Origin of the sequence: Cobetia sp. MMG027, from assembly GCF_027947415.1 — a bacterium.
GTDB classification, from domain to species: domain Bacteria; phylum Pseudomonadota; class Gammaproteobacteria; order Pseudomonadales; family Halomonadaceae; genus Cobetia; species Cobetia marina.
In genome coordinates this window covers 57,672-115,342 of the sequence record NZ_JAQJIO010000007.1, presented here as the reverse complement: position 1 = coordinate 115,342, position 57,671 = coordinate 57,672, and the positions used below count along the sequence as shown (strand labels likewise).

Annotated in this window: 45 protein-coding genes (2 of these 45 cut by a window edge); 30 read left to right on the top strand and 15 right to left on the bottom strand. The window is 60.8% G+C overall.

The window, feature by feature from the left end; genetic code table 11:
* The 6 genes from PJK54_RS11185 to tdh form a co-directional block, all read left to right on the top strand.
* Positions 1-1,480, top strand: partial view of a BCCT family transporter gene (locus PJK54_RS11185; RefSeq protein WP_271302855.1) — the 3' portion only. Its footprint begins 227 nt before the window's first position; only the last 1,480 of its 1,707 coding nucleotides appear in the window; the start codon falls outside the window, past its left edge; the stop codon is at positions 1,478-1,480.
* 370 nt (positions 1,481-1,850) lie between these two features.
* Entirely contained in the window at positions 1,851-3,536 is a 1,686-nt protein-coding gene (locus PJK54_RS11180; protein WP_271302854.1) for a BCCT family transporter, read from the top strand.
* 280 nt (positions 3,537-3,816) lie between these two features.
* The gene (locus PJK54_RS11175; protein WP_271302853.1) at positions 3,817-5,295 is read left to right on the top strand and encodes a BCCT family transporter; all 1,479 of its coding nucleotides are present in this window, start codon (positions 3,817-3,819) and stop codon (positions 5,293-5,295) included.
* Positions 5,296-5,923: 628 nt separating this feature from the next.
* Entirely contained in the window at positions 5,924-11,398 is a 5,475-nt protein-coding gene (gene hhe / locus PJK54_RS11170; RefSeq protein ID WP_271302852.1) for a DUF4011 domain-containing anti-phage protein Hhe, read from the top strand.
* Between the two features lie 479 nt (positions 11,399-11,877).
* Entirely contained in the window at positions 11,878-13,116 is a 1,239-nt protein-coding gene (locus tag PJK54_RS11165) for a glycine C-acetyltransferase (RefSeq protein ID WP_271302851.1), read from the top strand.
* Positions 13,113-14,138 (top strand): L-threonine 3-dehydrogenase, encoded by a 1,026-nt coding sequence (gene tdh / locus PJK54_RS11160; protein WP_271302850.1) that lies wholly within the window; start codon positions 13,113-13,115, stop codon positions 14,136-14,138. The genes PJK54_RS11165 and tdh overlap by 4 nt, the downstream gene beginning before the upstream one ends.
* A gap of 59 nt (positions 14,139-14,197) precedes the next feature.
* Here tdh and PJK54_RS11155 read toward each other — a convergent pair whose 3' ends face one another.
* Complete coding sequence (locus PJK54_RS11155) at positions 14,198-15,139, bottom strand: LysR family transcriptional regulator (RefSeq protein WP_271302849.1); 942 nt, start codon at positions 15,137-15,139, stop codon at positions 14,198-14,200.
* Between the two features lie 130 nt (positions 15,140-15,269).
* On the opposite strand from PJK54_RS11155, the gene PJK54_RS11150 reads away from it, so the two are divergent.
* From PJK54_RS11150 to PJK54_RS11135, 4 genes are all read left to right on the top strand, one after another.
* Positions 15,270-15,731, top strand: a complete 462-nt coding sequence (locus PJK54_RS11150) for a DoxX family protein (RefSeq protein WP_271302848.1) — start codon at positions 15,270-15,272, stop codon at positions 15,729-15,731.
* A 49-nt stretch (positions 15,732-15,780) separates the two neighbouring features.
* Positions 15,781-16,506 (top strand): pirin family protein, encoded by a 726-nt coding sequence (locus PJK54_RS11145; protein ID WP_271302847.1) that lies wholly within the window; start codon positions 15,781-15,783, stop codon positions 16,504-16,506.
* A 219-nt stretch (positions 16,507-16,725) separates the two neighbouring features.
* Positions 16,726-17,130, top strand: a complete 405-nt coding sequence (locus PJK54_RS11140) for a YkvA family protein (RefSeq protein WP_077377519.1) — start codon at positions 16,726-16,728, stop codon at positions 17,128-17,130.
* A gap of 197 nt (positions 17,131-17,327) precedes the next feature.
* Positions 17,328-18,017 carry a hypothetical protein gene (locus PJK54_RS11135; protein ID WP_176494151.1) on the top strand — a complete coding sequence of 230 codons (690 nt, stop codon included), beginning with the start codon at positions 17,328-17,330 and terminating at the stop codon, positions 18,015-18,017.
* 144 nt (positions 18,018-18,161) lie between these two features.
* On the opposite strand, the gene PJK54_RS11130 is transcribed toward PJK54_RS11135, so the two are convergent.
* Positions 18,162-19,142 carry a DMT family transporter gene (locus tag PJK54_RS11130; RefSeq protein WP_176494152.1) on the bottom strand — a complete coding sequence of 327 codons (981 nt, stop codon included), beginning with the start codon at positions 19,140-19,142 and terminating at the stop codon, positions 18,162-18,164.
* A gap of 391 nt (positions 19,143-19,533) precedes the next feature.
* Between PJK54_RS11130 and PJK54_RS11125 the strand changes: the two genes are divergently transcribed.
* A complete protein-coding gene (locus tag PJK54_RS11125) occupies positions 19,534-21,228 on the top strand; it encodes an L-lactate permease (protein WP_136939228.1) in 1,695 nt (564 codons plus the stop codon).
* A gap of 198 nt (positions 21,229-21,426) precedes the next feature.
* Positions 21,427-22,368 carry a 2OG-Fe(II) oxygenase gene (locus PJK54_RS11120; RefSeq protein ID WP_271302846.1) on the top strand — a complete coding sequence of 314 codons (942 nt, stop codon included), beginning with the start codon at positions 21,427-21,429 and terminating at the stop codon, positions 22,366-22,368.
* Positions 22,369-22,447: 79 nt separating this feature from the next.
* Here PJK54_RS11120 and PJK54_RS11115 read toward each other — a convergent pair whose 3' ends face one another.
* On the bottom strand, positions 22,448-23,086 hold the full coding sequence (locus PJK54_RS11115) for a cold shock and DUF1294 domain-containing protein (RefSeq protein WP_271302845.1): 639 nt from the start codon (positions 23,084-23,086) through the stop codon (positions 22,448-22,450).
* A 290-nt stretch (positions 23,087-23,376) separates the two neighbouring features.
* Between PJK54_RS11115 and PJK54_RS11110 the strand changes: the two genes are divergently transcribed.
* From PJK54_RS11110 to PJK54_RS11100, 3 genes are all read left to right on the top strand, one after another.
* Complete coding sequence (locus PJK54_RS11110; RefSeq protein WP_271302844.1) at positions 23,377-24,015, top strand: cysteine hydrolase family protein; 639 nt, start codon at positions 23,377-23,379, stop codon at positions 24,013-24,015.
* A 70-nt stretch (positions 24,016-24,085) separates the two neighbouring features.
* On the top strand, positions 24,086-24,442 hold the full coding sequence (locus PJK54_RS11105) for a RidA family protein (RefSeq protein WP_271302843.1): 357 nt from the start codon (positions 24,086-24,088) through the stop codon (positions 24,440-24,442).
* Positions 24,443-24,812: 370 nt separating this feature from the next.
* Positions 24,813-26,228 (top strand): YjiH family protein, encoded by a 1,416-nt coding sequence (locus PJK54_RS11100; protein ID WP_271302842.1) that lies wholly within the window; start codon positions 24,813-24,815, stop codon positions 26,226-26,228.
* Positions 26,229-26,337: 109 nt separating this feature from the next.
* Here PJK54_RS11100 and PJK54_RS11095 read toward each other — a convergent pair whose 3' ends face one another.
* Complete coding sequence (locus tag PJK54_RS11095; RefSeq protein ID WP_271302841.1) at positions 26,338-27,258, bottom strand: LysR family transcriptional regulator; 921 nt, start codon at positions 27,256-27,258, stop codon at positions 26,338-26,340.
* A 344-nt stretch (positions 27,259-27,602) separates the two neighbouring features.
* Between PJK54_RS11095 and PJK54_RS11090 the strand changes: the two genes are divergently transcribed.
* Positions 27,603-28,451 (top strand): EamA family transporter, encoded by an 849-nt coding sequence (locus tag PJK54_RS11090; RefSeq protein WP_271302974.1) that lies wholly within the window; start codon positions 27,603-27,605, stop codon positions 28,449-28,451.
* 95 nt (positions 28,452-28,546) lie between these two features.
* Here the strand turns inward: PJK54_RS11090 and PJK54_RS11085 are convergent, their stop codons facing one another.
* The 4 genes from PJK54_RS11085 to PJK54_RS11070 all read right to left on the bottom strand — a co-directional run bounded on the left by PJK54_RS11085 (position 28,547) and on the right by PJK54_RS11070 (position 32,705).
* Positions 28,547-29,086, bottom strand: a complete 540-nt coding sequence (locus tag PJK54_RS11085; protein WP_271302840.1) for a DUF2628 domain-containing protein — start codon at positions 29,084-29,086, stop codon at positions 28,547-28,549.
* 178 nt (positions 29,087-29,264) lie between these two features.
* On the bottom strand, positions 29,265-31,430 hold the full coding sequence (locus tag PJK54_RS11080; protein ID WP_271302839.1) for a 2Fe-2S iron-sulfur cluster-binding protein: 2,166 nt from the start codon (positions 31,428-31,430) through the stop codon (positions 29,265-29,267).
* 86 nt (positions 31,431-31,516) lie between these two features.
* Positions 31,517-32,158 carry a glutathione S-transferase family protein gene (locus PJK54_RS11075; RefSeq protein WP_271302838.1) on the bottom strand — a complete coding sequence of 214 codons (642 nt, stop codon included), beginning with the start codon at positions 32,156-32,158 and terminating at the stop codon, positions 31,517-31,519.
* A gap of 70 nt (positions 32,159-32,228) precedes the next feature.
* Entirely contained in the window at positions 32,229-32,705 is a 477-nt protein-coding gene (locus PJK54_RS11070) for a nuclear transport factor 2 family protein (protein ID WP_271302837.1), read from the bottom strand.
* A gap of 148 nt (positions 32,706-32,853) precedes the next feature.
* Here PJK54_RS11070 and PJK54_RS11065 point away from each other — a divergent pair, with 148 nt between their 5' ends.
* A complete protein-coding gene (locus tag PJK54_RS11065) occupies positions 32,854-33,777 on the top strand; it encodes a LysR substrate-binding domain-containing protein (RefSeq protein WP_271302836.1) in 924 nt (307 codons plus the stop codon).
* Here the strand turns inward: PJK54_RS11065 and PJK54_RS11060 are convergent.
* On the bottom strand, positions 33,757-34,707 hold the full coding sequence (locus PJK54_RS11060; protein ID WP_271302835.1) for a LysR family transcriptional regulator: 951 nt from the start codon (positions 34,705-34,707) through the stop codon (positions 33,757-33,759). The two genes, PJK54_RS11065 and PJK54_RS11060, sit on opposite strands and share 21 nt — an antisense overlap.
* 128 nt (positions 34,708-34,835) lie before the next feature.
* Here PJK54_RS11060 and PJK54_RS11055 point away from each other — a divergent pair, with 128 nt between their 5' ends.
* Positions 34,836-35,756 carry an NAD(P)-dependent oxidoreductase gene (locus PJK54_RS11055; protein WP_271302834.1) on the top strand — a complete coding sequence of 307 codons (921 nt, stop codon included), beginning with the start codon at positions 34,836-34,838 and terminating at the stop codon, positions 35,754-35,756.
* Between the two features lie 3 nt (positions 35,757-35,759).
* Positions 35,760-37,325, top strand: a complete 1,566-nt coding sequence (locus PJK54_RS11050; RefSeq protein ID WP_271302833.1) for an aldehyde dehydrogenase family protein — start codon at positions 35,760-35,762, stop codon at positions 37,323-37,325.
* Positions 37,326-37,488: 163 nt separating this feature from the next.
* Here PJK54_RS11050 and PJK54_RS11045 read toward each other — a convergent pair whose 3' ends face one another.
* Positions 37,489-38,460, bottom strand: coding sequence for a LysR family transcriptional regulator (locus PJK54_RS11045; protein WP_176503805.1), 972 nt, complete (start codon positions 38,458-38,460; stop codon positions 37,489-37,491).
* Positions 38,461-38,706: 246 nt separating this feature from the next.
* Between PJK54_RS11045 and PJK54_RS11040 the strand changes: the two genes are divergently transcribed.
* A complete protein-coding gene (locus PJK54_RS11040; RefSeq protein ID WP_271302832.1) occupies positions 38,707-40,107 on the top strand; it encodes a sodium:solute symporter family protein in 1,401 nt (466 codons plus the stop codon).
* A 244-nt stretch (positions 40,108-40,351) separates the two neighbouring features.
* Positions 40,352-41,638, top strand: a complete 1,287-nt coding sequence (locus tag PJK54_RS11035) for an FAD-dependent oxidoreductase (RefSeq protein WP_271302831.1) — start codon at positions 40,352-40,354, stop codon at positions 41,636-41,638.
* Positions 41,639-41,813: 175 nt separating this feature from the next.
* Here PJK54_RS11035 and PJK54_RS11030 read toward each other — a convergent pair whose 3' ends face one another.
* Positions 41,814-42,002: a CopG family transcriptional regulator gene (locus tag PJK54_RS11030; protein WP_084208379.1), complete on the bottom strand. Its 189-nt coding sequence runs from the start codon at positions 42,000-42,002 to the stop codon at positions 41,814-41,816.
* Between the two features lie 295 nt (positions 42,003-42,297).
* On the opposite strand from PJK54_RS11030, the gene dauA reads away from it, so the two are divergent.
* On the top strand, positions 42,298-44,100 hold the full coding sequence (gene dauA / locus PJK54_RS11025; protein ID WP_271302830.1) for a C4-dicarboxylic acid transporter DauA: 1,803 nt from the start codon (positions 42,298-42,300) through the stop codon (positions 44,098-44,100).
* A gap of 121 nt (positions 44,101-44,221) precedes the next feature.
* On the opposite strand, the gene PJK54_RS11020 is transcribed toward dauA, so the two are convergent.
* The 4 genes from PJK54_RS11020 to PJK54_RS11005 all read right to left on the bottom strand — a co-directional run bounded on the left by PJK54_RS11020 (position 44,222) and on the right by PJK54_RS11005 (position 48,117).
* Positions 44,222-44,923 (bottom strand): FadR/GntR family transcriptional regulator, encoded by a 702-nt coding sequence (locus PJK54_RS11020; protein WP_077377578.1) that lies wholly within the window; start codon positions 44,921-44,923, stop codon positions 44,222-44,224.
* Between the two features lie 161 nt (positions 44,924-45,084).
* A complete protein-coding gene (locus PJK54_RS11015; protein ID WP_271302829.1) occupies positions 45,085-46,605 on the bottom strand; it encodes a tripartite tricarboxylate transporter permease in 1,521 nt (506 codons plus the stop codon).
* Entirely contained in the window at positions 46,605-47,075 is a 471-nt protein-coding gene (locus PJK54_RS11010; RefSeq protein ID WP_084208377.1) for a tripartite tricarboxylate transporter TctB family protein, read from the bottom strand. Before PJK54_RS11010 ends, PJK54_RS11015 begins: the two co-directional genes overlap by 1 nt.
* Before the next feature lie 76 nt (positions 47,076-47,151).
* Positions 47,152-48,117, bottom strand: a complete 966-nt coding sequence (locus PJK54_RS11005) for a Bug family tripartite tricarboxylate transporter substrate binding protein (RefSeq protein WP_176503801.1) — start codon at positions 48,115-48,117, stop codon at positions 47,152-47,154.
* Between the two features lie 647 nt (positions 48,118-48,764).
* Here PJK54_RS11005 and PJK54_RS11000 point away from each other — a divergent pair.
* The 8 genes from PJK54_RS11000 to PJK54_RS10965 all read left to right on the top strand — a co-directional run.
* Positions 48,765-49,541, top strand: coding sequence for an SDR family NAD(P)-dependent oxidoreductase (locus tag PJK54_RS11000; RefSeq protein ID WP_271302828.1), 777 nt, complete (start codon positions 48,765-48,767; stop codon positions 49,539-49,541).
* Positions 49,542-49,763: 222 nt separating this feature from the next.
* Positions 49,764-51,359, top strand: a complete 1,596-nt coding sequence (locus tag PJK54_RS10995) for an aldehyde dehydrogenase (NADP(+)) (RefSeq protein WP_271302827.1) — start codon at positions 49,764-49,766, stop codon at positions 51,357-51,359.
* Between the two features lie 144 nt (positions 51,360-51,503).
* On the top strand, positions 51,504-52,526 hold the full coding sequence (locus tag PJK54_RS10990) for a sugar kinase (RefSeq protein ID WP_176503916.1): 1,023 nt from the start codon (positions 51,504-51,506) through the stop codon (positions 52,524-52,526).
* A gap of 133 nt (positions 52,527-52,659) precedes the next feature.
* Positions 52,660-53,673: a 2-hydroxyacid dehydrogenase gene (locus PJK54_RS10985; protein WP_271302826.1), complete on the top strand. Its 1,014-nt coding sequence runs from the start codon at positions 52,660-52,662 to the stop codon at positions 53,671-53,673.
* Positions 53,674-53,868: 195 nt separating this feature from the next.
* The gene (locus PJK54_RS10980; protein ID WP_271302825.1) at positions 53,869-54,996 is read left to right on the top strand and encodes a LacI family DNA-binding transcriptional regulator; all 1,128 of its coding nucleotides are present in this window, start codon (positions 53,869-53,871) and stop codon (positions 54,994-54,996) included.
* Between the two features lie 175 nt (positions 54,997-55,171).
* Entirely contained in the window at positions 55,172-56,236 is a 1,065-nt protein-coding gene (locus PJK54_RS10975) for a TRAP transporter substrate-binding protein (protein ID WP_271302824.1), read from the top strand.
* A gap of 155 nt (positions 56,237-56,391) precedes the next feature.
* On the top strand, positions 56,392-57,009 hold the full coding sequence (locus PJK54_RS10970; protein ID WP_271302823.1) for a TRAP transporter small permease: 618 nt from the start codon (positions 56,392-56,394) through the stop codon (positions 57,007-57,009).
* A protein-coding gene (locus PJK54_RS10965) for a TRAP transporter large permease (protein ID WP_084208372.1) crosses the window boundary here: on the top strand, positions 57,006-57,671 show its 5' portion. Its footprint extends 642 nt past the window's final position; 666 of the gene's 1,308 nt are visible here — the first part of the coding sequence; the start codon lies at positions 57,006-57,008; the stop codon falls past the right edge of the window. Before PJK54_RS10970 ends, PJK54_RS10965 begins: the two co-directional genes overlap by 4 nt.

The following is a 57,671-nucleotide window of genomic DNA, read 5'->3' as shown; positions in this document are numbered from 1 at the left end:
GATCGAGTCCACCTTCGGCACCTATTATCTCGTCACCATCGTCGGACTGATCGGGCTGTGCATCGCCCTGGTGTTCTCTCCCTGGGGCAACCTGCGCCTCGGCGCACCGGACAGTCGTCCCGAATTCTCACGCTTCACCTGGGTCTCGATGCTGCTCTCGGCAGGCGTCGGCATCGGCATCCTGTTCTTCGGGGTCGCCGAGCCGCTGTTCTACTTCGATGACTCCGGCGGCTTCGGCTACCCGAACAACCCCCACGCGGACCTCGCCGGCCACACCGCCATGACCCATGCGCGCGCCGTGGATGCGCTCAAGCTGGCCTTCTTCCACTGGGGCCTGCATGGCTGGGCGGTCTATGTGATCGTCGGCATGACCCTGGCCTACTTCGCCTATCGCCGCGGCCTGCCGCTGGCCCTGCGCTCCGCGCTGTATCCGCTGATCGGCAATCGCATCTATGGCCCCATTGGCCACGCCGTCGACATCATGGGGGTACTGGGCTGCGTGTTCGGTATCGCCACCTCGCTGGGCCTGGGCGTCAGCCAGATCGCCGTCGGCCTCAATCGTCTGACCGGACTGGATTCCGGCATCTATACCCAGGTGGTGCTGATTGCCGTGATCTGCGCCATCTCCATCGCGTCTGCCGTCTCGGGGGTCAGCCGGGGTATCCGCATCATCTCCGAACTCAACGTCGGCGTCTCCGTCATCGTGGTGGGCAGCTTCCTGATCGGGGGGCCGACACTGTGGTTGATCAGCATGTTCGGCGAGACGCTGGTCTCCTATGTGCGTGACGTCATTCCCATGGGCCTGTGGGTGGCGGGCACGCCGCTGGAACGCGACTGGCAGGATGCCTGGACCATCTTCTACTGGGCCTGGTGGCTGGCATGGGCGCCGTTCATCGGCCTGTTCATCGCCCGTATCTCCAAGGGCCGCACCGTGCGTGAATTCGTGCTGGGCGTGCTGATCGCACCGCCGCTGATCATCTTCATCTGGCAGGCGCTGTTCGGTGGCACCGCGTTGCACCAGGAACTGACCGCAGCCATGGGCCCGGGAACCGGCGAACTGATGGGCATGATCCGCGACTGGAACCTGCCGGAGGCGCTGTTCGCCACGGCGGATACACTGGTGGCCAATGACACCCTGAGCGTCATCCTGTCCTCACTGCTGATCTTCCTGCTGATCAGCTGGTTCGTGACCAGCTCCGACTCCAGCACCCTGGTCATCACCACCATCCTGTCGATGGGCGATGAGGAGCCGCTGGCGCGCCACCGGATCTTCTGGGGCGTCTGCATCGGCTCGGTCGCTGCCGTCCTGTTGATGGCCGGCGGCCTGAAAGCCCTTCAGACCGTGCTGATGGCGGCGGCATTGCCGGTCAGCCTGGTCATTCTGCTCATGACACTGGGTCTTCTGATCGCCCTGATCGAGGAATCGCGCATGGCGCTCAAGGCACGTCGCCGCGCCTCCCCCGACACGGGCCTGAATTGATCCGCCGGTCAGTCTGACCAATGCCGGTCACGGCTCCTGCCATGACCTGATGCCGGCACCCGCATGACACCAATCCCCGCTTGAGGCCACAAGGCCCGGCGGGGATTGGCGTTTCTGGCTCCCGGACATCCCTCTTCCAGCCTCTCTCGGAGGGCCCCTGAGCGCTGAGGCACTGCAGGCTTCCAGCGAGAAAATATCCGAAAAGCCGGCCTGACGCTTGCCGCATGACGCGTTCAGCTAACTGGACTTCGTTTGGGGAGAAAATGATCGGGGACGACGCTCTAGCCTTAGAACGTGTCGATGTCTGATGTCCAGAACGTTCCACACAGGTAGTGCGAGACAACAATCACAACAATAAAGGAGTGTTCCCATGACACCCGCCCAACAGGACTCGCAAGAGTCCGCTCACCGCGGCATCCCCCCTGATTTGACGCAGCGACTTGAGACCCGCGGCCCGCTCAAGGGCATGCACAAGGGCATGACACTCACCGCTGCCGGCCTGCTGCTGGCCTTCGTGGTCGGTGCCGGCCTGAGTCCGCAGGCCTCTTCTGCCCTGTTCGGCGCCGCCCGCGCCTGGATCGAGAACACCTTCGGCACCTACTACCTCATCCTGGTCGTGGGCATGATCGCCCTGTCACTGGTCATGGTGGTGTCTCCCTGGGGCAGCCTGCGACTCGGCCCCAGGGACAGCAGACCCGAGTTCTCGCGTTTCACCTGGATCTCGATGCTGCTCTCGGCAGGCGTCGGGATCGGCATCCTGTTCTTCGGGGTCGCCGAGCCACTGTTCTACTTCGACGACTCCGGTGGCTTCGGGTACCCCAACAACCCGCACGCGGATCTGGCCGGCGCTACCAACATGGACCATGCCCGCGCCGTCGAGGCCCTCAAGGTGGCCTTCTTCCATTGGGGCCTGCATGGCTGGGCGGTGTATGGCGTCGTCGGCATGACACTCGCCTACTTCGCCTACCGCCATCACCTGCCCCTGGCGCTGCGCTCGGCGCTCTATCCGCTGATCGGCGAGCGTATCTACGGTCCCATCGGTCACGCCGTGGATATCATGGGCGTACTGGGCTGTGTCTTCGGAATCGCGACCTCGCTGGGTCTCGGCGTCAGCCAGATCGCCGTCGGGCTCAATCGCCTCACCGGACTGGATGCCGGGCTCGGCACTCAGCTGGCGTTGATCGCCGTCATCAGCGTGATCTCCATCGCATCTGCCGTCTCCGGCGTGAAGCGCGGCATCCGCTTCATCTCCGAGCTCAACATCGGCGTCTCGGTGCTCGTGGTCGGCAGCTTCCTGATCGGCGGCCCCACCCTGTGGTTGATCTCGCTGTTCGGCGAGACGTTGCTGGCCTATCTGCGCGACGTGGTGCCGATGGGACTCTGGGTCGCCCAGACCCCGGGCGAGAGCAGCTGGCAGGAAGGCTGGACCATCTTCTACTGGGCCTGGTGGCTGGCCTGGGCCCCGTTCATCGGCCTGTTCATCGCGCGCATCTCCAAGGGACGCACCCTGCGCGAGTTCATCCTCGGCGTGCTGATCGCCCCACCGCTGATCATCTTCCTCTGGCAGGCGCTGTTCGGCGGTACCGGTCTGCATCAGGAGCTGACGGCCGCCATGGGCCCGGGGACCGGCGAGCTGATGACGCTGGTGCGCAACTGGAACCTGCCGGAAGCCCTGTTCGCCACCGCCGATGCCCTGGCCGGCAACGGCGAGCTGGGAGTCATCCTTTCCTCGCTGTTGATCTTCCTGCTGATCAGCTGGTTCGTGACCAGCTCCGACTCCAGCACCCTGGTGGTCACCACCATCCTGTCGCTGGGCGATGAGGAGCCGCTGGCGCGTCACCGCATCTTCTGGGGCATCTGCATCGGACTGGTGGCCGGTACCTTGCTGATGGCAGGCGGCCTCAAGGCACTGCAGACCATCCTGATGGCCGCCGCCTTGCCGATGAGCTTCGTGATCGTGGCAATGACGATGGGCCTTTTGGTGGCGCTCTATCAGGAATCCGGCAACGCACTGAAAAGGTTCAAGAAACCCGCCCAGCATCACACAGGCCCCTGAGGCCGCTCTAAGCCCCTCACTCGACCCGGGCCCGTCGTGCCAACAGGCAACGGCGGGCCTTGAGGCATGTCTTTCACGTCAGGCGTCCCACGAGACTCATAATGTCGTGTCATGGCAAATACTGGTCGCTAATAACCAAAAATTAACCAGAGGGCAAGATAGGCTTATGAGGTCCTTGCCACCCACAGGAGTCAGCCATCGTTATCTGCCCTTTCTTGACGACTTCTTGCTGCCGTCAGCTTGCCAGTTCGACAATAACAACTTCAGGAATCGCGCTCTCATGACGACCGACACTTCCTCCTCCCGCCAGCCCCAGGCCACCACGGATTCCGTCTGCGGCCTGGGGGACACAGACTCCGCCAAGGGCAAGTACCTCACCTCGATCGCCACCGTGGCGGTCATCATGCTGCTGATCGGCGCCGCCGCCCTCTTCCCGACGGGATTCCTCGCGGCCCTCGACACCGTCAAGACCTCGGTGATCGGCAATCTCGGCTTCATCTTCACTTGGCCGGCCTTCACCATCTCGCTGGTGATGGTCGCGGTGTGCTTCACGCCGCTGGGCAAGCTGCGCTTCGGTGAAGGCGAACCGGAATTCCACACCCTGAGCTGGATGGGCATGCTGTTTGCCACCGGCATGGGCATCGGCCTGCTCACTTGGGGCGTGCTGGAGCCCAAGTACCATACCGATGCCGGACAGAGCACCGACATGGCACTGCTCAATGCCTTCAATCATTGGGGCCTGCTTGCCTGGGCGGGCTATCTGGCCATCGGCGCGCTGTTCGCGCATGCCATGTACAACATGAAGATGACCAAGCCCGCCGAAGAACTGCTGGGCAATGGCCTGTGGAGCAAGCTCAACCTGGTCAGCCTCGTCGTTTCCACCGTCATCGGCCTGTCGCTGTCCTTCACCTACGCGACCACCCCGATCCAGCAGGGACTGATCAAGCTGGTCGGCATCGAGTTCAGCCCGACCCTGATCATCAGCGTGCTGGCCGTATGCGCCATCATCTCCTCCGCCTCTGGCCTCAAGCGCGGCATCAAGTGGCTGAGCAACTACAACACCCTGTTCGCCATCATTCTGATGATCGGCGTGCTGGTGCTGACCGTCCCCGGCGACATCCTTTCCACCTTCGTGCGTCTGGTGCCGGAATACCTGCTCAAGTACCCGGCGATGGCCACCGACATCGGCCTGGGTGATCCGGAGCGCAAGGCGTGGCTGGCCGACTGGCTGTATGCCTTCGAGGCTGCCTGGTACGGCTGGTTCATCTTCACCGGCGTCTTCGTGGCGCGCATCTCCAAGGGCCGTACCCTGCGTGGCATGGTGCTGGGGGTGATGCTGGTGCCGACCCTGTTCTCGTGCCTGTGGTTCGTGGTGTTCGGTCTCGGCAGCCTCAGCCTGAGCGTCGAGGACGTGTTCAAGCTGATCGATACCATCGACACCACCGGTATTCTCTCGGTGATACTGACGCTTAACATCCTGCTGTTCTTCATCACCAGTGCCGACTCGGCAGGACTGGTCTGCGAGATGCTGACCGTCAAGCGCTCACGCGCCTTCTGGATCATCGCCATGGCCGCCCTGGCCATCGTGGTCAGCTGGCTGGGCGGGGACGTCTACAAGACCCTGCTGAGCCTGATCTCGGTCGCCGCGATACCGGTCGCCTTCGGCATCTTCGCCCTGGTGATCGCCTTCGTAATCCGCGTACGCCGTGATCGCGCCTCCCAGGCCATCCCGGCGCCGGTGCCACTCACCCAGCGCTGAACCGCCATGGCGTGAGGTACGCCGCAGCGCGCACTGACGCAATGCAGAACAACGCAAACTTTCCAATAAAACGGCCCTGCCCTCGAATGAGGTGCAGGGCCGTTGTGTATAACGCAGTAGCGAAGAATGGTAGTGCGCTACCCGCCCCCGCTTCCTTCTTCACTCTCCCCCTCACGCTGCAAGCTCCGTAAGGGCTTCCACCAAGCCAGCTATCCCAGCTGCGAACTAAATGAAATCGCCGCCAGGCAGCTGAGCAAAGTCACTCAGCAAGCGAGTCCAGTGCTTGCGCTCCCAAGGAATAATTTACGCCCCCCAGGGAACCGCTACTACTGCGCTCACGGTACTAGCTCAGAAGTTTCATCCAATCATACTCAAATTATAATATATGCTAGTATTGCTCCATTTTGTCATGCGCAGACAGGCCTGCTGCCTGATCCAGTGACATCGTTAGTCAACTATCAACCATCGCTAACCATTACCAACACTTTCCCGAATCATATGGTTATCCCCACTTCAAGCTAGCTCGCAGAAGCCAGCGGTCGACAAGACGCATATCCAGCCACCAAGAAGATGGCTGCCAATCGTGGTAAGCGGGCCCGGTCAACTACTTATGGTAGAGCAGATGACAATGACTCAATTCGAGAAATTTTCACAAGACGTCGATCCTTTTGTCCTCGAGTCGCTCGAGAATATGCGCAGAAAGCTGCTAGACATTACCAGCAGGAATCGACTGCTTAACTTTCCAATTGATCAAAAAGGTAGCTCACTTCGTGTCGTGAATGAGCTGCCAGATCAATTGTATCAAAACCTGATTGATGAAAAGGGTATGCAGTTTGCTGCTGTACCCGACCCACAATATAAACAGCTGCTCGAGCACGGATACGTGACGACTGAGGAAGACGGCAGCGAGAAGCGATTGAAGCCGGATCCGACTGCACGCGAGTGGGCAAAGGTATTGGGCATTGATAATAGCTACGACCTGCCCCACCCCGATGAGCATCACACCAAGCCTGAACATTGTGATAATGACATCCAGATCCTGTTGTTTCCTCAGGAAATGGAATCCAGGCTACGTGGAATCCGAAACAAGTCCCAGACTGCAATTGAAGAAACCGGTACAAGTATTCTGTATCTTGCGCTGGGTTTCCTGGAATGGTTTGAATCACCGAATTCCGACAAGAGTCGACTCGCCCCGCTGTTTACCATTCCAGTGATGCTGGAAAGAGGAAAGCTGAATGCCAACGCTGGGGTGTATCGGTACCAGATAAAATATACCGGCGAAGATATCATTCCCAACTTGTCATTGCAGGTAAAGCTAGCTAATGACTTTGGCATTGATTTACCAGATCTTGAAGAAAACATGCCACCCGAGAAATATATTTCGTGGGTAGAAGACATTATCTCAAAGACTCAACCTCGGTGGTCAGTCAAGCGTTATGCCTCCCTGGCTTTGCTCAACTTTGGCAAGATGCTGATGTACCTGGATCTTGATCCGGCACGCTGGCCTCTGGACGGTCGCAATATCACTCAACATCCAGTGGTAACCCGGTTCTTTACCAGCGTAGAGACAAGTGCCAACGAGGGTGGAGTTGGCACTGGGCTGGAGCATGAAATAGATGAGCTTGGTGACATTCATCAGCGTTTCCCGCTTATTGATGATGCTGACAGCTCACAACATAGTGCTTTGATCGATGCTGTGGACGGTCATAACCTAGTGATCGAAGGCCCACCGGGCACCGGTAAATCGCAGACCATTACCAATCTGATTGCTGCCGCTATGCTAAGCGGCAAGAAAGTATTATTTGTTGCCGAAAAACTGGCGGCACTGGAAGTCGTCAAACGCCGACTCGACAAAGCCGGCTTGGGCGATTTTTGTCTGGAGCTTCACAGCCACAAGTCGCAGAAGCGGAAAATCCTTGAAGAGATAAATTCTCGCATCGTGGGTCAGTCAAAGCTACAGAGCCCCCAAAAAATTGATGCCGAAGTAGCGCGCTATGAAGAACTAAAAAATCAACTCAATGATTATGCCAAAGAAATAAACGGGGTCTGGGGTGCCACAAACAAGAGTATCCATGATATTTTCAGCGGGGCTTCACGCTACCGCCGCCAGCTGACCATTGATCCTACACGCTTGCATGTGACTGGCCTTTCTGGGGAAAGCCTCGATGAGGTCAAACTACTCAGGCTACGCGATCAGATAAAAGCATTCACGGGGATTTATGTTGAAGTTCGCCAACAGGTCGGTGAAAATTCAGCTATATATGATCATCCTTGGAGTGGTGTCACCAATACCGATATTCAAATCTTTGATAGCGAGAGAATAGTCCTGTTACTGAGCAGCTGGCAGAAAACTCTGGGACATCTTATCGGCACCACTGAACACTTGGTATCACGCTGGCAGCTTGACTCAAATACACTACAAACGTTGCCAGAACTTGACTGTCTTAATCAAGATTTTTCAATATTGCCGGAACTGAAAGGCCAAGAGTGCTTCCCGGCCTTAAGAAGACTGAATCAAGAAACCATAGATGATGTTGAGCGCAATATAAATGACTTCATCACCCTCCAAGTACTGTATAAAGAGTTAGATCCAGAACTGGTTCGGGATAAACTGACTTTGCTTATGAACGGGGGGATACCACCGGCATTCACTGATCCTGTAACTGCTTTCGGAGCATCAACGAAGTTATTGCTATCGGATATAGTGAAGTCCGTAATCCACCTGACCAAAGTCTCAAACGAGCTAGATGAATATCTCGTCAAGCAACAAGAGTTGAAGACTGCGCTGCCGGAGCCACTTGCTGCTCTCCTGACCAACAGCAAGGAAGGACTGTCAGCTTTCATCGAACTGATAGAGCTTACCGATCAACTTCCGGGCGAGCTTGTCAAACTTCGGTCAAGTCGTTTCGACGATGATGAAATGGATGCGATTCTTGCAAATTTGAAGCAGCAACTGCAGGAGCTCCTCCCACTACGAGCTACATTGCGCAACACTTATCGTCTAGACGCACTGCTCCCGCAGGAAGAGTTGCAAAACATGCAACATCATCTTGCCAATGCAGGCATGTTCAAATGGTTCAATAGTGACTGGCGTATTGCTCGAAAAAACCTAAAGAGCATGGCGAAGAGTCCTGACACCAAAATAGCGGAATTGGTCGAAAAGCTGGATACCTTGATCAAATATTCTGAGCAGGTCGGGCATCTGGAAAGAAGCAATTTCAGCAAGCCTCTAGGAGAGCTCTACGCCAGCCTGGACACAGATATTGAATCACTGCTGATGCTCAGAAGTTGGTATCGCCAAGTTCGAGAGGTTTATGGCATTGGCTTTGGCCCAAGAGTCATAGCAGGGACTGCTTTGCTCGACCTTGACGCTCAATTGATCAAGGGCATCCAGCAACTTCATAAACAAGATACCGTCACTTCCATTCGTGACACCATGACCGGGCTCGAACAGACATTGGGACTCTACCCAAAACTGCAACAATCATTCAGTGACAGGGAACAACTGACAGGTGCCTCGGGGCAAGTCCAACAGGTCATAATGTCTCTTTCGACAGTGCTGGAAACGACTCTGGCCTGGGTGTTGAAACAGGATATTTCTTTACTAGAGCTGCAGCAGAGAGTGTCGCAGCTAGAGCAATTATCCTCGCTGCAACAACACCTCAGCCATGACCCGCTGGTCTCCTCTCTATTTGGAGACGTAGCCCCATTGTACTGGGGGGCGGGCAAAGACAATCAGGCTGCTCTCACCACGATTCAAAGCACATTGTCCTTTGCCAGAAAACTACAACACCTCTCGGTAAGCTCGCTGGTTCATTCCATAAAAGAGATGACATCAACTGAAGAATTCCAGCAATTACAGAGCGATGCGCTTGACTATAAACAACAATGGCAACAGCAGGAATCGGCCTATCATAATTTTGCAGAGGCCACTCAACTTGATAACAAGCTCTGGCTTGAATCATCCGACTCTACCCTCATTGGCATTACGAAACGTAACGATAGAGCTATCTCAAATCCTCGCTGGCTGAATGGCTGGGTCAACTTCGTTCGCTCAGAGCATGAGATGTTCGCCAATGGCCTGGAGAAAATCTGGAAGGAAGTCATGGCAGGCAATCTCCTCATCGATCAGGTCGATGCAGGGCTGTCGCTGGCAATCCATGATCAGTTAGCCAGAGAGATCATTGCGGCCAAACCGCACCTGGCAAGAATCTCCGGTCTCAGTAAAAATCAGGACCAGAAAACATTCCGTCATTACGACAAGAAGCTTCAAAAGCTTCAGCGCAAGCGTATTGCCAGCATCATCGCCCAGAGAAAGATTCCCGAAGGAGTATCTGGTGGACGAAAGTCGGAGTATACCGAGCTTGCATTGATCAAGCATGAGCTGGGCAAGAAGGCGCGACATATTCCTATCCGGCAATTGATCAACCGTGCTGGTAGAGCCCTGCAGGAGCTCAAACCTTGCTTCATGATGGGACCCATGTCTGCAGCGCACTATCTGCAGCCGGGTGAAATACAGTTTGATCTGGTGGTGATGGATGAAGCCTCTCAGGTGAAACCTGAAGACGCCCTGGGGGTCATTACTCGAGGCAGTCAGTTGGTGGTCGTGGGAGACCCCAAACAGTTACCGCCCACCAGTTTCTTCGACCGCTCCGATGTCTCAGGTGAAGAAGATGTGGCGGCAATGGTACAGACTGACAGTATTCTGGATGCTGCTCTCCCCTTGTTCCCCATGCGGCGCTTGCGCTGGCATTACCGCTCGCAGCATGAGCACCTGATTGCTTACTCCAACCGCCACTTTTACGACAGTGACCTGGTGGTATTCCCTTCCCCACATGCGCAGTCGGAAGAGTTCGGCGTCAAGTTTACGCTTGTAAAGCAGGGGCGGTTCGTCAACCAGCACAACATCGAAGAAGCCCGAGTCGTGGCAGAAGCCGTGGCCCGACATGCGGTGCACAATGCACATGAATCACTGGGCATCGTCGCCATGAACTCCAAGCAGCGCGAGCAGATTGAGCGAGCGGTGGATGAGCTCTGCAAGACAAGCTCAGAGATCAGCAACGCCATAGATGCTCTTCGCAATCAGGAGGATGGGCTATTCATCAAAAACCTGGAAAACGTTCAGGGGGATGAGCGGGATGTCATCTTCATATCCTTCACCTATGGCCCGGGTGAAGTCGGGGGGCGAGTCTATCAACGCTTTGGCCCAATCAACTCCGATGTTGGCTGGCGTCGACTGAATGTCTTATTCACTCGCTCGAAAAAGCGCATGCATGTGTTCAGCTCCATGAAGTCTGAAGACATTCTAGTGAGTGAAACCACCAAAAGCGGTGTACGTGCCTTGAGTGGTTTTCTGCACTTCGCTGAAAAGGGGAATATGGAAGGCATCAGCTATTCCACCGGCAAGGCCCCTGACAGTGATTTCGAAATTGCAGTCATGGAATCACTGCAAGCAGCCGGCTTCCAGTGTGAGCCTCAAGTGGGCGTAGCAGGATTCTTTGTGGATATCGCGGTCAGAGACCCAGGCAACCCGGGGCGCTATCTCATGGGCATCGAATGCGACGGTGCGACCTACCACTCGGCAAAGTCAGCCAGAGACCGAGACCGCCTGCGCCAGGAAGTCCTGGAACGCCTGGGGTGGCGCATTCGACGCATCTGGTCCACTGACTGGTTCAGTAACCCGGATGGCGAGCTAGGACCGATCATTCGTGAGCTTGACCAACTGAAAACCGCGATTGAACAGCGGCCATTTACTACTGAAGCGGTTGCTGTCGAAGTGAATGAGCAGCTCGAATCAGTTGCTCAGAGTCCAGGGTCGCAAGCGGTTTATTCAGGAGATCAGCCCTTGAGCCTGCGCCTTAAACGCTTCGCCGAACAGGTGATTGAAGAGGCTTTCCCAGATACACCGGCTGAGCGCCGGCTATTGAGGCCAGCAATGATAGAAGCGCTGGCCGAGCACCAGCCCTGCTCACGTTCAGAGTTTGTCGAGATGATCCCCAAGTATCTGCGTGATGCTACCGAGCCCAAGGAAGCACATCGTTTTCTCGATAATATTCTGGAGATACTGGAAGGTAGCGAAGCAAGCACGAAGCTACCGCAATAACCCTACGCTACAGGCCTGTCATTGGCAGGCCTGCAATGGTATTGCTGGCGCTTCACCCTTCTCTGACAATCCGGATGATTGATTTTCACACGCGTTTTAGCCAATCGAATGATCCAATAAATCAACGTTAAAACGCCAAGCCTCGCAGGGAGCCCATGGAACACGACTCCAACTTCTATTCTGGCGCTTGACGTGAGGACAGCATCACTTCCAACGCCCGCCATGCGTGATAGCAAGCCAAGACATCGGTGTTCATGTCTCTAAACCCCACGGCCCTGCCCTCTAACGAGGTGCAGGGCCGTGTCACGTCTGCTGCAGACCTTTTCCCTCTCCAGACGCACACCCGTCCCTTGTCGGCATACGCTCTGGCAGACCACTATGCTGTCAGTAACAGGTGACCGTCTCTGCGAACAAGACGGCTCAAGCAGACCGAGCCCAGCGGTGACACCCGACAGTGTGACGGACCACAGGAGCGACGCATGCCAGCCAGTTTCCACGACCACCTCAGCCGTCAGATCAATGAGCTGCATGAAGAAGGTCTCTACAAGCAGGAGCGCGAGATCACCTCGCCCCAGCGTGCCAGCCTGCGGGTCGCGGGCGGTGATGAACACGAGGGGCAAGAGTCGGAGGTGATCAACTTCTGCGCCAACAACTATCTGGGCCTGGCCGATAACCCCGAGCTGATCACCGCCGCGCAACAGGCGCTGGAGCGTGATGGCTTCGGCATGGCCTCGGTACGCTTCATCTGCGGCACCCACCATAAGCATCGCGTGCTGGAAAAGCACCTCGCGGCCTTTCTCGGCATGGACGATGCCATCCTCTATTCCTCGTGCTTCGATGCCAATGGCGGCCTGTTCGAGACACTCTTCGGCCCTGAAGACGCCATCATTTCCGATGCGCTCAACCACGCCTCCATCATCGATGGCGTGCGGCTGTGCAAGGCCAGCCGCTATCGCTATGCCAACAATGACATGAGCGAACTCGAGGCCCGCCTCAAGGAGGCGGACGCGGCTGGCGCACGCTTCAAGCTGATCGCCACCGACGGTGTCTTCTCGATGGATGGCGTGATCGCCAATCTCAAGGGCATCTGCGAGCTCGCCCGCCGCTACGACGCGCTGGTGATGGTGGATGACTCCCACGCCACCGGCTTCGTCGGCGACAACGGGCGTGGCAGCCACGAATATCATGACGTGATGGACCAGATCGACATCATCACCACCACCTTCGGCAAGGCGCTGGGTGGTGCCTCGGGAGGCGTGACGGCCGCGCGCGGACCCATCGTCGAGTGGCTGCGCCAGCGCTCACGCCCCTATCTGTTCTCCAACTCGCTGGCGCCGCCCATCGTGGCGGCGACCCTCAAGGCGCTGGACAGAATCGAGGACAGCGCCGAGCCGCGCCGTAAGCTGTGGGAGAACGTCGAACGCTTTCGGACCGGCATGCAGGCCGCCGGCTTCACCCTCGCGGGCGCCGGCCACGCCATCATTCCGGTGATGATCGGCGATGCACGCCTGGCAGGTGACTTCGCCAATCGCCTGCTGGAGGCCGGCATCTACGTGATCGGCTTTTCCTATCCGGTGGTGCCCAGGGGACAGGCGCGCATTCGCACCCAGCTCTCGGCGGCGCATACCCCGGAGCAGATCGACACGGCCGTCTCGGCCTTCACGCGCATCGGCCGCGAGATGGGCGTGATCGGGTCTGCGACGGGAGGTGATGCATGAAGGCGCTGGCCAAGCTCAAGCCCGAACCCGGGATCTGGATGACCGAGACGGCCGTGCCGGAAATCGGCCACAACGATGTGCTGATCAAGATCCGCAAGACCGCGATCTGCGGCACGGACATGCACATCTATCAGTGGGATGAGTGGTCACAGGCGACCGTGCCGGTGCCGATGGTCACCGGTCATGAGTATGCGGGGGAAATCGTCGCACTGGGCAGCGAGGTGCGGGGTTACGAGATCGGCGATCGGGTCTCCGGCGAAGGGCACATCACCTGTGGCCATTGCCGCAACTGCCGCGCGGGGCGTCGCCATCTGTGCCGCAATACCGAGGGCGTGGGCGTCAACCGTCCGGGTGCCTTCGCCGAATATCTCGCCCTGCCCGCCTACAACCTCTTCAAACTGCCGGATGAGATCAGCGATGACCTGGCGGCCATCTTCGACCCCTTCGGCAATGCCGTGCATACGGCGCTGGCCTTCGATGTGGTCGGCGAGGACGTGTTGATCACCGGTGCCGGGCCCATCGGCATCATGGCGGCGGCGGTCATCCGCCATATCGGGGCTCGCCACGTGGTGATCACCGACGTGAATGACTATCGACTGGCACTGGCCGAGCGGATGGGCGCGACCCGCACCGTCAATATCAGCCGCGAATCCCTGAAGGAGGTGATGGCGGAGCTCGACATGCATGAGGGCTTCGATGTAGTGCTGGAGATGTCCGGCGTGCCGTCAGCCGTCGGTCAGATGCTCGATGTCATCAACCACGGCGGCAAGATCGCCATGCTGGGCATTCCCCCCGGCGAGATGGCCATCGACTGGACCGAGGTCATCTTCAAGGGGCTGACCATCAAGGGCATCTATGGCCGTGAGATGTTCGAGACCTGGTACAAGATGGCCAGTTTGATCCAGTCTGGGCTGGATCTCTCGCCCATCATCACGCATCGATTGCGCGTCGATGACTTCGAGCAGGGCTTCGAGATCATGGGTTCCGGTCAGTCGGGTAAGGTGGTGCTCGACTGGTCCTGAGGGCTTTTGCTCGATTGCTCCCCCACGCCAGTCAGCTCCCGATCGTCTGCCCCCGATCGTCAGAGCGCGTACCGGTCAGTCGTCGCCTCGCGGGGTAACAGCCCGAAGGCCTCGCCCATGCCGGGAGCCGAGAGACGCTGAAGAATCCATTTGAGCGCCTTGCCCTGACGGCCACTGCGCCAGGCAAGGGAGAGATCGATCGGCGCACGATCCGTCTCCAGTGGCAGAACCGTGAGACTGCCGTCTTCCAGTGATTGACGAATCCGGTGCAACGGCAGATAGCCGACACCAAGCCCCCTGCGCTGGACGTCTATCTTCTGCGCCGTGGTCTTGACGATGATCTGACTGCGACCATCCAGCAACCCCGAAGAGCGCCCGGGCAAGCTGCGCGAACTGTCGGCCACGATGACAGTGGGATAGTCACGCAGGGCGTCGGCGGACAGCGGCTGCGGCAGATGCGTCAGCGGATGACCGGCCGCCACGGCGAAGACCGGCTCGATCGCCCCGAACACTCGGCTCGACAACCCCGACACCGGTGCCTCGCCGGGCGCTCCGATCACCAGATCACAACGGTTGTCATGCAACGCTTCCCAGGCGCCCCCCATCACCTCCTCACCGAGTACCACCCGGGTACGCGGCTGGATGGCCTGAAACTCCTCCAACAGCGGATAGAGCGCGTCCGGTTCAAGGATGGAATCGACGCAGATACTCAGCTCGACCTCCCAGCCCGCCCCCGCCTGACGCGCCAGCGCCGTCATCTCATCGGTGGCCAGCAGAATGCGTCGCCCATGCTCCAGCACCAGGCGTCCGGCATCGGTCAGTTCGGCCTTGCGGCGCGAACGGTCGAACAGCGGCACGCCCAGCTCTTCCTCCAGCTTCTGCACCGAGTAGGAAATCGCCGAGGGCACGCGATGCAGTGTCTCGGCGGCCGCGGCGAAACTGCCACGTCGGTCAATGGCATCCAGTACGCGCAGCGCGTCCAGCGTGATGGGTGAGACCATGGTTCAAAAATTCTGATCAATCAGACCAGAATCCTCCGTTATTTTTCTGTGACACCGCATTTTATAGTAGCGCCATCGATCAGACACACTGATTTGAAAATCCACCCCTACCTGATCCCTGGAGCCACTCATGTTCAAATCCGCCCTCTCTCGCCTGATGTCCACTGACACGAGCCTCGCAAGCCTGGTGCTGCGCGTGCCCACCGGCATCATCTTCATGGCCCACGGGTCACAGAAACTGTTCGGCGCCTTCGGCGGCTACGGTCTGGAAGGCACGGGGCAGTGGATGGCCTCCATGGGCATCGAGCCCGGCTACCTGATGGCACTGTTGTCCGGCAGCGGTGAATTCTTCGGCGGACTGGCCATTCTCATCGGCCTGCTGACGCGCCCGGCAGCTGCCGTGCTGGTCTTCACGATGCTGATCGCTATCCTGACCGTGCATATCGGCAATGGCCTGTTCATGAGCAACAACGGCTTCGAGTACGCGCTGGCCCTGTTGACCATTGCGGCCAGCCTCATGATCACCGGCGGCGGCAAGCTGTCCATTGATCGGGTACTGCAACCGGGCAGCAACGCCGTGCGCGAAGACTGAAGCCTGCTTCACTCACCGGCAGACACCACGACACTCTGAGGAGGTTGCCATGTTCACGTTACGTCCAGCAGCAGAACGCGGTCATGCTCGATTTGGCTGGCTGGAGAGCCGCCACAGCTTTTCCTTCGCCAGCTACTATGACCCGAATCACATGGGCGTCTCCGTACTGCGCGTGCTCAATGATGACACCGTGGCACCCGGCGCAGGCTTCGAGACGCATCCGCACCGTGACATGGAAATCATCAGCTATGTACTGGAAGGCAGCATCGAGCATCGTGACACCATGGGCTCACATCGCACCCTGGGAGTGGGCGAAGTCCAGCTGATGAGTGCCGGCAGCGGCATCGAGCACAGCGAGTACAATCCCTCGACTCGCCAGCCACTGCATTTCCTGCAGATCTGGATCACCCCGGATGCCAGGGGCCTGACGCCGCGCTATCAGCAGCAACCCTTCACGGCACGCGAGGGACTCGATCTGTTAATCGCTCCGCCACAAGAGGCCGTGGACGGCATCCTGTCCATCAATCAGGATGCCCGGATGTATCGCATCGGCCTGCAAGGCGCGGAACACACGGATACCTCGCTGGCACTGCCCTTCGCGCCCCAGCGTCGCTACTACCTGCACGTCATCGACGGGACGGCAACACTGAAGGGTAAGGATCAGCAGAGCCTGCCCCTGTCCGCGGGGGATGCCGTCACGCTGGATCATGAACCCGAGGCCACTCTCGCTGAGGCGCGAGGTCTGCATGCGCTGCTGTTCGACCTGCCCGCTTGAGCTGGCCTCCGATGGCCTCTGGCCATGAGTGGCCTCTAGACCCACGACGCCTCCCCGCCCACATCACTGTCGGCGGGGAGGCGTCGTTATGGCACGTCCGCATGGGAGGACACCTGGCAGGGAACGTGGCTGGGCGACATCTGTCATAGGGAGGCATGATACGATCAAGCGCGAGGCTGGTCGTCATCGACATCCTCGTGAGCTGACGGAGGAAACCCCATGAGCAAGGACACGACCATCACGTCCACTCCACCCGAGACACCAAGATTGCCGGCACCGGATGCACAGCCCCTCACGGCCCACGCCTCTGAGTACAGCGAGGAAGGTTTCTGGCACAAGGTCTCGTCGGTCGCCCGCAAGGCCGGCCAGACAGCACTCAATCCCGCCCTGCGCATGTACTTCGCGGCGCAGGATTCCGATACCCCTGTCTGGGCCAGAACCACCATCTATGGCGCGCTGGGCTACTTCATTTCCCCCATCGATGCCCTGCCGGACTTCACCCCCCTGCTGGGTTACACCGACGACATCACCTTGATGGCGGGCGCGGTGGCCATCGTGGCGGCCCATATCAAGCCGGAACATCGCGCACGCGCGGACAAGGTGCTCAAGCGCTGGTTCGATTGACGGCAGACGACGCGCCTGGCAGCGCCTCCCCCCTCGTGGCGGCACACGGCACACTGGCCACGGCCTCCCCGTCATGAACAGGGTGTCAACAGTGTTGAATGCCGTGTAGAGCGCTCGTTTAGCGGGTGACACCGTGCGTGTTACCGTGAAGTCATCTCTTCATGCCCACGAGCCCCCCGAAAGCGCAGGATGCCTCCATGACAATGTTGAAATTCGCCACGGCAGGTCTCGCGCTGCTGCTGATGACCGGTTGCGCCTCGCGTGCCGAGATCGATATGCCCAACATTCAGCCGGTGCAGTCTCTGGCCTATGAACACAAGACGTTCTACCCCGACATCTATTACAGCCAGCCTCAGGCCAATCTGTTCTCGGGTGCCGCGACCCAGGCCATGCGCCCACTGGGCAGCGTGAAACTGCCGCGCGCCTCTTCACCGCCCATGAAGAATTTCGACCTGCTGCTGCGCGAACAGTTACCCAGCACCTCGGTGATCACGCATGATGCCCGCGAGAAGGACTATCGCCTCAAGGTCGAGATTCAGGCCCACGAGAACCGTGGCCCCGTCTATCTCGACTATCTGATGGCAAAGAATCTGCCGATGAATCTGCTCACCTTCGGCATCGCCAATGAAGACTTCGATGTGATTGCCGATTTCGAGGTGGTGTACTGCCTCTATGACAAGGATGAGCAACTCCTCTATCGCAAGGATTACACGGTCAAGGACTCCGTACCTCATCAGACCGGCAACTTTGATCTCGGGGATCGCATGCTGATGCCTGCCCGCGACATGATGAAGAAATACCTTCAGCTGACGATGAATGACTTCTTCATCCAGGCCAGCCAACCCTCACTGAGGCACGTCGCGGTCGTTTCTCCACCCGCCATCTGACGCCTGTCGTCCGCCCCTAGTACAAGAACGCCTCGACCACATGGTGGTCGAGGCGTTCTTGCATGGCCATGCCATTCGTTGCTTCTCTCAGGTCATTTCATCCTGGCAATCGGCTTCGTCGGGCCAGGCCAGTCGTCTGCAGCCTCATCCCTTGCTGGCCTGAGTACCGCCACCTTCCTCACGGGTGGAGGCTGTCATGTTGCGCGGCTTTCCGCCCCGCAGGCCCAACGGCAGGCGAAGCAATACCTCAGGGCCATTCTGCGCCAGGCTCAGGGTCGTGATCGCCACGAGAATCAGTGCCATCCCTGCCAGTTGCATCATGTCCATGCCTTCTCCCAACACGAACACCCCGAACAAGGTGGCCGTGATCGGTTCTATCATGGCGATGATGGAAGCCACCGACGGCAAGGTATTCTTCAGGCCGATCACATAGCAATAGAAGGAGAACCCTCCCCCCACCAGGCCGAATACCAGAATCAGCCACAGTTCATCGGCGAAGGGGACCGCCACTGCCTGTGAAAGATTCGTCAACGGCAACATCACCAGACTGCTCACGCCCAACGCGATGGCCAATACCCCAGGGGTGCTGCCATGACGCGTGGCTGACTTGAAGGCAAAGATGAAGATGGCGTATGACACACCCGCCAGAAGTCCGAACAGGACACCCAAGGGAGTCACCTTGCCACTCCCGGATTGCAGCACCCCCGTCAGCAGTACGATGCCGATCATCACACCGACGATGGAAATCAGCTTCACCGGTGTCGGGCGTTCCACCCGGGCCAGGAATGACGTGATATAGACGAAAATCGGCGCGCTATACATGAGAGTCGCGGCAACGGCGACACCACTCATGCTGACACTCGTGAAATAGAACATGAAGTTGCCGGCGACCCCTACCCCCGCCAGCAGCGACCACCCCAGCAACGCGAGCGGTTTCCTGGCCGGCACCTTGTGGTAGCCCAGCAATACCATCCAGGCCAGCATGCAGATGAACCCGACAAGGGCACGCCAGAAGGAAATGACTTCAGCCTCCCAGCCCCAGGACATCAGCAAGCTGCCAATCCCACCTGTCAGCCCCCATTGAAAAGCGGCCAACACGACCAACACACTACCCAGTTTTGCCATTCATGCTCCCTTGTCTCAGGAAAAATCAGATCTTCGATAATTAATCAGCCGCAATCGCAGCGTAACAAGAGTCCTCAAGACACATAAACCCATCCCTCATTGGTCGTAACCAGAGTCTCTGAAACTCCATGACTGCCTAGCCAGGGCTTTCATAACCTCATGAAAGACTTCGAATATTCGCGTCTTTAAAACGGTGTTTGACACTGGTATTACCAGTCAACATGACGTCGCCAAGAATGTTTTCCTCGCTTACCTTGATCTGGTGAGCCCTACGGTGATTTCCCGCAGTGTGGATGAAAACTCAACGCCAAACCCTGGATCAACCTTCACATTGCAGTGACAAAAACCAACAAAAAGACAATCACCCTTTCATGCGAAGGAGAGTATTGACATGAATGCATCATGGATGGCGCTTCTGGCGTTCACGCCATTGATACTGGCTGGTATCTTGCTGATAGGGTTCAGAATCCCTGCCCGCATTGCCATGCCCATCGTCTTCGTGGTCACGGCCCTGATCGCCCTGCTTGCCTGGGACATGACCTTCACACGCGTCATGGCCTCATCGTTGCAGGGCTTGATACTGACGGTGGCGATCCTGTGGATCATCTTCGGTGCCCTGCTGCTGCTCAATACGCTCAAGCACTCCGGCGGCATTGCCGCGATCCGCAATGGCTTCTCCGGCATCAGCCCGGACCGGCGAGTACAGGCCATCATCGTCGCCTGGCTGTTCGGTTGCTTCATCGAGGGTGCCTCAGGCTTCGGCACACCCGCTGCCGTCGCTGCCCCCTTGATGGTGGCGCTGGGCTTCCCGGCACTGGCCGCCGTCGTGGTCGGCATGATGGTGCAATCCACTCCGGTCTCCTTCGGTGCCGTCGGCACCCCCATCGTCGTCGGTGTCTCGGGAGGACTCGACAAGGCTGGCGTCAGTGACGCTCTGGCCGCGAACGGGTCAAGCTGGGACAGCTACTTCCAGTTGATTACCTCGGAAGTCGCCATTACCCACGGCATCATCGGTATCTGCATGCCACTCATCATGGTGGCGGTGATGGTGCGCTACTTCGGGGCCAATCGCTCCTGGCGCGAGGGGCTTGAAGTCGCTCCCTTCGCGCTGTTCGCGGGTGTCTGCTTCGTGGTGCCCTATGTACTGGCCGGCCTGCTGCTCGGGCCGGAATTCCCCTCGATGATCGGCGCCATGGTAGGCCTCGCCATCGTGGTACCCGCCGCGCGCAAGGGCTTTCTGCTGCCCAGCAGGACCTGGGACTTCCCGAACGCTGACCACTGGCCCGAGGAATGGGTGGGCAAGCTGGACATGACGCTGGAGCCCGTCGAGGGCCGCACGCCGCTCTCGGTCGGCATGGGCTGGCTGCCCTACGTACTGCTGGCAGTGCTGCTGGTGATGTCCCGCGTCATCGAGCCGCTCAAGGAAGCGCTGACCTCCTTGAGCTTCGGCTGGAGCGGTATCCTGGGCGAGAGTGACATCTCCGGCAGTCTGCAACCACTGTATCTGCCCGGCGGTATCCTGGTGATCGTGGTGCTGCTGACCGTCGTGCTGCACCGCATGCGCATGCAGGATGTCAGTGCCGCCGTCACGGAATCCAGCCGCACGATTCTGGGCGCAGGCTTCGTGCTGCTGTTCACGATCCCCATGGTGCGCATCCTGATCAACTCCGGCGTGAACGAGGCAGATCTGGTCTCGATGCCGGTGGCCATGGCGCAGTTCATCGCTGACAGCGTGGGCGACATCTATCCGCTTTTCGCCCCCAGCGTCGGGGCCCTCGGGGCCTTCATCGCCGGCTCCAACACCGTCTCCAATTTGATGCTGGCGGATTTCCAGTTCAATGTGGCAGGCGCGCTGGGCATCTCCAGCGCCATGATGGTCGCCCTCCAGGCCGTCGGCGCGGCTGCCGGCAACATGATCGCCATCCACAACGTGGTCGCCGCCTCGGCGACCGTCGGGCTACTGGGGCGTGAAGGCATCACCCTGCGCAAGACGATCCTGCCGACGCTCTACTACGTGATCTTCGCCGGCATCATCGGCATGATCGCCTTCCATGGCCTGGGCGTGGTGGATGGCTTGATGCGCTGACAGAGCGCCACGTATCACTGTGACATACGACAGCGGGCCCGCATTGTGCGCGGGCCTGCTGTCGTACGGAGATCATCAATAGAATATTGAATGTGTTTACTCCAGGGGCCTGTTTATCAACAAGACACGGCGTAATAAATTGCCCCATATCACCGAAACGGCAGCCTTCATGCCGCAAGTTTCTGGAGCAGACACCCCATGACCCACTCTGTATTGCACCCCACCCGATTACAGCAGACCCGCTTGCAGCAAGCCCGCGAGCTCGAACTGCCTTCCCGCGAAGCCATGCTGCGGCGCGCCCCCTCCGTCCAGCAATTCTGGGACAGCCACCGTCAACTGCTGAGTGACGCCTGGCGTGAATGGGAAGCCGTTGAGCAAGACGACCTCGCCATCCTCGACAGTGGATTGATCGACAAGGCGCTGCGCACTGCCGTCAAGCAGGCGTGGGAGAATCCCGAGCGCGAGACGGACGTCAAGGCGCTGATGACAGAAGTCGCCACTGACGTCTATCAGTTCCAGCTCTTCGATGTCGAGCGCATTGCTGATTTGCGCAACCTGCTCGAAAAGGCATGGGATGCCGGTATTCCGCTGCGCCCGCCCTACGGCATCGTGCTCAATCGGCGCGGCGCCATGCTCGACCGTCGCTCACAGGGCTATCTGGCGGCACCGAGTTTCCAGGCGTTCTATCAGCAGCTGCTGGATACCTACATGCGTCCGATCTCGCGGCTGCTGTTCCCGGAAATCATCGGCTACGACAGCCAGTCCTTCGGCTTCTCGATCCACTATCAGCCCACCACGGACGCCTCGATTCGGCCGCATACTGATGCCTCGTCCGTGACCCTCAACATCAACATGAACCTGCCCGACGAGACCTTCGTGGGCTCTGAACTGGATGTTCTGGACGCCGCGAGCGGAGACGCAGTGCGCTTCTCGTTCACGCCCGGCTCGGCTATGCTGCATCGCGGTAATGTGCCGCATGCCGCGCAGCCGATCACCAGCGGCCAGCGCTCCAACCTGGTGCTGTGGCTGTATGGTGAGCGAGGCCAGATACCGCCACAGGGCGCGCAACGCCGGGCGATACCTGCCAGAGACCGCTGGGTCGCCTCAAGCGTCAAACAGGATGATTACGCACCGTTCTGATGGCACACACCAGTGAGCAACAACGACAAAGGGGCCTCGAAAGGCCCCTTTGTCGTTGATAGGTACTGACGATACCCGCTCATGACCAGCGGATCATGGCCTCTCCGGGAATGACAGGAAAGCCGAGCAGATCACGAATGGCCGCGGCATCCGGCGAGAGCGTCAGCCAGCTCACGGCGGCGATATTGAGCAGTACCACACACCAGAACACGACCCGGTAGCTTGTCTTGCGCGTCTTGTGGCGCAGGCTCTGCTGGGCGATCAGCGCGCCCGGCCATCCACACAGCAGCTCCATGAAGTGCAATTTCCCCTCGGACACGCGCCACTCCCCTGATGTCGCGGCCTGCTTGTCGATTCGATAGGCCAGATACGTCACCAGACTCATGCCCAGATACGCCACTGGCAACATCCAGGGCAGACGCCCCTGCTGCCAGCCTGCCCCGAGCACGACCATCACGGCCAGCAGCATCAACCATGCAAGCCCCACTCCAGCAGAAGTAGTGGAAGCCCCTGCCCCAAACGTGCGAAAGCGTGTGGCACGTGGGCGATCGTTCTCATCCATGCCCAGCTGATAGTGCACCTGTGCACTGGCCCTTGGCCGCCCCCGCCCCTTGTATGCACTGATGTGCGCAAAGACAGCCTTGCCCCCGGCTTGTGGCGTGATGAAGCCGAAGCCCTTGTCATCATTCCAGCGCGTCAATCGTCCCTGATGATTCATTGCATCGTCTCTTGTCAGCCTCGCCATCACGATGATGGCTGTTCCCGTATGCGACCGTTCGCAAGGCATGCGTCACAGCGCTTCGCAATCAGTCAATATAAATAAAGCAAGAATATCAGATGCTTGAAAACAATCGGCAGCTAGTTAACGGCAACGCAATGTACACATCACCACAGCGAAATTCCCGAGCGCTCAGGCCTGTAGCAGGATGATTCTCGTGAATCAGCGCTGCCATCACGCGATACAGCATCACCAGACAATAACGCCACCCACCGCTGCTGGAGTCCATCATGTCCCTGCCTGACGCCAAGAACCGCAAGATCATCGAAGGCCGGCCTGCCCTCATCGTCATCGACATCCTCGCCGGCGCCTTCATCAATCAGGACAAGCGTGCCATCGCGCACATGCCGGATTATGTCGAACGCATGGCCCTGTCACGCAAGTTGATCGACAAGGCCCGCGAGCGTGACATCCCCGTCATCTTCATTCAGGAAGTCCATCGTCCGGACGGCATCGATTTTGGTCGCGAGCTGGATGGTGATGAGGATCGTCACTGCATCGAAGGCCACCCGTATACCGAGATAGCCGCTGAACAGCTTGGCTATCGAGACCACGACTATCTGATCAAGAAGCGCCGCTACTCGGCATTCTATGGCACTGATCTCGAGATTCTGCTGCGCGGCCTGGATGTCGACACTCTGCTGCTGTGCGGTGGCCTGACGGATGTCTGCGTGCATTACACCTTCGTTGACGGCCATCAAGGAGATTACTTCTGCCGCGTCGCCGAAGACTGTGTTGCCGGTTCATCACAGCGCGCCCATGAAGGTGCCCTGGAAGCCATGGAATACCTGCAGCGTGGCGCTCGGCGCTCACTGGACAGCATGCTCAGCGCGATGGATAGCCACATCAAGCCTGAAAGTCGCGTCTGATCACAGACGCCTGTTCCGCCCTGAAGGCAACTGAAAGTCGTCTCCCACCACTGATTGAAAGGAATCCACCATGACACTGCAATTCATTGATTCAGGTCGCCGCATGAGCCAGGTCGTCATTCACGGCAACGCCGTGCATCTGGCAGGCCAAGTCGCTGACGATGCTTCCACCGGCATGAGTGACCAGACTCGCCAGATTCTTGAGCAGATTGATGCCCTGTTGGCACGCGCAGGAACAGACAAGCATCATCTCGTCTCGACGCAGGTCTGGGTGCAAGACATGGCCGAGTTTGCCGAAATGAATGAAGTCTGGGATGCCTGGGTCTCGCCGCAACATCCCCCGGTGCGCGCCGCGGTACAGGCAGTACTCGCCAAGCCTGAGTGGAAGGTCGAGATGATGGTGATCGCAGCCCTGCCAGAGAGCTGAAACATCGGCACTCGCTGCCTCGCCATCAACACATGACCAGACCTGAAGGCGGACCGGACATGAAGCATGGCGAGGCCGTGCTAGCCATCTCAAGAGTCATTTCAAGAGCTCTGACCGAGACGATGTGCTCGATGAAGGCCGGCATGGCACATTGCAGGCCTGCTTGCCCGCACGAAGTAACTCGCGAAGAAGTGGCAACCGATTGACGCCCCGCGATGCGACATTCGCGGTCAGCAATGAATGACCCTGCCCCTTGGCGTTCTGAAGCTACCTATGCCAGACACTGCAAATGCCTGAAGCACGTGGAAACGATGTCCGCGCATATCCACTGCCAGCAGCACATGATAATTACAATATCGAGGCAAGTGACATGAAACATACCCGCCGTCAGGCAAGTACAGGTCGGGGCGATATCGACCTGTTGGATAGTACCCACTCCACCGGACAACCTGTCAGTACCCAGCGACTGCTGCGCTTTCTGATTCCGTCGCTGATCGGCGTATTGCTGTTCATGACGCCGATGCTGTTGGGGGGCCAATGGACGGTGCCGATCGCCTACCTGATCAGTCAGATCACCGCGCTGGTCGCTCCTTACATGATGACGATAGCCATCATCATCGTCGTCATCCCCTCGCTCATCAGCACGGTCATCCTGCTGTCACCCGCCTTGAAGCGTCATCCGCATCCCTTCTTTCAGCTCTTCAATGCTCGCCCGGGCTGGCTGCTGCTTCGGCTGGCAGGCACTGCAGCGCTGCTGATGGTGTATCTCGAGGCAGGCCCCGTCTGGGTATGGGACAAGGACACCGGTGGTGTGCTGTTGTATGAAGTGGCGCCGATATTGCTGACGCTGTTCTTTCTGAGCTCCATCCTGCTGCCATTGCTGACGGATTACGGCCTGATGGAATTCATCAGCGTCATGATCAATCGTCCCTTCCAGCGCATGTTCAAGCTGCCGGGGCGTGCCGCCATCGACTGTCTCGCCTCTTGGCTATCCGCTTCCTCGGTGGGCATCATCCTGACCTCGCAGCAATATCACGATGGCCACTATACCAAGCGTCAGGCCTCGACCATCGCGACCAACTACTCGATCGTCTCCATCGCCTTTGCCTATGTGGTACTGAGCTTCGTCAATCTGGAACGCGTCTTCCTCGGCTGGTATCTGTCGGTCACCCTAGCCGGTATCGCCTGTACACTGATCATCCCGCGTCTGCCACCACTGAGCAGGGTCGCGAATCTGACGCGCGATGATGAGCCGCCGCAACAGGAGCAGGACGATCGCGCCGCCGATGAGCCACTGCTGGGCTGGGCCTTGCGTCGCGGCATCGAGCGGGCCGACAGAGCGCAGAAGCCGCTGGCAAAGCTCAAGTCATCGCTGTATGCCGCGGCTGATCTCTCGATCACGGTCTACCCGACCATGATGATTCTTGGCGTGCTGGGCCTTGCGCTGATCAAGTACACCCCGGTGGTCGACGTACTGGCCACTCCACTGGTGCCCTATCTGGAACTGATGGGACTGCCGGAGGCTAGGGTCGCGGCAACCGCCATGCTGACCGGCTTCATTGACCTTCTGATGCCGGTGATTCTGGGGTCAAGCATCGAAAGCGAACTGACGCGCTTCGTGATTGCCGGAGCTGCCGTGAATGGCATCATCTTCCTGACGGAGGTGGCCATCGTGATTCTCAAGGCGCGCATTGGCCTCAACCTGTTGCAGCTGTTCATGATCTGGCTGCTACGCCTGCTGATCGCGATCCCGATTCTCAGCCTGATGGGGCGGATCATTCTGTAAGGCCAGCAAGCAGCATGCGCTGATACACGTAGCCCAGGCCACGATATCAGTGCATGCCGCCAGCTGTTCACAAGGACTGTCCACAAGCGCTGTTTGAGGGAGGCTGATTTCAGAGGGGCTGGGCTGATCCGTGGTGCATGCGCAGCACCTCGAGAAAACGCACCAGCGCGGCAGGCGGCCGCTGGGCACGATGGATGGCAGTGACCGTCGAGGTTACAAGACTGACATCCGGCTTCAACAAGCGCAGCCGCTGCTGCTCCACCCAGCGCTGCGCGTAGGAGACGGGCAAGTTGCCGACATAGCGTCCAGAGAGGATCAACAGCGCAACGCCTTCTGCATTCTGATGGGTATCACTCTTGACCTGTCCCAGGCCGATGTCTCGCTGGAAGGCCTCTATCGTGTCCAGATAACCGGCATCCAGGCACAGTGCTTTATGCAGATCATCTTCGGTGAGCTCTTCATCTTTGATGGAATACAAGGGATGCCCTCGTCCGCAGAACAAGCCATGAGTGGTCTTATAAAGCGGCAGATAATCAAGATTCTGGCGGCTGCCATTGAAGAGACCGATCGCCAGATGCAAGCGACCATCCAATACCTGGGCTTCCAGATCGGCGGGATCACCGACACTGATATTGACGCTGGCCCCGGGCGCCTCGGCCAGAAATGCCTCAAGAGCATCAGCGACCCGAAAGTCCGGATTGGAGACCGCATTGTCGATGATGCCCAGATTGAGTTCACCACTGAGTTGCTGACCGACACCGCCCGCCTCATCGACAAAGGCATCCACCGCCGCCAGCAGTCGCTGGGTACTGCGCAGCAATTGGCTGCCTTCCGGTGTCAGGCTGAACCCGGCATGGCCTCTGTGACATAGCCGATACCCCAGACGTCCTTCCAGCCGCGCCATCTTGGTGCTGATGCTGGCCTGACTCATACCCAGGCGCAGCTGTGCCTGAGTGAAGCCGCCACACTCACAGATGGCATGAAAGACGCGCAACAGCTTGAGATCGATATCGTGAAGATTGCCCAGCATCTGAAAGCCACCTGCTTCTGGAGTTTGCTCGATGTGGCATGCAAAAAAATCTGCCAACTGACATGTCACCGAATATTACCGTATTCATGGCGCTGACAAGCATGGCGAACGCTACGCCATGCTTGTCAGCGCCAGACAGAAATTGCCCTGCACCAAGTGACAGATAAAAGAGCCAAGTGACAGATAAAAGAGCAAAGTGACAAGCGCCATCAAGGCGAAACGACTTGCCAATGAAAATACCAGCGCCATGACTTCCCTACGCCGCATCACCAGGGAGAAGTCCGCTACCGGAGCCCGTCATGCCCCCCTTTGTCCAAGACATCGTCCATCGAACATGGCCGGTGATGATCCTTATCGTTGCCATCGCGTCCTTCCAGATCGGCGCATCCCTCGGCAAGAGCCTGTTCCCCAGCATAGGGCCAAGCGGTATCACGACACTGCGCTTGCTGGTCGCCGCGATATTGCTGCTTGCGGTACTCAGGCCATGGCGCAAGCCCATCACGGTGGACGATTGGCCGATCATCCTCGGCTACGGCGCGGCCCTGGGCATGATGAACCTGCTCTACTACACCTCTCTGCAGACGATTCCACAAGGTATTGCGGTCGCTCTGGAATTCACCGGCCCCTTGAGCGTCGCCTTACTGTGCTCGCGCCGCAGAGGAGACCTTGCCTGGGTGTGTCTCGCCATCCTTGGCATCGTCATGCTGCTGACACTCGGGCCACAGGATTCAGGCCCGATCGACCCGTGGGGCGTGGCATGTGCGCTGGGCGCGGGAGCTTGCTGGGCAGGCTATATCCTGTTCGGTCAGCGGGCAGGCAATCGCCATGGTACCTCAGCCGTCGCGCTGGGCATGGCGGTGGCGGCACTGGTCGTGACGCCGATAGGCATATGGGAGGCAGGCAGCGCGTTGCTGTCCTGGGACATCCTGCCGTTGGCGCTAGGTGTCGCTGTCCTCTCGGCGGCGATCCCCTATGCGCTGGAAATGTACACGCTGCCAAGACTCTCCGCCCCTGCCTTCGGCACTCTCATGAGCCTGGAGCCTGCTGCCGCTGCACTGTCGGCATTGCTGCTTCTAGGCCAAGAGCTGGTACTGCTGCAGTGGATGGCGATTGGCCTGGTGGTATTGGCATCACTGGGAGTGACGCTATCCGGGCCTGCCGCCTCCCATCAGTTGTCGACCGAGCTGCATTGATCTGACTGACCTTGCCGCTGAAGGTATGCCACTGAGAGGATATCGGACAGAGCCGCGGTTCATCCCTGCTGACCTGGCCCAGCGAGAGAAATGCGTCAGCCAATGAAGGTGCCAGACGTATTGCCACCGCTGGACTTGCTGCCGCCCTGTCCACCAGCGCCACCGCTCTGATCATCATTGTTGTCATCATCCGCAGGGTCCTCGTCCCTGGAACGATCATCCCTGGCATTCTGACCCTGTACATCATCGTGTGCAGACCCTGCCGCCGAATCATCGGCCGGGGACCGATGGGCGTTGGCATGCACGGCCAGCGCATCATTGGGGTTACGCGCCTCGACCTGGGCCTCTCGGGTGAAGCCCTGGGTTTCCAGCAGGCTCGCGTACCACTGATTGCCCTTCAGGCTGATGGTCAGATTCAAGCCCAGAAACAGGATGTTGGAGATCAGCTGGCCATCCATGGTCGGCGGAATGAAGACCGAGCTGAGCACGATGAAGCCGAACAGGCTGGCCGCCAGCAACCACATGCGTTTGTAGAGCGCCCAGAACAGGCCGAAGAAGAAGGCAGGCCATGACCAGCCGATCTTGACGGCACGCTTGCCGTGTTCGGGATGCGTCAGAATACGAAATGAGGCCATGGTGAAGATCCTTGTCTGAGAGGCCGAGCGATCAGTGTGGCACGATACTCGCACTATACCGCTGACCACTTGTCAGAACCATGAACCCGAATGGCGCTATCCCACTGATTCTGTTTGTACTTGTCCCATACCCACAGTACCAGGTGCTCTCTGGCCCCTGCCGGATGGAGATTCAGGTTCACCAGGTCTGGATGACCAGCGGCGCATCACCGGCCGGGTATGCACAGCACATCAATACCTGGCCTTGAGCAACAGCAGCTTGCGGTGTCTCAGGATATTGCACCTCCCCCGACACGAGTCGCAGCGCACAGGTGCCGCAACGGCCAGATCGACAGCTGGACAAGACTTCCACGCCGGACTGTTCGGCCAGCTCCAGCAGAGTCCCATGCTGTGGTGTCCATTCGCTGTTCGTGGCTGGCTTCGACGCCTTTCCCTGCCCGCGTGGCGCGCGCGGAGTGAAGGTGACTTGCGCACGCTCGGGCAAGACCTTGCGCAGTACCTCATCCACATGTCCTGCAGAACCCTGTATTGAAGAGCCCTGTATCGCAGAGCCTCGGGACGATTCCGCCTCGTCCTCAAGCGACCCACGCCCGAAGAACTCGTGATGCAACTGCGTACGCGGCAGCCCCAACGTCATGAGCGCGGCATATTGCGCGCGCATGAAACCCTCCGAACCACACAGATAGACATGACAGTCAGTCATGTCCGGTAGCCAGTCGCTCAGCGCCACCATATCCAGTCGGCCCTGTGTCTGATGATGAGAGGTCGCCAGATCGACACTACGCGGCCGAGAGTAGGCAATATGTACATGCAGCCATGGATATGTCTGTGCCCAAGCCGTCAGATCGTCAACAAAGGCGTGCTCAGAGCCATCGCGCGCAGCATGCACGAAATACACCTCACCAGGCGATGTATTACCGGCAATGGCGCGCTGAACATGTTCCTGAAGCATGGCGATCATCGGCGTGATGCCGACGCCGGATGACAGCAGAACCACAGGCGCGGGCGAATCCTGCAACACGAAATCACCGGCCGGCGGCAGGGCTTCCAGCACATCGCCCACCGCAAATTCATCATGCAACAGACGTGAAGCAATACCGACCGGGTCGCGCCTGACCGAGATGCGATACGCCTTCTGATCGGCATGCCACGCCTGCGACAGGCTGTAGCTGCGCATCACGGCGATCTCTCCAGATGACAGGTGATGTTCAGGGGTGGAGGCCAATCGTAGTGTCAGAAACTGGCCCGCCTGATAGGCGACGATTCCCTCCGATGCGCTATCACTGCCCCTCCCAGGCAACGGTCCCAGAAAGAAGGACGTGATCCCATCGCTTTCGCGCACCTTGTCGATGACACGCAGGCGGCGAAATGCTGGTGGCACATCATCCTGTACTGGCCAGTCGCCGGTCTGCTCCAGTGAGGGAGAACGCTCGATCAGACGCTCCTGTGCCGGCATTGCGTGTTCGACATGCCAGACCTGCTCCGGCACCACATCCACGATCCGCTCGGCACCTTCCACCAGCGCGGCCCGCTGTGGGTTCCAGTCAACTCTGGCGCGCCCCTTGAGTACGAGCACCGCGCCACTGGTGAAATCGGGTATCAACAGGCTGACACGAGAATCCAGCTCGATATTGCCCAGGGTATTGAAGAAGCGATTGCCGGCGAAATCGGGAAACGACAGGCTGCCATCGGCATTCAGGTTAACGAATCCCGGCCTGCCGCCACGATGGGAAACATCAACGCCATTTGACGCCGCACCCTCCAGCTCCCCCGCTCGAGTGGCGATGAAGAAGGTATCTGCCTGTGCCAGCAGGGCGCAACTCACCTCATCGCTCAGGGCCACTTGCCGACTTTCGAGAGGCCTGGCCTGCTCGGCAGCCCAGTCGATCTCTCGCAACTGGATATATTGCGGGCAGTTGCCGAAGCTCTGATCGACACCAAGCCGCAGCACCTCAGTGCCTTGCGCCACCGCATCAACTTCAATCTCTCTCTCATCAGCTTCTCTCTCTCTCCCAACTCCTTTGCCTGCGCCCAGCAGCGTGCCGTTGAGACGATTGCGTCGACGGCTTGCCACATCCAGCCCCAACACCCCCAGCCTGGTGCCGGGGTTGAAATCCAGTGCCAGCAGCTCGGTCAAAGCCGGTCGCTTGTGAATTCTCATCTCGCCAGGGCTGGCATCACACAGCTGGCCGGGGGCGGCAAAGCTCACCACTGCCCATGGCCAGCCCTGCGTGTCCGGTACGCCCATGAACAGCACCGGCAAACTCTCGAAGAAAGCGACATGCTGCTCTGGCATCTGGTCGCGCACATAAGGGGCCACCTGGTCGACATAACGCTCGGGCACTCCTGCACGCGCCTGAACGCGTCGCTCACCCGCATGAAATACCTGGCGATGCTCACTCATGATGACACCCTCACGGTCGTGGTGATTCAGGCCAGAATCGGGCTAGCCGCCATGCCCACGAAGCCAGGCAGTGCCTCGACACGCGCAAGCCAGCCACGGATATTGGGATAACCGCCGAGGCCGACACCTCCCTCAGGGGCATGGGCGATATAGCTGTAACCCGCGATATCGGCCAAGGTAAGGCGCTCACCCACCAGGTAGTGACGCTGATCCAGATGTGACTCCATGACGGCGAACAGGGCATGGGCACGAGCGATGGTCTGCTCATGATCGAAGGGAGCACCAAATACGGTGACCAGACGTGCGGCACAGGGGCCCGAGGCGATTTCGCCAGCCGCCACTGACAGCCAGCGCTGCACCTCGGCCGCCGCCAGTGAATCGCTGGGCATGAAGCGCTGCTCGCCGTCATAGCGGTGGGTCAAGTAGACGAGGATGGCGTTGGAGTCACTCAGGAAGACGCCATTGTCTTCGATGGCAGGTACCTGTCCGAATGGGCTGATCTTGAGAAATTCGGACGCCTTGTGCGCGCCATTGGCCATGTCGAGATCTATCGTCTCGTAGGGAATGCCCAGCAATGCCAACATCAGCTCGACACGGTGACAGTGACCGGATTTGGGATTACGAAACAGACGAATAGGTGCGGCAGTGGAAGAGAAGCGTGAGTTCATGATTCACCTGCAATGTGAGGAGAGTGCAAAGAGAGTAAGGATGGTGTGAAAGACGCCGGGTCATGAAGACTCAAAAACCGAAATCGCTCAGCTCCGGGTGGTCATCGGGACGACGCCCGAGCGGCCAATGGAACTGTCGCTCGCTTTCAGCAATAGGATGTTCATTGATGCTTGCGTGGCGGTGGGTCATCAGGCCTTGTGCATCGAACTGCCAGTTTTCATTGCCGTAGGCGCGGAACCACTGGCCGCTGTCGTTGCGGTACTCGTAGGCATAACGCACGGCAATGCGGTCGTCTGCCGTCGCCCACAGTTCCTTGATCAGGCGGTACTCGAGCTCGCTTGCCCACTTGCGGGTCAGGAAGGCCACGACCTCATCACGCCCGGTCACGAATTCGGCCCGATTGCGCCAACGGGTATCCGGGGAATACGCCAGCGCAACCTGCTGGGGATTGCGACTGTTCCAGCCGTCTTCAGCGAGACGCACCTTCTGAGCAGCACTTTTCGGGGTGAACGGTGGCAAGGGATGACGTGGAAGATTGGCAGACATGGCAACGACTCCAGCGATTGAGGGGATCAGACACAGATTGGATAGGCGCCTCTCCAAGGTACTCTGCCCGCCATGCCACTAGAATCCTCACCAAACACAATTCATTATTCCAAACAATGACAATAATCGCCGTGAACAGGAGCCAGCAATGGACCGATTGCAGACACTGGAGGTCTTCGTGGCCGTGGCGGATACCGAAAGCTTCGCGGCAGGCAGCCGCGCGCTGGGCATGAGCGCTCCCTCGGTGACACGCGGCATCAATGCTCTGGAAGCCCGCCTGGGTGCGCGCCTTTTCACGCGCACCACACGGCGCGTGCGCCTGACCGAGATCGGCGAGCGATATCTGGCGGATGCACGGCGCATCCTGGCGGAGCTTCAGGCAGCGGAGGATGGCGTCAGCGGCGCCGCGACTCGCCCTACCGGCGTATTGCGCGTCACCTGCCCCACCGAGTTCGGTCGCATTCACGTGATGCCGCTGCTGATGGAGTATCTGGAGCACTATCCCGAGATGCGCGCCGAAGTAGTGATGGTGGACCGCGTAGTCAACATGATCGAGGAAGGCTTCGATATCGCCGTGCGCATCGGCTCACTGCCCTCTTCGGGGCTCTCGGCACTCCGTGTAGGCAGTGTGCGACGAGTCGTATGCGGCTCACCGGCCTATTTCGCCCGCGAAGGCATTCCCACCTCATTGGAGGCGCTGACCACACAACGCGTCATTGCTTCAAGCACACTGAACAACGGCAAGGAGTGGCGTTTCGGCCGTGAGGGAGAACACTCTGTACGCGTAAGCCCACGGCTAACGATGAGCAGCATTGCTGCCTGCATCGAGGCGGCGCACAGTGGCTGGGGCATCACCCGCGTGCTCTCGTATCAGGTCGGCGAGGATCTTGCCGAGGGCCGCCTGCAGGCCGTACTGGAGGAGCTCGAACCACTGCCGCTACCGATCCACCTGTTGCACAGCGAGGGTCGTGGCGCAGTGGCCAAGGTACGCACCTTCCTGGATCTTGCCGCCGATCGTCTGCGCGCCGACCCGGTGCTGAATCCTACACCGTCAGCGCGATTGACCGACTGAGCCAACCTCCGGCGCATTGAAGGCCGTGATGTCCTCGCGCAGCAGGCCAAGCAGTCGATCGGCACCGACGCTCAGTTGCCGGCCCAGTCGACTGATCAGTTGCACATGCGGCGTGATGAAAGGCGCTTCCTGAAGCGACAGTCGACATAGCCTGCCCGCTGCCACTTCTTCACTGACCACGAATTCCGGCAGCAGGGTCACGCCGCCCTGCAGCGCGAACTGCTTGAGCATCGCCAGCGCGTTGCAGGTGAGCGTCGGGCTCAGCATCACCCCGGCCTGATGCTCCGCCTGCGCGACGATCTGGCGAATGCCGAACGACACCTCCGGCAGCGCCAGGGCATATCCGTCGAGCGCCGCCAGCGACAATGGCTCGGGCACAGCCGCCGTCGCCTGACGCGCCAGAGGATGCGCCGGATTGACCACCGCGCACACCGACTGAGGGCGCGAGACGTGCGCGCGAATCCTTGGATCACTTGCCGGATGGAACACCAGCCCCAGATGCGCCTCGTCCTCGACGACCTGACGGATCACCTCATTGCTGCCACATAGATTCACCTTGAGCTCGATGCCCGGATAACGCGCGGAAAAGCAACTCAATGGCCCTGCCAGACCCTCGATGAATCCCTCGCCGATGGCCAGCACCAGAGAACCACTCTGCAGCCCCTTCAATGACTGCAACGACTCCAGCAGCACCTCCTGCTGCGCCAGACGCTGACGGTAGTACTCCAGCACCCGCTCGCCGGCTTCCGTCGGCTTGACCCCACGTCGATGACGCTCAAGCAGCGGCATGCCCAGCTCATGCTCCAGCTGGGTGATCTGTCGGCTGACCGCAGACGGTGCCACATTCAGGAAATCCGCCGCTGCCCGCACGCTGCCCAGTCTGGCGGCCTCGTGGAAATGACTGATACGTCGTTCCTGCACCAGACTCATCACGCCCCCAGTATTGCCTTGAAGGCAACATTAAAGTGAATTTCGGATTATTGCTGGAACACAGAAGCGCTGTCCATACTCGAGTCACCGGATGACCATCCCCCTTTCACCACGACAGGAATCACACAATGACAACAACCGTCGGTGTCATCGGACTGGGCAACATGGGTGGCGGCATGGCCGCAACGCTTGCTCGCCATGACTTCCCCGTCTTCGGATTCGATCTCTCACAGGCTGCGCGTGACAAGGCTGCCGCGGCAGGTGTCACACCGGTCAGTTCACTGGCAGAGCTGCTGGACAGGATCGATATCGTGATCCTCTCGCTGCCCAAGGCAGAGCATGTAGAGCAGCTATGCCTGGGCAAGGAAGGCACACAGGAAGAGAATCAAGACACCATCCGTCTCCTGACGCTGGGAAAGCCCGGCCTGATCGTGATCGACACCACCACCTCGACTCCCGAGACCAGCCACAAGGTGGCGGCTGCGCTGGCGACTCGTGGTATCGACTTCATCGACGCCCCGGTATCCGGCGGCCCCAAGGGCGCGGCGAGTGGCAGCATGTCGATGGTGATCGGTGCCGAGGAGGAAGTGCTGGCACGCGCCATGCCGGTGCTGGAAGCCATGAGCGGCAGCCGCGTGCACGTCGGCGGTTGCGGGGCGGGCAACGTCGCCAAGATTGCCAACAACATGCTGGCGGCCTGCCATCTGATCAGCACGGCGGAAGCCGTCTCCATGGCCGCCAGGGCGGGTGTCTCCCCAGAGAAATTGCTGGAAGGCGTGAATGCGGGCTCGGGACGCAGTGGTGCAAGCCAGGTGATGTTCCCCAGCTGGGTGATCAACAAGGCCTACGATTCCGGCTTCACCATGGGCCTGATGCGCAAGGATGTCGGGCTGGCCAGTGATCTGGCAGCAGCGCTTGGACTGGAGCTCCCCCTTGCCAACGCCGTGGCGCAGCTCTGGGACGAGAGCCGCGCGAGCCTGGATGACAGCGAAGACTTCTGCGCCATCGTGCAACGCACCGACCCGACCCTCTTTGGCCACGGAGAATAAGCCATGCTAACCCAGGACATGACCCCGACCTCCCCGATTGCTCAGCGCATCGCCGAGTTGATGCAGGCGTTTCAGAGCAGCAGCCAATCTCCTGACGACAGTTTTGTCGTCAGCAGCCTGATCGGTGGTGAGTTCGTCACTGGCACGGGTGACGCCATCGAGGTACGCAACGCCCATGATGACAGCCTGATGCTGTCCTTCCCGGATGCCGATCGCGCTCAGGTCGCGCTGGCCAATGCCGCCACACGCCAGGCGCAACCGCAGTGGGCTGCCATGACCGCCCAGGCGCGTGGGCGCGTCATCTATCAGATAGGCAGCCTGATTCGTGAGCAGGCCGAGACACTGGCTGAACTCGAAGCGCTGAGCGCCAACAAGCCGATTCGCGATGCCCGCGTCGAGGTGGCCAAGGTCGCCGAGATGTTCGAGTACTACGCGGGCTGGGCAGACAAGCTGCACGGCGAGGTGATTCCGGTCCCAACCTCACACCTCAACTACGTGACCTACGAGCCGTTGGGCACCGTGCTACAGATCACGCCGTGGAATGCGCCCATCTTCACTGCGGGCTGGCAGATCGCCCCGGCCATCACCGCCGGCAATGCAGTGATTCTCAAGCCTTCGGAGCTGACGGCGCTGTCCTCGCTGGCACTCGGTGTGTTGATCGAGCGCGCCGGCGTGCCGCGCGGGCTGGTCAATATCATCGCGGGCTACGGTCATACCATTGGCCAAGCCTTCATCGCCGAGGGCGATATCCGCAAGGTGGTGTTCGTCGGCTCGCCCGCCACCGGCCGCCATATCGCCACCGCCGCGGCACAGCGCTGCATTCCCTGCGTGCTGGAGCTGGGCGGCAAGTCGGCCAATATCGTCTTCGAGGATGCCGATCTCGAGGTGGCACTGCGCGGCACTCAGGCGGCCATCTTCTCCGGTGCGGGTCAGAGCTGCGTGTCGGGTTCGCGCCTGCTGGTACAGGCCTCTATCTACGAGAAGTTCACCAGCGCGCTGGCCGAGGCCGCCACGCAATTCACCCTTGGTGATCCGCAGGACCCGGCGACCCAGATCGGCCCGATCAACAACGCGAAGCAATACCAGCATGTGACGTCGATGCTTGCCGGGGCCATCGAAGACGGCGCGCGCCTGGCGGATGGCTCAGCAGACCCCATCCCGGACACCGGCGGCTATCATGTCGCGCCGACGGTGCTGCTGGGCGACAACGCCATGACCTGCGCGCAGGAGGAGATCTTCGGCCCGGTCGTGGTCGCCATACCGTTCGAGGAGGAAGCCGACGCCATCCGCATCGCCAATGACAGTCGCTTCGGGCTGGCCGGTGCCGTCTGGACGCGTGATGTCGGGCGCGCCCACCGCGTGGCGCGTCAGGTGCGCGCGGGTACCTTCTGGGTCAATGGCTACAAGACCATTCACGTCAGCTCCCCCTTCGGGGGCTACGGCGAGAGTGGCTATGGCCGCTCCTCCGGGCTGGATGCGCTGCGCGAATACAGCGAAGTGAAGAGCGTGTGGGTCGAGACCGCCGCCGAACCGGCCGCCAGCTTCGGCTATGGGGCGAGTCTGGAATGAGGGCTCTGCGACCCTGACCCTTCGGTCACGCCTGAAACGGCAACCAAGGCCCCACCGCCCATCAGCGGTGGGGCCTTGGTGCTTATTTGGCGAGGGTATTGTTGTCGGCAGTATCGCCGAGGGAGATGACCAGGTCCGTGACGGTGACCCATCATGAGTGGCTTCACACCATGGGGGCGGCATCCTCGCCATCCTCCGGCATCGTCACGGCATAACGCTCCTTCGAGCGCTGCTGCCAGGCAGCAAGCTCCGCCGTCAGATAGGGCATGAAGCGCTGCCCCTGACGCGAGACGGGATGAAAACGCGAGGTGACCAGCGCGACATCCAGGTTGATGGTCGGCGCGAATGGCACCACGCGCAGCTGGCAATCGCGCCGCGCCAGCATCGCCTCCGCCGTCACCGGATCGATCAAGGCAATGCCTATCCCTTCATTGACAAGCATCGCGACCGAGGGAAACAGATGCGTCTCGATGCTTGCCTGCAGCGTCATGCCTGCCTGCTGAAAGGCACGCGCTAGCTTCAAGGTACTCTGATGGTGCTGATCCAGCGTGATGATGGTTTCCCCGGCCAGATCCTGTGGGAACAAGACCTCGCGTTGCGCCAGCGGATGCATGACAGGCACGGCCAGTGCCATGCAGAGCTGATACTCCTCCAGCACCAGCTCCTCGACCGCGGCGTCTGCCTCGATGACCCCGAGGTCAAACTGGCCCTCGGCGACCCACTCGGCGATCTTGCGTGAACTGAACGTCTGCAGTGACAGACGGCTCCTGGGGAAGTCGGCAAGATAGCGTGACATCACTCGAGGCATCACCGTCGGCGAAAGCCCCGGCATCGAGGCCACGGTGAGCTTGCCGGCGTGACCATCACGCAGACCATCCGTCAGTTCATCCAGATGCCCCACCGATGCCAGCACCTTGTCGACACCCTCCGCCAGATGGACGGCTTCCGGTGTCAACTGGGTGCCATAGTGGTTACGCCGAAAAAGCAGAAACCCGACGTCACTCTCCAGATTGGCGATCGCCGTGCTCACCGCCGGTTGCGTCAAGCCAAGCCGACGCGCTGCCTGGGAGAGACTGCCCGTGCGCACCACTTCCTGGAAGATCTGCAACTGACGCAGGTTATGTCTGAGTTTCATGACAACTGGGCTCTTGTGGCGGGGCTCTCGTGACGGGACTCTCGTGGCAAGGCCCTCGTGCCTGGCGTTCGAGAATGGACGCTTGGGACTGGATGCTCAAGACTAGCCTCTCGTGAATAGGCTCTAAATTGTTCTTATGACTTAATAGACAGCCTTTAGTTGTGCTTATACCCCCAGCGGGAGGAAGCTGACCAGACCCTCATAACCAACAACAAAGGGCCACAGACAATGCACACGATCGACCTCATGGGGCTACTGCTGTATTTCGCCATCTTGCTGTATATCGGCTATCGCAGTGCCAGGAAGACATCCAGCAGTGCCGACTTCGCTGTCGCCGGCAACAAGATCATCTGGCCGGTGCTGTTCGCCACGCTCGCCGCTTCCTTCCTCGGCGGGGGTGCCTCGATGGGTCGCGCCGGCAAGGCCTTCGACGAAGGCTACGCCTTCATGTTCGCGGCCTCCGCCTTCCCCATCGCCACCATCATCGCGGGCCTCTACATCGCGCCACGCCTCAAGCGTTATGCAGGGGCACAGACGGTCGGCGACATCATGGCGCATCACTATGGTCGCAGCGCTCGCCTATTGACCGGCATCTTCTCGCTGATCTTCTGCATCGGCATCCTCGGCGCCCAGGCGCTGGCCATCGGCACCGTCTTCAATGCCATCCTGGGCATCGAGATCAGCACCGGCATCCTGATTGGCATGGCAGTGGTACTGGTGTACTCCACGGCCGGCGGCATGTGGGCCGTGATCCAGACTGACGTGGTGCAGTTCGTGATGCTAGCGGTCTTCCTGCCCATCACCATGATCGTCGGGCTCGACAAGATCGGTGGCCCCGAGGCCCTGATCGCCGCGCTCCCCAGCGAACACTTCAGCCTCATGGGCGATTACACGCCGCTGATGTTCATCAGCATCTTCATCGCCTTCTTGCTCGGCGAGACCCTCGTCCCGCCCTACACCCAGCGCGCCCTGTCCGCACCGGATTCCCGCCATGCCAGGATCGGCTACTCGCTGGCCGGTGGCTTCGGTCTGCTGTTCTATGCCGTCAGCTCCACCATCGGCTTGATCGCGCTGGTGCTCTATCCGCAGATCTCGCCGGATCAGGCCATGCCGGAACTGATCCGCGACGCTCTGCCGCTGGGGCTGACCGGGCTGGTGCTGGCCTCACTACTGGCGGTGGTGATGTCAACGGCGGATTCCTATCTGAACTCGGCAGCGGTCATCTTCGTCACCGACATCTACAAGCCCTTCATCAACCCCGCCATGTCCGGCAAGCAACAGCTGTGGATCGAGCGCGGCGTCAATCTGGCCATCGGGCTGGGCGCCATCGTGTTCGCGCTTTACGCCACCTCGATCATCGATGCGCTGCTGCTGAGCTACGCCCTGTGGGCGCCGACCATCCTGCTGCCGTTCATCTTCGCCGTGCTGTTCAGGATTCGCTGCAAGCGTGCTGGTGTGGCCGCGATGATCGCCGGCGCCCTGGCCACCAGCATGTGGAAATGGAGTGGCCTGGAACTGGAAGCCCTCACCGGGCTCACCCCGCTGATTGCTGGCGTCATCGTCAACATCACGGTCTTCACTCTGGTCTATCAACTGCTGAATGCTGCTCCAGATCACGATACCGCGACCCAGCCCACTCACTCCTGAGGACCTGACCATGTTCGGATTCACTCTCTACACCATCTGTCTGCTGAGCATCCTCACCGCCGTGGGCATCGCCATCGCCTCCTGGAAGTTCTACCGCGACAACTGAGCCATCGGCAGGGTCTGCGCCGCTCGACCAAGGCTTTCCAAGCTCTGTCATGGTCCTGTCACGGCCCTGCCACCGACTTCATCACGCCGATCATGTCGGGCTGCCCGCCCGGCATGACCGGCAAAGAGAGTACGCGCGATGACCCCGCAATCCCCCGCCGCACGAGCGGCGAGCCACGACAGCATTGCCGTCATCGGCGCCGGCATCATCGGTCTGGCGACCTGCCGCGCCTTGCAGGCACGTGGCTATCACGTTCATTTGTATGACCCGAATCCCGTCGGCGAAGGTACCTCCTTCGGCAACGCCGGTCTGATCGCCAACTACGCCACCTCGCCGATGGCCAGCGGCGACACACTGCGCCAGCTGCCGGGCCACCTGCTGAGCAGGCAGCCCTCCCTTGCCATCGCCCTGCGCCACACCCCCGCCCTCGCGGACTTCGGCTGGCGTTTCCTCAAGGCGGCAACGCCCACCAATTTCCAGCGCCACAAGGCAGATCTGATTGCCTTGCTGGCCAATGCCGTCGAACGTCAGCATGCCCTGATCGATGACCTGCAGACCAAAGCCACCACTGCGCTGGCCAGCCAGACAGGCTGCCTGCAGATCCAGCGCGACACCGCCATCACCCCGCCGGCGCTGGAGAAGATGGCCCAGGCCAAGCGCCGTGACGGGGTCGAATGTCAGGCGCTGGGCGCGAGCCAGCTGCGGGACATGGAACCGTCGCTCAACCCGAAGGGGCTGGCAGGCGGCCTGTTCTTCCCTGACACCCGCCACCTCACCAGCCCGCTGTCACTCAGCCACCAACTCTTCGTACAGCTGGAAGAAGGTGGCCTTGAGTGGACGGCGCAGCAGGTCGACGCCCTCACGCCGATGACCAGTGGTGGTTGGCGCATCGACACCGCCACCACCTCCCACGAGGTCCCGCATGTCGTGGTCTGTGCCGGTATCGCGAGCAACACACTACTGGCGGGACTCGGCAAGCGTCTGCCGGTGGTCAGTGAGCGCGGCTATCACATCGAACTCGCCACCCAGCTGCCACTCTCACGCCCGGTAGGCTGGCTGGCGCATCACTTCTACGCCTCGCCAATGGCGGAAGGCATTCGCCTGGCGGGCACCACCGAGTTCTGTGCGCCGTCGCGCCCCGCCTCGCCACAGCGCTGGCAAGCCCTCACACAATGGGGCGAGACACTCTTCGGTCAGCCCCTCGACGTCGCCCGCCACTGGATGGGGGTGCGCCACTCCACCCCCGATGGCCTGCCGGTAGTGGGCGAAATGCCTGGCTGCCCCGGCCTGCTTCTCGCTTACGGGCACGGCCATCTGGGCCTGACACTCTCGGCCGAGACAGGGGATATCGTGGCCCGGATGGTGGCAGGCGAGCCCCTGCCGGGCTACGCGCGCAGCCTGTCACCGGTCAGGTTCTGCCAATGATCTCGCCTATCTGAGAGAGCTGGGTGAATGGCCTGGCCCATGAACGTGAAAGCCCCTGACAGGTTCGCCTGTCAGGGGCTTCTTGTCTCTTGCGTCAGCGCAGAGCTTGTCAGCACAGGCCACTTCAGCGAAGACCAAGTCACGGCTTGCCAGAACGCCCTTCACACCCGTTCTTTCAGGAAGATGGCGGTTGCGGACGCCCGGGCTGGGAGGCGTACTCGACACCATGTGCCTGCAGATACTCGCGGATCAACTGACGAACGACCTGAGAGGGCGTCTGGTCCTGCGTGGCACACAGTTGCTCGAAGGCCTGCTTCTTGTGGGGGTCAATCATCAGAGTCAGACGTGCGGTTTTCTTTTCCATCCTCGGCTCTCCCGAAACCATTAACATCTGATGGTAATACCGAGGGTCCGGTACAGACAAGCCAATCCCGACAGGCCAGCCCCCTGACACTGGGGGGCGGATGACGAACATGCCAATGTCATGTTAATGTTTTTACCATCTCTTTATCATGAGATCGTCATGACAGGGCAGACAGTCCAGGACGACCGCCCTGCTGCTGCCTGATGCATTCGTCGTGTTCGGACATGTCACGCCATGCCCTGACACGCCAGCACCAGAGTCAGCGTAGCGTCTCCCTCCGCGAGGACCCACCACCATGACCCCCAAGCGCTCTCCCATGCGCCTCCCCCGCATCGCCACCGGCCTGCGCTCCGCCTGGCACTCAGGCTACGGCCTCACCGATCTCCGCCAGGATATCCTGGCCGGGCTGACCATCGGCACCGTGGCGGTGCCGCTGTCCATGGCACTGGCCATCGCCGCCGGCGTCGCACCACAGCATGGCTTGTACACGGCCATCGTCGCGGGGGCGATCATTGCCATCACGGGCGGCTCACGCGTCAACGTCTCCGGCCCGACAGCGGCCTTCGTGGTGATCCTGTTCCCCATCGTTCAGCAGTACGGGCTCGGTGGCCTGCTGATCGCCACCATGATGGCGGGCGCCATACTGGTCATGCTGGGGCTGGCGCGCATGGGGCGACTCATCCAGTTCGTGCCCTATCCCGTCGTGCTGGGTTTTACCGCGGGTATCGCCGTCGTGATCGCTGTCTTGCAGGTGCCTGACTTCCTGGGGCTGAGTGTCGGTCAGCGCGGCGAGCACTTCGTGGAGAACGTCGGTCAGATTCTGGCCGCCCTGCCGACACTGAATCCTTTCGAACTGTCCATCGGGGTCTTTTCGCTGGTGGTCATGCTGCTATGGCCGCGACTTCACCTCCCGATTCCCGCGCCGCTGGTGGGCCTGTTCGTCGGGGCACTTGCCGCCTACGCCGTCAATCACGGCCTGGGCGATGACTCACATGAAATGCTGGTGCAGACCATTGCCTCACGCTTCAGCTGGGAAACGCTGAACGACAGTGGCAATGGCATCCCTCCGATTGCCCCGGCATTTCTGGCCCCCTGGCACCTGCCCGGAGCGGACGGATATCCACTGCCACTGGATTTCACCCTGATCCGCGCATTGCTGGGGCCTGCCATCGCCATCGCCATGCTGGGCGCCATCGAATCCCTGCTGTGCTCGGTCGTGTCTGATGGACTGACCAGGACACGCCATGATCCGGATGCCGAACTGATCGGCCAGGGGCTGGGCAACCTGGTGGCGCCGCTGTTCGGAGGCATCACCGCCACCGCCGCCATCGCTCGCACGGCCACCAACATCCGGTGTGGTGCCCGCTCACCGCTGGCCGCCGTGGTGCATTCCGCGGTGGTGCTACTGGCGGTGATCGCGCTGGCGGAACTGCTGGGAAAAGTGCCGATGGCCACACTGGCCGCCTTGCTGTTCATCGTCGCCTGGAACATGAGCGAGGCTCGGCACTTCGTGCATACCTTGCGCTCTGCCCCCGGCGGTGACGTGGCGATCCTGTTGATCTGCTTCGGCCTTACCGTGCTGTTCAACATGGTACTGGCGGTGGCGGTTGGCATCGGCCTGGCGGCGGCGCTGTTCATCCGCCGCATGATGCAGCTCACCCAGACCCGTCAGATCATTGACATGCCAGAGACAGACACGCCAGAGAACGATGCGCCAGAGAGCGATCCTCCACGCCAGACGCATGCCCGGGGAGAAGACACCCGAGCGATTGCGCTCTATGACATCGACGGCCCCCTGTTCTTCGGCGTGGCGGAAAAGGCACTGACCTCGCTGCGCCTGGTCGATGACAAGGTCCAGATCGTGATTCTCGACATGGCCGATGTACCCAGCATGGACGGCACGGCCATCGTCGCTCTGCAGTCACTGATCGATGACATGCGCCACCAGCACGTGGCGCTGGTCCTGTCGGGGCTCCCCAGCCATCTGATCGTCAAGCTGCGCCGGGCCGGCATTCGCAAGCGCACGGGAGAGCTGACCTGGTGCCGCAACCTGCCACGCGCCTTCGCGGTCGCACGGCGCTGGCTGGCAGACGAGTGACGAGCGCAGCCATCACGGGGACAGCATTGCGCTCCAGAGACGACAATGCCTCTGACCGGGAATGATCAGAGGCATTGTCGTGGAGCTGAAATGGCAGGTGGAGCGCCCGCCCCCTGTGAGACTAGGGCGTGTGCACCCCCTCGAACATACGCCGACGCGCCCCCTCGAGATGGGCACGCATGGCGCTTTCCGCGGCGGGTGAATCCTTGCCGGCGATCGCATCGATGATCGCCTGATGCTCATCCTGGACGATCCGCAGACGCTCCTCGGAGGCACGCAGCGACAGACCGCGCGTCAGATTCATGCCTTCCTTGATGCTCTGATTCAGCGAACGCAGCACGGTGGCGTAGTAGTGATTGCTGGCGGCTTCGGTAATCGCGAGGTGGAACTCGAAGTCTTCCTCGGAGGCGCGATCATGATTGAGGTTGGCCTGATTGATGGCCTCGAAACGCTGACGTATGTGCTCCAGCTGCTCTGGCGTGCGCCGCTGCGCGGCGAGGCCCGCCGCACTGGCCTCGACATTGGTGCGAAACTCGAAGCAGCGTTGTATGTCGGCGATGCTGGAGATCCGTGCGAACTCGAGCACGGCACTGTCAGGCCGATTGATGACGAAACTGCCAGACCCTCGCCGCGACACGACGAGATTGTCCTCGCGCAGACGCGCCAGGGCATCCCGCAGTACCGGGCGGGATACCTCATACAGCTCGCAGAGGCGCGCCTCGGTCGGCAGCTTCTTGTTGACGGGATAGTCACCGCTGATGATGGCGGCGAGTATCTTCTCGTAGACCACCAACGACAGTGAATGCTTGGCTGCGTCACTCATCGTGTCATGTCGCCCTTTCTCATCACTCTTGGTCCACCTTCAGGCATGTCAGATGGTGTGCGATTCTACCGGAAACCCTGCCGCATGAGGAAAGGCTACGGGGCAGCCCCCTCAATGGGTGCTCCCCCGCAAGTCCCTCTCGGTCCGACGCGTCATCTCACTCAGGCATCCTGAGGGAGTTCCGATGCCGGTGTCTGCGGTACTCGACGCCCTGCTTTCACCCCGTTGACGATGATCATGGTCCAGACCGCCACTGCGGCAATCGCCAGTACCATGGCGATGGGGCGATCCACGAAGGCCGTCAGATCCCCATTGGACTTGAGAATCGAGCGCATGAAGTTGCTCTCGACGATCGGCCCCAGAATCACCGCCAGAATCATCGGCCCGACCGGGAAGTCGTTCTCGGCCATGAAGAAGCCCACCAGGCCGATACCGAGCATGATCCAGATATCGAACATCGCATTGTTGGCCGCGAACGCCCCGACGATGCAGAACATCAGGATCAGCGGGAACAGGATACCGGTGGGAATCGACAGGATGTGGCGCGCGCCGCGAATCGCCATGAAGCCCAGTGGCAACAGCAGCAGATTGGCCAGCACGAAGACCATGAAGATGGCATTGACCAACGGTGCCTGGTCGACGAAGACGTCAGGACCCGGCGTGATGCCCTTGGTCATCAGGACGCCGATGATGATCGCCGTGACCGTATCCCCCGGGATCCCGAAGACCAGTGCCGGAATATAGGCACCGGACAACGAGGCATTGTTGGCGGAACTGGCCGAGACCAGGCCTTCCGGATGTCCCTTGCCGAACTTCTCCGGAGTCCTGGAGAGCTTGCGGCTCACGGCGTAGCTGATCCAGGACGCGATATCGGCACCGGCGCCCGGCAAGGCCCCGATCACGGTCCCCAGGGCACCGCCGCGAAGGACACCACCCTTGTATTTCCAGAGCGCTGCGCCAACGCCTTCGAAGGGACGCTTGATGACGGGCGGCACCAGCGGCGCGGCATTGCGGGTTTCCGGCATGCGACGGATCAGCTCGGAAATCGCGAACAGTCCGATCAGCACCGGCAGAATGGAGATACCGGCCAATAAGTCATAGTTGCCGAAGGTGAAACGCATCTGACCCGAGACGCTGTCCATGCCCACCATCGCGATGACCAGCCCCGCCAGCATCGAGATTCCGCCCTTGAGCGGGTCACTGCCGGAGACGAGGATCGCGCAGGAAAGCCCCAGCAGAGCCAGCCAGAAATATTCGTCACTGGTGAACTGGATGGCGAACTCGGCAATGCGCGGCGCGAAGAAGGCCAGGATCATCACCCCGATCACCCCACCGATCATCGAGCAGGTCACGTTCAGCCCCAGTGCCAGCCCGACCTTGCCCTGCTTGCCCATCGCATAGGCTTCCTCGGTATAGACCGCCGAGGCTGGTGTGCCGGGAATCCTCAATAACGCCCCGGGAATGTCGCCGGCCACGATGGCCATGGCAGTCGCGGACACGATGGCGGCGATGGCCGGCAGCGGCTCCATGAAGAAGGTGACCGGCACCAGCAGTGCCGTGGCCATGGTGGCGGTGAGTCCCGGAATTGCCCCCATGAAGAGCCCGAAGAGCGACGCGGCGAGAATGATCAGCATCACTTCCCAAGTGAATACCATCGTGGCGGCTTGCAGTAAGTCACTCATCAGTAGATCACCTTTTCCAGCAGGCCCAGCTCAAGCGGAACGTGCAGCAATTGGCCGAAGACTTCCCAGATCACTCCCGTGGCCACCAGCGCGATACCCCCGGCAGGCAACCAGCGACGATGATGGAAGGCATAGAGCAGCAACGTGAGCAGCACGAAGGACACCACCGGGAAACCGATGACTGGCGTCAGGTAGATATAGGCCACGATGGAGGCACAGATGGCCGCCAATGTCATGATGAAGGTGATCAGCGGCACAGGGTGCTGCCAGGCAAACCAGACTTCACGATTGCGCAGCCCACGGACGAGCAGGATGGCTCCGAACAGCATCAGCAGTGCGCCGATGACCGTGGGAAAGGTACCGGCCCCATATTCCTGGCGCGGCAGGTTCTTCAAGTCGAGGGAGGCATATATGACGGCAGCCCCGAAGGCTGCCGTCACCACACCCGTGACCTTGTCGTTGGTACGCATGTGCGGTTACTCATGAAGACTCAGGAAGAAACGGTCGAACACGCTGAATGGCAGACGCTCACGGCGACCCGCGCGTTCAGTTGGCCAGGCCCAGCTTTTCGATGGTGGCTGCGTTCTTCTCATCCTGATCTTTCATGAAGGCACGGAAACCTTCGGCATCTTCCCAGACGGTGCCGTAACCGCGACCGGACATGAAGTCCTGGAACTGCTTGGACTTCCAGACCTTCTCGGTGGCTTCCGACAGGCGTGCGGTCACCTCTTCCGGCAGCCCCTTGGGCCCGACCAGGCCACGCCAGGAGCCCTGGCTCCACTCGGAGCCGGTCAGCTCCTTGGCAGAAGGCACATCCTCAAAGGAATCGACGCGATCATTGGCCAGCACCGCCAGCGCCTTGACGCGTCCGGACTTGCGCATGGACTCGATTTCCGGAAGCGAGGAGAACACGATATCCACACCACCGGCTGCCAGCTCCTGCAGACCCGGCGCGGCACCTTCACTGGGCACCAGTGTCACGTCATTCGGATTGATGCCCTGCTGATCCAGGAAGCCGGCGAAGGACAGATGATAGGCAGCCCCGGGCGCGGAGCCGGAGACGGTGTAATCGCTCGGATTGGCCTTCAGCGCCGACAGCGCATCATCCAGGGTCTTCCACTCGGAATCGGCGTTCACCGTGAAGGAGGCGTAATCCAGATTCAGCAGCGCGATGGGCGTGAAGTCCTCATAGGACAGCTGCGCGGTACCGATATGCTGGTAGGTGGCAATCTCTGCGGTGCCAAGCCCCAGGGTGTAACCGTCGGGGCGCGCCATCTTCATGGACATGTGACCCACCACCCCGGAACCGCCGGTCTTGTTGACCACATTGACAGGCTGACCGAGCTCTTCCTGAAGACCCGCCGCCAGCTGACGGCCGACCGCATCGCTGCCACCACCGGCAGACCATGGCACGATCAGCGTGATGGGCTTGTAGGGGTAGTCAGCTGCCATCACCGCGGAGGCGGACAGGGTCAGCACGGAGGCACAGAGGACTTGTGACAATTTACGCATGGCGAAGACTCTCTCGTTGTCTTGTTATGGAGGCGTTGCGTGGCTATGTCTGTTGCAGCATTGCAGCGTGGGACAGCGTCATGAAGGTTGGCGTTGGCTGCCCCAGGCACTGAGATCAGTGTCAGCGGGATGCACGAATTTTACAAGTTATGACAACTTGAACTTTAGACCAATCCAAAAATGAGCATCAGGAGGGAGGTAAGGGTTGGCTGTCGTAGGGGTCTGACGGGATCTACCTCTAGGATAGCCGAACCGGGCTAGCGAGACCCTTATCCAATGGCCGCAATCCACGGCGTATCCTGCGTATGGCTGACCACGATAAACCTGAATAACTTATTGATTTTACTTGTTTATCTGTCAATTCACGACAAATCACCCTTTCCTTCATTCCAGGAAAGCTCGCCTGCCCTGTCCCGAAACCAGCCCGCGTCCTGCCAGGTGCCATTGGCGGGTGATCCTGAGATACCCAATGGCGAACTGCACTAAAGCACTACTCGCCAGTTGTCATTATTTGTTTGTCGATCGTGTCTGCCTGGGCTAAGGTGACTCGTGCCGAGAGGGAGCCAATGCTCGCCGCAACTTCCTCCACCTTTCATTCGCCATGCCGCCTCCAAGAGCGTACGGCTTTCCACCGTCAGGAATCCCACATGTTCACCGATCTCAAGCAGAAGAAAGTCCTCATCACCGGCTCCACCAAGGGTATTGGTCTGGCAGCCGCCGTGGCCTTCGCCCGTGAAGGGGCAGTGGTCGGCATCAACAGCCGCCAGCAGGATGACGCCGCTCGCGACGCCATCGCCCAGATGGAAGCCACAGGCGCCCGCTTTGAATATTTCGCGCGCGACCTGTCCACCAGCGAAGGCTGCGCTGCACTGATAGAAGACTTCACCAAGGCCTTCGGCGGCATGGACGTGCTCGTCAACAACGCCGGTGGCCTGGGCGTGCGTGCCGGACTCGAGAGCCTGGACGATGCCGCCTTCGATCTGGTGATGGATCTGAACCTGCGCTCCGCGATCATGACGACCAAATATGCCATGCCGCATCTGAAGGCCTCCGCCAAGGATTCCGGCACCACCGCCAGCGTCATCAGCACCGGCTCCATCGCGGGCCGCGAGGGCGGTGGTCTCGGCGCCTCCCTGTACGGCGGCACCAAGGCCATGCTGCACAACCTGCACCGCAACTGGGTGAAGGAATTCACCAAGGACAACGTGCGCTTCAACATCGTGTCGCCGGGCACCATCGATACCGTCTTCCACGCCGACAAGAGCGAAGAGCTGCGTGCCAAGATCGCCGGCAGCATCGCCATGGGCCGCTTCGGTACCTCCGAGGAATGTGCACCGACCTTCCTGTTCCTCGCCTCCCACGCCACCAGTGGCTACATCACGGGCCAGGTGATCGACATCAATGGCGGCCAGATGTGCCCGTGAGGCATACCGCCCACGACGGCATCGCGCCCATGAGACGCGCCCCAGCAGCCTGAATGTCTCGCCCTCGGCCTCATGACATGTCGGCACGCAACAGTCCCGCCATGCACCGTCAGTCGAGACGAGCATTCCCTTGTCCCGCGTCGCGCCCCATGAGGGCGATGGAGGCGGGACATTGCGGACTGTGCCCACGAAAAGAACGCCCCACGAAAAGAGAGACGCCTTATGTCACCTTCCGATCAGACGACACTGCGCGGCCACCAGATCATCGGACAGCAGAGTCTGCTGGCCGACGGCAAGCCGGTACACGCCATCAATCCTGCCAACGGTGAGCGCCTGGCGCCGGGCTATCCGGCCGGTGGTGCCCGTGAGGTGGAGCTGGCCTGCCAGCTGGCACACGACGCCTTTGACAGCTTCCGGGAAACGGATGCTGAAACCCGCGCCGGCTTCCTCGAGACCATCGCCGAGGAAATCGAGGCCATCGGCGAGCAGATCACCGAGCGCGCCCTTCAGGAAACCGGCCTGCCGCGGGCTCGTCTGGAAGGGGAACGTGGCCGTACCTGCGGTCAGCTGCGCCTGTTCGCCGGCGTCGTGCGCGCCGGTGAGTGGCTGGATGTGCGCATCGATCCGGCCATGCCGGAACGCAGCCCGATGCCGCGCGCCGACCTGCGCCAGCGTCGCATCGGCCTCGGCCCTGTCGCCGTCTTCGGGGCCAGCAACTTCCCGCTGGCCTTCTCGGTGGCCGGTGGCGATACCGCCTCGGCACTGGCGGCTGGCTGCCCGGTCATCGTCAAGGCACACTCCGCTCACCCGGGGACGTCCGAGCTGGTCGGCGGCGCCATCCAGCGTGCCGTGAAGCGCTGCAACCTGCCGGAAGGCGTCTTCTCACTGCTCTACGGCAGCGGCAACACCCTGGGTCAGGCACTGGTCAATGACCCTCGCATTCAGGCCGTAGGCTTCACCGGATCACGCAGTGGCGGTACTGCACTGCTCAAGACCGCCCAGGCACGTCCTCAGCCGATCCCGGTCTACGCCGAGATGAGCAGCATCAACCCGGTACTGCTGATGCCGGCCGCGCTGGAAGCCCGTGCCGAAGGGCTGGGACAGGCCTTCATCGCCTCGCTCAACATGGGCGCCGGCCAGTTCTGCACCAACCCGGGACTGGTGCTGGCCCTCGAAGGCGAAGCGCTGGAGCGTTTTCTCAAGACCGCCGCCGACAATGTCGCGGCCAGTGCCTGCCAGACGATGCTGACGCCGGGCATCCACGACGCCTACCGGGGTGGCGTGGAGAAGCTCTCCGCCCTGCCCCAGGTACAGGAAGTCGCGCGCGGCGCACTGGATGGCGACAACGCAAGTCCGTGTCAGACCGCGCTGTTCCGCACCACCGGCAGCGACTTCCTGAGTGAATCCGCATTGCAGGAAGAAGTCTTCGGTGCCAGCTCGCTGGTCATCGCCTGTCGCGATCTGGACGAGATGCGTGCGGTCTGCGAGCACCTGGAAGGCCAGCTGACCGCCACTCTGCACCTGGACGATGCCGATATCGACGCCGCCCGCACCCTGATGCCGGTGCTCGAGCGTCGCGCCGGTCGCATTCTCGCCAATGGCTGGCCGACGGGGGTCGAAGTCTGTAAGGCGATGGTCCACGGTGGCCCCTGGCCGGCAACCTCTGACAGCCGCACCACCTCGGTGGGCAGCGCGGCCATCGAACGCTTCCTGCGCCCGGTCTGCTATCAGGATCTGCCCGAGGCACTGCTGAGCCCGACCCTGCGTGACGGCACCCAGGGCCTGCCGCGTCTGGTGGACGGCAAGCGCCAGCTCTGAGTCATTGCACGAGTGACGTGCAGTGAGTGACGTCTGATCGACAATGCGCAGTACGGCAATTTCCATGACGGCGCGGCTTCGCCAGCCGTGTCGTCATGCAGGACAAGCACAAGGAACGGCTCCAACTACACAGGACACGCCATGATGTCTGAGCAAGCCAACGCGTCATCGACGCCCGCCTCTTTCTCTTCTTCCTCGCCACTGGAAATCCTCGCCTTTGGCGAAGCCATGGCGCTGCTGGTCGCCGAAAGCGAGGGCGATCTTGCACAGGTCTCGCACTACGAGCGACGCATCGCCGGCGCCGATACCAACGTGGCCATCGGCCTCGCCCGGCTGGGATTTCATGTCGGCTGGCTGAGCCGCGTGGGCGACGACAGCCTCGGGCGCTATCTGCGCCAGACCCTGGAAGACAACGGGCTGGACTGTCGCCACCTGACCCGCGACGGCGATGCCCCTACCGGCCTGATGTTCAAGGCACGCGCCAGCCAGGGAGAAGATCCGCATGTCGAGTATTTCCGTCAGGGCAGCGCCGCCAGCCGCATGAATGCCAGTGACGCCGATGGCATCGACTTCAGCGCGCTGCGCCACCTGCATGCCACCGGCATTCCGCCGGCCATCTCCCCCAGCTGTCGTGAACTATCGTTCCATCTCTTCGAACAGGCCCGTCAATCCGGTGCCAGTATCTCCTTTGATCCCAATCTGCGCCCTACCCTGTGGTCAAGCGAGCAGGAGATGCGCGACACCCTCAATCAGCTGGCAAGTCGCGCCGACTGGGTCTTGCCGGGGCTTGCGGAAGGCGAGCGACTGACCGGCCAGAAGACACCTGAGGCCATCGCCGGCCACTATCTCGAGCAAGGTGCCAAGGCCGTCATCATCAAGCTGGGCCCTGAGGGCAGCTATTACCGCGGGATGATCGGCGGCCAGGAAGCCGCCTTCAGCGTTCCGGGCCTGCGGGTCGACAAGGTCGTCGATACCGTGGGGGCAGGCGACGCCTTTGCGGTAGGTGTCGTCAGCGCACTGCTTGAAGGGCTCTCCCCGAAAGACGCCATGCATCGCGCCAATCTGCTCGGCAGCCGTGCCGTTCAGGTGCGGGGTGACATGGAAGGCCTGCCGGATCGCGCGACGCTCAAGGCGCTCGAAGCGGGTGATGCCGTCAGCGTGTCCTGAGTTCGCGGCCAGTTTCCAATGACAACCAGTGGCGATACGCCCCTGACGGCAGCCTGCCGGTCAGTTCATCGCCCACGCTCTCAAGGAGGCAAGGATGCATGCACAGCACTACTCGGCCCGAGGTAGCAGCCAAATGACAAGTGACGCTGACGAGTGCGTGACCCGCCGCAAGGTCGTGGTGCTCAAGGCACTGGATGATGAGCAGATGGCCACCCTGCGCGAGCGGCATGACGTCGTGCTGCTGGAGGGGCATGACAGCGCCGAGGCGCTGGATGCGGCACTGCACGACGCCCTGCACGATGCCCATGGACTCATCTGCTCTGGACACAGGATCACGGAAGCGCTGCTGGATGCCGCCCCCGCACTGCGGGTGATCTGCACGGTCTCCGTGGGCTATGACAACTACCCGCTTGAAGCGATGGACGCGCGCGGCATCCTGCTGTGCAACACCCCGGACGTGCTGACCGAGACCACCGCCGATGTCGGCTTCCTGTTGATCATGGCCACGGCACGACGCGCGGTGGAGCTGGCCAACATGGTGCGCGACGGCCAATGGACACATGGCCTCACACCGCCTCACTTCGGTACGGACGTGCACGGCAAGACACTCGGCATGGTGGGCATGGGCCGTATCGGCGCGGCGATCGCGCGGCGCGGTGCACTCGGCTTCGGCATGCGGGTCCAGTACTCGAATGCTTCCCCCAAGCCTGCGCTGGAGAGCGAACTGGGCGCGAGCCGCGTCGAGCTGGACACCTTGCTCAAGACCAGCGATTTCGTCTGCGTCACCGTCCCGCTCAGCGAGCAGACCGAACGCCTGATCGGCAGGCGTGAGCTGGAACTGATGCCCGCCAGCGCCATCCTGATCAACATCGCCCGCGGGCGTGTCATCGATGAAGCGGCCTTGATCGAGTGTCTCGAGCGTGGCGGTATCCGCGGCGCCGGGCTGGATGTCTTCGAGCAGGAGCCGCTTCCGGCAAGTTCACCGCTGACGCGCATGCCACAGGTCGTGGCGCTGCCGCACATCGGCTCTGCCACCCACGAGACACGCCGCGCCATGGCGCAACGTGCGCTGGACAACCTGCTGTTGGCACTGGCGGGGAAATCGCCGCTGAGTGCGGTCAATGAAGCCAACTGGACGCGCCGGTAAACCGGTGGCCGGCAAACCGGTGGCCGGCATGCCGGTGACGCCGCCCCTTCGACACATGGCTGCCAGACCAAAGTGCTGAGGGGAGCGCGGGCGAATTGCTCTATGCTCTGGACATGGATTTGGAACCATCCAAAAACGTCTCCACCCCGGCAATGAGTTCGGGATGACAACAAGAAAACGCCCAGGGAAGACGCCATGAAAGATCCCATCACGACACCGCCGGCCAAGGCAGATGCCACGGTGTCATCGCAGGCCCCGTCATCACAGGTCCCGTCATCACAGAGCGCCTCGAGCAGCATCACGCTTCAGGATATCGCGGCACATGCCAAGGTCTCGCGCAGCACGGTCTCGCTGGTGCTGCGCGAAAGCCCGCTGGTGGCGAAACGCACCCGCGAGAAGGTCCAGGACTCCATCAAGACACTGGGCTACGTCTACAACCGTGGCGCCGCCGCCATGCGCGGCAGCCGCACCGCGACCCTGGGCGTGGTGGTCTATGACATCGCCAACCCCTTCTTCGGCTCCATGGTCGCGGGGATCGATGCCGCCCTGCATCAGGAAGGCTATGTGTCATTTCTCGCCAACAGCGAGGATTCCCCTGAGCGTCAGCAGCGCTTCATCGAGCGCATGCGTGAACATCGTGTCGATGGCCTGTTGCTGTGCCCCGCCGAACACTCAGACCCGAACCTGATCCATCAACTGGCCGACTGGGGCATGCCCTGCATCCAGGTGATGCGCTATCTGGACGCCCCGCCCTTCGATTACGCCGGCACCGATTTCCGGCGCGTGGCCGAGATGGCCGTCAATCACCTCGTCAGCCTGGGCCATCAGCGCATCGCCTTCATCGGCGGCGCGGACCACTCGGTCAGTCATGACCGCTGGCTGGGTTATCAGGCCGCACTGGATCATCACGGCCTGAGCTATCGCCGCCTGGTGCGCGGCAATGGCGTGACGCGGCGCGTCGGCCATGAGCTGATCAAGACCCTGATGCAGGAAAGCCCTCGCCCGACGGCCGTGGTCTGCCACAACGACCTCGTGGCCTTCGGTGCCATGCTGGGCCTGCGCCAGATGGGGCTGGAACCCGGTCGCGACTGTGCCGTGATCGGCACCGATGATGTCGAGGAAGCCGAACTGGGCGACCCGCCCCTGACCAGTATCGCCACGCACCCCTACGCCATCGGAGAGCAGGCGGCGCGACTGGCATTGCGACGGATCGCCAATCCCGGCGGCGAGCGAGAAAGCGTCATCATGCCGCCGGAACTCAAGATACGCCGCTCCTGCGGGAGCCCTGACGACGCCATCGTCGAGACGCCTCGCCCGGACTGACGCCAACGCTTTCTCTGAACGGCGAGTCATGCCTGGAGAGCATCGACTAGCCGCGCACCCCCGAGCATGGACCGGCCGTCTGGAGACTGCCGGTCTGGCAAGCCGCAAGACTGCAAGACGGAAAGACAGAAAGACGCAAGGCACAACAACAAACAACGCCAAGGAAAACGCCATCATGCTGAATTGGATCAATCCAACTACGTCCACCCCTGCCATTTCCCAGCGCTCACCTGTGGGCGCCCGACTGTCCAGAGGGCTGAGCAAGGGCCTGGCCGTCGCGGCCACCACCGGCACCCTGCTGGGCGCCACGCTCGGCTTCTCGGCCAGTGCCCAGGCAATGGAGCTGCGCTTCGGCCACGCCGGCACCGAAGATACCGCCTACCAGCTCGGCGCCGAGCGCCTGCGCGACCTGCTCGCCGAGAAGACCGATGGCGACATCACCATGACCATCATGGGCAACTCGGTGCTGGGCCATGAAACCGAGATGTTCGAGCAGCAGATGGCCGGCGCGCTGGACATGTCCATCGTCAGCCCCGGGCTGATCACCGACTTCTCGCCCACCGCCAACGTGTTCACGATCCCCTTCCTGTATCGCGATGTCGACCACTGGCAGAAGGTGCTGGATGGCGAGGTCGGGGAAGAAATCGCCCAGAAGATCAGTGACGAGACCGATGTAAAGGTGCTGGCCTATTTCGGTGGCGGCAAGCGTCACATCGTCAGCTCGCGCGAAGTCACCTCACTCGATGACCTGCAGGGCCTCAAGCTGCGCACCAATCCGACCAAGCCGTTGATCGTCGCCTGGCAGGCACTCGGGGTCGAACCGAGCGTGGTGGCCTGGAAGGAGATCTACACCGCCATCCAGCTGGGCGCGATCCACGGCCTGCTCAATGAGCCGGAATGGACACTGCGCATGCGCTTCCACGAAGTCGCCCCCAACATCGCGCTGTCCGAGCACGACATCACCGTGCGCCTGCTGACCATGTCCAAGATGTCCTGGGACAACCTGGATGAGCAGCAGCAGAAGACATTGATGGAATCCGCGCACGAAGCGGCGGCCTACGCCCGCAAGGTGCAGCTGGAACAGGACGCGGCAGCCCTCGCGGAGCTGGAGAAGCAGGGTGCCAAGCTGCATGAGATCGACCGTGAGCGCATGCAGGAGATCGTCGCCGAGCCGCTCAAGGAAGTGATCGCCGAGATGGGCCTGCAGGACATCTACGACAAGGTACGCGCCGTCAAATAAGGCATGTCAGGCGGGGCGCCTCACCTGCAGCCATCTCTGGCCTCAGGACAGGTGCCCCGCCACCTTCCTCTGCCCCTGGCGCACGTCACCTCGCGTGTCATCGCTTTCGTGTCGTCGCTCTCCGTCCCTCGCACTCTTCTTGAAAGGACAGTGCCATGCCTTCTGTGCTCGCAGGGCTCTCACGCCTGAATCGGACGCTCGAACGTCTGCTCTATCTCGTCTTGCTGGTACTGCTGGCAAGCTTCATCGTCTTCATCATCTATCAGATCGCCAGTCGCAACCTGGCCTTCCTGCCTCGCCTGTTCTGGACCGAGGAATTCAGCCGCTTCGCCTTCCAGTGGATGGTGATGCTGGGCACCGCCGTCGGGGTGCTGCATGCCGATCACTTCGTGCTCGAAGCCTTCCCTCGCGGCAGTCGCGCCGACCTCGTCACGCGCTGGATCCGTGATCTCGCCTGCCTGCTGCTGGGGGTGCTGTTCATCGTCCACGGCAAGGACTTCGCGCTGTCGGGCCTGCGCCGCAGTGCCATGGCCTCGGGGCTGTCGATGATCTACGTCTATTCGGTGTTCACCGTCAGTGGCGTCTTCATCGTGCTGTTCAGCCTGCAGCGACTCTTGCATGCCTGGCTGTACGGCATGACCGCCATGGAAGCGGCACTCAATACGCCCAACGAAGCGGAAGAACTGGTGACGCCGGAGGAGACGCAGGCCGTCCTGTCCCCCGTCATCGCCGGCCATGCTCATGACGCCACTGATCGGAGAACACTGCCATGATGCCAATGGACTGGCTCTACCTGATGCCCTGGCTGCTGTTCGGCGTGCTGGGCATCCTGATCGTGATCGGCATTCCCATCGCCATGGCACTGGTGCTGACGGCGACCACGCTGATCCTGCTGGACCCGCGCCTGACCTACTGGATCATGTTCCAGCGCATGTACAACGGCATGGATTCCTTCGTGCTGCTGGCCGTGCCGCTGTTCCTGCTCGCCGGCAACCTGATGAATGCCGCGAGGATTACCGACCGCCTGATCACGCTGTGCATGCGACTGGTCGGCCACTTCCGTGGTGCGCTGGCCCACGTCAATGTGCTGGTCAGCATGCTGTTCGCCGGGGTCTCCGGCTCCTCCACCGCTGACAGTGCCGGCGTGGGCACGGTACTGATTCCGGCCATGAAGCGCGAAGGCTATCCGGTCAGCTTCGCCGTCGCGGTCACCGCCGCCTCCTCCGTGATGGGCACCATCATCCCGCCGTCGATCAACATGATCGTCTGGGGTGCGCTGACCAACACGTCGATCGCCGGCCTGTTTCTCGGCGGCATTCTGCCCGGCGTGATGATCGGCGTGGCTCAGCTGCTGCTCAATACCCGCTACGTGCGCCGCTACAACGTGCCGGTACGCAAGCGTGCCACCCTCAAGGAGCTGGCAAGCTCCGGCAAG

Coding starts and splice junctions, on each gene's coding strand:
- PJK54_RS11055 (WP_271302834.1), top strand. CDS start 34,836: ATGACAACAACCGTCGGTGTCATCGGACTGGGCAACATGGGTGGCGGC.
- PJK54_RS11135 (WP_176494151.1), top strand. CDS start 17,328: ATGACAATGTTGAAATTCGCCACGGCAGGTCTCGCGCTGCTGCTGATG.
- PJK54_RS11050 (WP_271302833.1), top strand. CDS start 35,760: ATGCTAACCCAGGACATGACCCCGACCTCCCCGATTGCTCAGCGCATC.
- PJK54_RS11060 (WP_271302835.1), bottom strand. CDS start 34,707: ATGAGTCTGGTGCAGGAACGACGTATCAGTCATTTCCACGAGGCCGCC.
- PJK54_RS10970 (WP_271302823.1), top strand. CDS start 56,392: ATGCCTTCTGTGCTCGCAGGGCTCTCACGCCTGAATCGGACGCTCGAA.
- PJK54_RS11120 (WP_271302846.1), top strand. CDS start 21,427: ATGACCCACTCTGTATTGCACCCCACCCGATTACAGCAGACCCGCTTG.
- PJK54_RS11075 (WP_271302838.1), bottom strand. CDS start 32,158: ATGAACTCACGCTTCTCTTCCACTGCCGCACCTATTCGTCTGTTTCGT.
- PJK54_RS11145 (WP_271302847.1), top strand. CDS start 15,781: ATGTTCACGTTACGTCCAGCAGCAGAACGCGGTCATGCTCGATTTGGC.
- dauA (WP_271302830.1), top strand. CDS start 42,298: ATGACCCCCAAGCGCTCTCCCATGCGCCTCCCCCGCATCGCCACCGGC.
- PJK54_RS11155 (WP_271302849.1), bottom strand. CDS start 15,139: ATGGTCTCACCCATCACGCTGGACGCGCTGCGCGTACTGGATGCCATT.
- PJK54_RS11005 (WP_176503801.1), bottom strand. CDS start 48,117: ATGCGTAAATTGTCACAAGTCCTCTGTGCCTCCGTGCTGACCCTGTCC.
- PJK54_RS10980 (WP_271302825.1), top strand. CDS start 53,869: ATGAAAGATCCCATCACGACACCGCCGGCCAAGGCAGATGCCACGGTG.
- PJK54_RS10995 (WP_271302827.1), top strand. CDS start 49,764: ATGTCACCTTCCGATCAGACGACACTGCGCGGCCACCAGATCATCGGA.
- PJK54_RS11140 (WP_077377519.1), top strand. CDS start 16,726: ATGAGCAAGGACACGACCATCACGTCCACTCCACCCGAGACACCAAGA.
- PJK54_RS11115 (WP_271302845.1), bottom strand. CDS start 23,086: ATGAATCATCAGGGACGATTGACGCGCTGGAATGATGACAAGGGCTTC.
- PJK54_RS11045 (WP_176503805.1), bottom strand. CDS start 38,460: ATGAAACTCAGACATAACCTGCGTCAGTTGCAGATCTTCCAGGAAGTG.
- PJK54_RS11180 (WP_271302854.1), top strand. CDS start 1,851: ATGACACCCGCCCAACAGGACTCGCAAGAGTCCGCTCACCGCGGCATC.
- PJK54_RS11130 (WP_176494152.1), bottom strand. CDS start 19,142: ATGGCAAAACTGGGTAGTGTGTTGGTCGTGTTGGCCGCTTTTCAATGG.
- PJK54_RS11030 (WP_084208379.1), bottom strand. CDS start 42,002: ATGGAAAAGAAAACCGCACGTCTGACTCTGATGATTGACCCCCACAAG.
- PJK54_RS11085 (WP_271302840.1), bottom strand. CDS start 29,086: ATGGCCTCATTTCGTATTCTGACGCATCCCGAACACGGCAAGCGTGCC.
- PJK54_RS11065 (WP_271302836.1), top strand. CDS start 32,854: ATGGACCGATTGCAGACACTGGAGGTCTTCGTGGCCGTGGCGGATACC.
- hhe (WP_271302852.1), top strand. CDS start 5,924: ATGACTCAATTCGAGAAATTTTCACAAGACGTCGATCCTTTTGTCCTC.
- PJK54_RS11105 (WP_271302843.1), top strand. CDS start 24,086: ATGACACTGCAATTCATTGATTCAGGTCGCCGCATGAGCCAGGTCGTC.
- PJK54_RS11070 (WP_271302837.1), bottom strand. CDS start 32,705: ATGTCTGCCAATCTTCCACGTCATCCCTTGCCACCGTTCACCCCGAAA.
- PJK54_RS10985 (WP_271302826.1), top strand. CDS start 52,660: ATGACAAGTGACGCTGACGAGTGCGTGACCCGCCGCAAGGTCGTGGTG.
- PJK54_RS11165 (WP_271302851.1), top strand. CDS start 11,878: ATGCCAGCCAGTTTCCACGACCACCTCAGCCGTCAGATCAATGAGCTG.
- PJK54_RS11100 (WP_271302842.1), top strand. CDS start 24,813: ATGAAACATACCCGCCGTCAGGCAAGTACAGGTCGGGGCGATATCGAC.
- PJK54_RS11150 (WP_271302848.1), top strand. CDS start 15,270: ATGTTCAAATCCGCCCTCTCTCGCCTGATGTCCACTGACACGAGCCTC.
- PJK54_RS10990 (WP_176503916.1), top strand. CDS start 51,504: ATGTCTGAGCAAGCCAACGCGTCATCGACGCCCGCCTCTTTCTCTTCT.
- PJK54_RS10975 (WP_271302824.1), top strand. CDS start 55,172: ATGCTGAATTGGATCAATCCAACTACGTCCACCCCTGCCATTTCCCAG.
- PJK54_RS11020 (WP_077377578.1), bottom strand. CDS start 44,923: ATGAGTGACGCAGCCAAGCATTCACTGTCGTTGGTGGTCTACGAGAAG.
- PJK54_RS11175 (WP_271302853.1), top strand. CDS start 3,817: ATGACGACCGACACTTCCTCCTCCCGCCAGCCCCAGGCCACCACGGAT.
- PJK54_RS11040 (WP_271302832.1), top strand. CDS start 38,707: ATGGGGCTACTGCTGTATTTCGCCATCTTGCTGTATATCGGCTATCGC.
- PJK54_RS11090 (WP_271302974.1), top strand. CDS start 27,603: ATGATCCTTATCGTTGCCATCGCGTCCTTCCAGATCGGCGCATCCCTC.
- PJK54_RS11015 (WP_271302829.1), bottom strand. CDS start 46,605: ATGAGTGACTTACTGCAAGCCGCCACGATGGTATTCACTTGGGAAGTG.
- PJK54_RS11035 (WP_271302831.1), top strand. CDS start 40,352: ATGACCCCGCAATCCCCCGCCGCACGAGCGGCGAGCCACGACAGCATT.
- PJK54_RS11010 (WP_084208377.1), bottom strand. CDS start 47,075: ATGCGTACCAACGACAAGGTCACGGGTGTGGTGACGGCAGCCTTCGGG.
- PJK54_RS11000 (WP_271302828.1), top strand. CDS start 48,765: ATGTTCACCGATCTCAAGCAGAAGAAAGTCCTCATCACCGGCTCCACC.
- tdh (WP_271302850.1), top strand. CDS start 13,113: ATGAAGGCGCTGGCCAAGCTCAAGCCCGAACCCGGGATCTGGATGACC.
- PJK54_RS11095 (WP_271302841.1), bottom strand. CDS start 27,258: ATGCTGGGCAATCTTCACGATATCGATCTCAAGCTGTTGCGCGTCTTT.
- PJK54_RS11110 (WP_271302844.1), top strand. CDS start 23,377: ATGTCCCTGCCTGACGCCAAGAACCGCAAGATCATCGAAGGCCGGCCT.
- PJK54_RS11125 (WP_136939228.1), top strand. CDS start 19,534: ATGAATGCATCATGGATGGCGCTTCTGGCGTTCACGCCATTGATACTG.